This is a genomic window from Acidovorax sp. LjRoot117, assembly GCF_964252695.1.
Lineage (GTDB): Bacteria > Pseudomonadota > Gammaproteobacteria > Burkholderiales > Burkholderiaceae_C > Acidovorax.
Window position 1 is genome coordinate 1 of sequence record NZ_CAXUPO020000009.1, and the last position, 51,751, is coordinate 51,751.

Sequence of the window (51,751 nt, forward strand, 5' to 3'; positions counted from 1 at the left end):
GGTGCCGGTGGATGTCTTCGCCCGCGAGCACGACCTGGGCGCGGCTGCGGGCACGCAGGCAGCTTCGCCAGCGCCACAGCATCCGCAGCCCGCGCCCGCTGCCGCCTCTTTGCCCAAGGGCCCTGCCGCATGAGCGGGCCGGGCGTCCTGTGGGTGGACAGCGACACGCAGCACGCGGCGCTCGCGCGGCGGCTCATCGCCGTCAACCACCCCGACTGGCGCGTGGTCAACAGCCCGGGGCCAGAGGCCGCCATGGCCCCGCTCGCATCGCAGGCGTGGGACGCGGTGGTGCTGTGCCTCAAGCCTTCGGTGCAGGAGCTGCCCGACGTGCTCGAACTGTGTGCGGGCCGGCCCGTGCTGATGTGCATCGACGTCCAGCAGGAGGCCCTGGCCGCGCGCGCCTTTCGCTGTGGCCTGGGGGACTACGTGCTGCGCGATGCCGACGGCACGGCCCACCTGGGCGAGCTGCTGCACCGGCTGGCCGCGCTCATGAAGACCGCCAGCGTGCAGGGCCAGCAGCCCGTGCGCATGGTGGACGCACGCATCTGGCAGGACGCGCTCGCGCTGCTGCAGGAGCAGCGCTCGGCCCTGCAGGCCACGCTGGGCAGCATGAGCCAGGGCATCTTCAAGACCGGGCCCGACGGGCGCATCACCGTCTACAACCAGCGCGTGCTGGAACTGCTGAACCTGCCCGAATCCCTGATGGCAGCGCGACCCACGATGGCCGAGCTGACCCGCGTGCAGGCCGAGCGCGGCGATTTTGGCGAGGGCTACAGCCTGGTGGACCGGCGCGGGCACGAGTACGTGGCGCGCGGCGCCGTGGCCCCCGCGCCCGAGCTGTACTGGCGCAGCACGCGCGAAGGCCACACGCTGGAGGTGCGCACCACCACCTTGCCCGACGGCAGCCTGGTGCGCACCTTCACCGACGTGAGCGACTACGTGCGGGTGGAGAACGAGCTGCGCGAGAGCGAGATGCGCTTTCGCTCGCTCAGCGACCTGTCTTCCGACTGGTACTGGGAGCACGACGCCGAAGGCCGCTTCGTGCAGCTGGCGGGCGACCTGAGCGTCAACGGCCTGCCGCTGGCAGACGTGCTGGGCCACACCCGCTGGGAGCTGGGTGCGCTCAACATGACCGATGCCGACTGGGCCGCGCACCGCGCGGTGCTGCAGGCGCGCCAGCCGTTTCGCGACCTGGAACTGCACCGCCACCGGCCCGACGGCACGATGCACTGGATCTCGGTCAGCGGCGTGCCCGTGATCGATGCGCAGGGCACGCTGCGCGGCTACCGCGGCGTGGGCCGCGACATCACCGAGCGCAAGGCGGTGGCGAGCCAGATCGAGCGCCTGGCCTTCTACGACGTGCTCACCGGCCTGCCCAACCGCCGCATGCTGGTGGACCGCCTGCAACGCGCCATGGCGGCCGTGGGCCGCTCGGGTGCGCAGGGCGCGCTGCTGTTCATCGACCTCGACAACTTCAAGGACCTGAACGACACCCTGGGCCACGACACCGGCGACCAGCTGCTGCTGCAGGTGGCCCAGCGCCTGACCACCTGCGTGCGCGATGCCGACACGGTCTCGCGTTTTGGCGGCGATGAATTCGTGGTGCTGCTGGAGGGCCTGAGCGCCGACGGCCCCCACGCCAGCGCCGAGGCCGCGCTGGTGGCCAGCCACATCGCCGCCACGCTGGGCACGCCCTACGCGCTGGGCGAGACCAGCCACCACAGCACGCCCAGCATCGGCATCGCGCTGTTCGGCCAGCAGACCGGCAGCGTGGACGAGCTGCTCAAGCACGCCGACCTGGCCATGTACCAGGCCAAGGCCGCGGGGCGCAACACCCAGCGCTTCTTCGACCCCGACATGCAGGCCGCCGTGAGCAACCGCTCCGCCCTGGAGGCCGACCTGCGCCGCGGCCTGCAGGAGCGCGAGCTGGTGCTGTACTACCAGCCCGTGGTGGACGGCAAGGGCCGGCTGATGGGCGCCGAGGCGCTGGTGCGCTGGAAGCACCCGCGCCGCGGGCTCGTGTCGCCGGCCGAGTTCATCCCGCTGGCCGAGCAGACAGGGCTCATCCTGCCCATCGGGCAGTGGGTGCTCGAAGCCGCCTGCGCGCAGCTCGTGGCCTGGTCGCGGCACTCGCTCACGCGGCAGTTCTTCCTGTCGGTGAACGTGAGCGTGCGGCAGTTCCGCCAGCCCGACTTCGTCGAGCAGATGCTGGGCATCCTGCACAAGAGCGGCGCCAACCCCGAGCGCCTGAAGCTCGAGCTCACCGAGAGCCTGCTGCTGACCGACGTGGAGGACGTGATCTCGCGCATGGAGTACCTGCGCCGCTACGGCGTGGGCTTTTCTCTGGACGACTTCGGCACGGGATATTCGTCGCTGTCCTACCTCAAGCGCCTGCCGCTCGATCAGATCAAGATCGACCAGGGCTTCGTGCGCGACCTGCAGACCGACCCCAACGACGCGGCCATCGTGCGCACCATCCTGGCCCTGGCGCACAGCATGGACCTCACGGTGGTGGCCGAAGGCGTGGAGACCACGGGCCAGCTGGAGTTTCTGCAGCGCCACGGCTGCCAGGCCTTCCAGGGCTTTCTGTTCGGCCGCCCCATGCCGGCCGAGGTGCTGGAGCGGGCGCTGCGGCCTGCGCTGTAAGGCCGCGCAGGGCCGCATCTCACCCGCAGGTTTTGGCAGGCAGCCCTGCGCCATGACAAAAAGCGGTGCCCGGGCGCGCGGCACAATCGGCGCATGACACATTGCATGCGCGCTTTCCGTCCCGTGTGGTCGCAGTCCCGTGCGGGGGCTGCGCTTCAGCCTGTGGTGGGGGGGCGATGAAAAAGCAGGTCCTGGTGGCCGGCGGCGGCATCGGCGGGCTGGCGGCTGCGCTGGCCGCATCGCGCGCGGGCTGGGAGGTGCGGCTGTACGAACGTGCGGCCGCGTTCAGCGAGGTCGGCGCGGGCGTGCAGATCGGGCCCAACGTGGTGCGCCGCCTGCAGGCCTGGGGGCTGCAGCAACCGCTGCAGGCCGTGGCGGCCTTTCCCAGCCGCCTGCAGGTGCGCAGCGCCGTCAGCGGCCGCGGCCTGGCCGAGCTGCCGCTGGGCCCGACGGCGGTGCAGCGCTACGGCGCGGCCTACGCCACCATCCACCGCGCCGACCTGCACTGCCTGCTGCTGGCCGCCGTCGAAAAATACACCGACACCCAGCTGCACCTGGCCCACGCCATCGACAGCTTTGCCGACGACGGAACCGCCGTCACCGTGCGCACCAGCCGCGGCAAGGAGGTGGAGGGCGATGCGCTCATCGGCGCCGACGGCCTGTGGAGCCGCACCCGCACGCAACTGCTGGGCCCCGTGCCGCCGCGCGTGACCGGCCACCTGGCCTACCGCGCCCTGGTGCCGCAGCACGCGCTGCCCCAGGCGCTGCGCACCGCCCAGGTCACCGCCTGGCTGGGCCCGCGCCTGCACGCGGTGCAGTACCCCGTGCGCCGGGGCGAACTGCAGAACATCGTCGTCATCGTGCAGGGGCCGGTGCCGCACGACCTGGAGAACTGGGACCACGCCGCCAACGCCGCGGGCCTGGAGCACGCCCTGAAGGGCACCTGCACCGCGCTGCAGGACGTGGTGCGCAGCGTGGCCGCGCCAGGGGCCGCCGGCTGGCGCCTGTGGCCGCTGTGCGACCGCCCGCCGGTGCGCAGCGCGGCCGAGATGGCGCGCGGCCTGGTGGGCCTGCTGGGCGACGCGGCCCACCCCATGCGCCCCTACCTGGCCCAGGGCGCGGGCATGGCCATCGAAGACGCCGCGGAGCTGCAGCGCGCCCTGGCCATGCACGACCTGGAGGTGCCCTTGCGCCTGACGCGCTACGCCCTCAACCGCTGGCAGCGCAACGCGCGCGTGCAGGCGCGCTCCACCCGCAATGGCCGCATCTTCCACGCCACGGGGCCCGTGCGCTGGGGGCGCGATCTGTCGCTGCGCCTGCTGGGCGAGCGGGTGCTCGATGTGCCGTGGCTGTACCGGGGCGACGGGTCGATCGCCAGTTCTCTGTGATGCTATTTATTTGATAGCTGGTGGCGCTTGCCCATAGCGCGGTAGCGGCTGTTTCTATTCGAAATCAGCGGTGTGGGGCTGGGTGTGGCGGGCCGGGTGCGCCTTCAGCGCGGCTCGGCGGCGCGCAGCGGGCAGTCGGTGGCCACGCGCTCGGCCAGGGTCTGCCGCAGGCTCTGCAGTGCGGCGATGCGTGCGTCGATCTCTCCGAGCTTGCTGGCCAGCACCTCGGCCAGGGCGGGTGCTGGGTCTGGCGCGTCCCAGATGGCCGGCAGGCGGTCGCCGATCTCCGCCAGGGTGAAGCCCAACTGCTGCGCGGTGCGGACGTACTGCACCAGCATCACGGCCTCGGGCGGGTAGTCGCGGTAGCCGTTGGCCAGGCGCCGCGCGCGGATCAGGCCCTGCTGCTCGTAAAAGCGCAGCGCCTCGCGGCTCAGGCCCGACGCGGTGGCGAGCTCACCGATCAGCATGGCCGTCGCCCTGGTGGGCCACCCGTTTGGCATCGGCCTCGGCGGCGGCCGCCAGCACCCAGCGCACGATGGCGGTCTGCACGGGCAGCAGCAGCTCCTTTTGCGCGTAGCCCACAAAGCCGGGGTAGGCCGCAGGGTCCACCGTGAGCTCGCGGCCCAGGGTGAAGGGTGGCGTGGGCAGCAGGGCGGGGGAGCCCATCGCGGCCAGGTGGTCCTCGGACAGCGGCGTCAGGTCGGTTTGCGTGGTGGCGTCGGCTTCGGCACTGGCCGGCCAGCTGTCGGTGATCACCACGTCCACCGCCTGCGGCAGCGCGGACGGTTCCACGAACTCGACCTGCGGCAGCACCTCGTGAAAGCGCCGGTCGCACACCTGCACCAGCGCGAACCCCAGCACCTGCGCCAGTTCGTGCCACGAGCGGAACACGTTGGTGCTGGGCCCCCACAGGCACACGCGCGCGTCCTGCAGCGGCTTGATCCGGGTGTCCACGTAGTACGCATCGGTGAGCACCTCGCACGGGTGGCCCTGGGCCGACATCGCGTTGATCACCGGCCGGCGCGACGCCGCCGCAAACGCCGACAGCCGCGGGTGGTCGGACTCGCGCACTACGTACAGCGCATAGAACGGGTCCAGGTACCCAGCCAGGTCCTCGGGCCGCTCTGCGGTCTTGAGCAGCTGGGGCAGCTCGGTGAACGCCAGGCCCAGCTGCCGGAATGCCTCGATGAAGGTCGTGCGCGTGCGGATGCCGTTGCCCTCGAACGACCACGCCACGGTGCCGCCAAGTGCAGGTGTCAGTGCGGGGCCCGGTGCCTCGCCCGCCAGCGCCCAGATGCGGCGGATGTCGTCAGGTTGCAGGTCGGTCAGTTGAAGAAGGTTCATGGGAGTGCCCGCTGCCGGGATGAAAGCGTGTGGAAGAGAAACAAAGAAAGAGCAGCACGCGTCGCAGAAAGTGCTTGACCCTGAAGCGTACTTCAGGCCTGAAGCTCGGCGCTTCCTTCACTTCGATGACCGCGTTGCCATGGCCACCATTCCTGCATTTTCCGAACCGCGCTACCTGCGCATCGTGCGCGCCAGCGGCTGGTACGACCTGCTCGTCACCTGGCCGTTCGCACTGCCCTGGACGTTTGCGTGGCTGTACGCGCAGCTCACCGCACTGGCCCAGGCACTGGCCCTGCCGGGCACGCTGCACCCGCTCGACACCACGCACATGCTGCTGGCCAACCTGCTCGGGTCGGTCGTGGTGGTGTGGTCCATCGCGCGCATCGCAGCGCCGTCGCGGCGGCTCGGGCGGCTCGATGGACTGGCGCGCATGCTGTTCTCTGCGTGGCAGATCCATGCCGTGGCCCACGGGGCCAATGCCATCGTGCTGGGCTTCACCGCATTCGAGCTGCTGTTCGGGGTGTTGCAGTGGTGGCGGGTGCAGGGCACAGGCCCCGCTCAGTGCCCGCGTCGGGCCGCTGGCGTCAGCGCGCAGGGCCGTGCCGAGGCGCAGGCAGCAGCCTGAAGGCCAGCACCCCGGCTGCCAGCATGCTGGCGATGGTGAGCATCACCGCCACGTACGGGTCCGCGCCCCGCGCGGCGGCCAGCGATGCTGCCAGGCCCGTGGCCCATTGCATCAGCGCCACGCCCAGGAACAGCGCCATGGTGAAGACCGCCATGGCGCGCCCGGTCATCGCCGCGGGGTAGGCCGAGCGCACGTCGGCGTACTGCAGCACCATGTAGCCCGACAGCAGCCCCACGGCGATGGAGCCCGCCACGTCCAGCCATTGCGCATGCAGCAGGCCCACGGCGGTGAACAGCGCGGCCAGCAGCAACGAGAAGCCCGTGATCCAGCGCCGCCGCCGCCCCGGCCCGGGGTCGAGCCGCCCGAACAGTGCGGGCGTGAACAGCGACACCAGCGACGACAGCATGGCCACGTTGCCGCTGGCCACCAGCGAGTAGCCGTGCCGCTCGATCAACAGCGGCCCGAGCCACAGCCCGCGCAAGGTCAGGAACGACGCGTACGTCATCAGCGCCAGCAGCATGATGCCGGCCGTGTGCGGCAGCAGGAACAGCGCGCCGAAACCGCGCACCGCGGCACCCACCGATTCACGCGGCTGGGTGCCGTGGCCGGCCGCTGCAGGCTCGTGCACCTTCCAGAAGATGAGCAGCCAGGCCAGCGCCGCCAACACCGCCAGCACGGCAAACCCCATGCGCCAGGACGACTGCTGCACCAGCCACGCCAGCGGCGTGCCCGTGAACAGCATCCCGAGCCCGCCCACGCCCATGGCCACGCCCGACACCATCGCAAACCGGCTGGCCGCGAAGTAGCGCGCAATGAACACCGTGCAGACCAGGAAGGCCGGCGCGCAGCCCACGCCGATCAGCACCTGGCCCAGCAGCACCACGCCGTAGCCGGGCGCCAGGGCCGACAGCAGCGACCCGGCGATGGCCAGCGGAAACGCCACCAGCAGCGTGCGCCGCACGCCATACAGATCGATCCCCACGCCCATGAACAGCTGCATGGTGCCGAAGGCGAACGCAAAGGCACCGGCAAACACCCCCAGCGCCTGGGCCGACAGGCCGAACTCCGCCCGCAGCCCGGTGGCCATGATGGCCGTGATGGTGCGAAACGCCTGGCTCAGCGCAAAGCCGGACACCAGCGCCAGCAGCATGGCCCAGGCGGCGCGGGCAGGCAGCAGGGCAGGGGGGGCGTCTGGCAAAGGCGTTGAAGGGGATGGGGGCGCAGGCAAGGGCGTGGTCTCCAGAAAGAGGCGGCGCTCGGAAATCACGGCCGGGCCGGCGAGCGTACCTGCTGATCGGCATGTCTGCTGTCGCCGGCTGTGCGCAGCTGGTGTGCGGCCCGGTGTGGCAGGTGGCCGTAGCAGCGCCCGATCCGCCCCGGCCTAGGGTATGTCCTGATCCCCTTCATGGGGTGCTGCCCGCACCGCTGCGGGGCTGCTTTCTTTTCAACAGTTGCATGCAATCCACCAGTTCAAAAGCCATTGAGATGGCTGGTGATCTCAATGGAGCCATGCCCGGGGGCTTTTGGTGCCGTCACAGGCACGCCACAGGCGCGGGGCAGACTTTAGAGGAGCCTCTCGATGTGGGGATCACCCCAATGACGGGCGGAAAGCCCTGGGGCACTCTTGTGGACATGCCTCTGCGGGGCTCCGAAGGATCTGGAATCCAGTGGCTTCGGTCTCGTGCCAGCAGGCCGGGAGGACCCATCCGGCGTGGTACCGCCTACACGGGGTACCGGCAGGCAGGAGTGGCAAGGTTTGTGCTTGGGTGGTAGCCGGGGCCGCGAGTCCGCAGGCCCCAAGGTGTGGATGTTGGATGGTTGTTGTCGGGTGTGCCGCCAAGGTGCACCGCGACGTCAGGAGTGACCGATGAAGAAGATGGTTGTGCTGGGTTCGGGTGCGCTGGTGACTCTCATGCTGACGGGTTGCGCCAGCCAACCGCCTGCGCTGCAGGCTTTCTCCGAGCCCACGGACCGTGGCAGCATGCAGTTTGCATGCGGCAACGGCGAGAAGGTGGAAATGCAGTTCTTCCCCGATCAGGACATGGGCGTGCTGCTGCGCAGCGGCTGGACCGTGGACCTGCCCAAGCAGGCGGCTGAAACCGGCTACGCCTACAGCAACGGCCCGACCACCGTGCTGGGCAAGGGCAACGAGCTGACCATCCAGATCGGTCACCTGGCACCGATCTGGTGCCGCAGCAACCGCCCCATGATGGTGGCGGGCGGCACGCAAGGCAGCGTGCGCTGATTGCGCCTTTCTTTCATCGCCTGTGCGGCGGTGAAATGGCTGCGCAGGCCGTCCCGGGCCCCGCGCCCTGCGGTCATCCCTGCCTGAGCCTGAGCACCTGGAGAGTGCCGTGCGGCGCTCTCATCCGCAGTGTGTGCGGGCTCTGACCGTGCAGACAGCAGTAGCGCAGTAGCGGCGATTGGAAGGCCTGTTCACCGTGCAGTGAGCAGCCTCCTTGTTCGCGTGGGCCGCGTCACAGGTCCGTGCGCAGCTTCCATATCTCCGGGAACAGCACCACGTCCAGCATCTTGCGCAGGTAGCTCACGCCGCCGGTGCCGCCCGTGCCGCGCTTGAAGCCGATCACGCGCTCCACGGTGGTCACGTGCCGAAAGCGCCACAGGCGGAATGCGTCTTCCAGGTCGGTGAGCTCCTCGCCCAGCTGGTAGAGGTCCCAGTGCTCCTTGGGGTTGCGGTACACCACCAGCCAGGCCTGCTCCACGCCGTCGCTTTCTGCGTAGGGCTGCGTCCAGTCGCGCTCCAGGTGGCTGGCGGGCACGGGGATGCCGCGGCGCGCCAGCAGGCGCAGGGCTTCGTCGTACAGCGACGGCGCCTCGTACGCGGCCTGCACTTGGGCCAGCAGGTCGGCGCGGTGCTCGTGGGGCTTGAGCATGGCGCGGTTCTTGTTGCCCAGGGCGAACTCGATGCTGCGGTACTGATAACTCTGGAACCCGCTGGACTGGCCCAGGTACGGGCGCATGGCGGTGTACTCGGGCGGCGTCATGGTGGCCAGCACGTCCCAGGCGTGCACCAGCTGCTCCATGATCTTGGAGACGCGCGCCAGCATCTTGAACGCCATCTGCAGCTCGTCGTTGGCGATGTGCGCAATGGCCGCGCGCAGCTCGTGCAGCATGAGCTTCATCCACAGCTCGCTGGTCTGGTGCTGCACGATGAACAGCATCTCGTCGTGTGCGGGCGACAGCGGCTTTTGCGCGGTGAGGATGGCGTCGAGCTGCAGGTAGTCGCCGTAGCTCATCGACTGGCTGAAGTCGAGCTGGGCGCGTTCCTCGTGCACGATGGACTCGGGCAGGGCGGCGGCCGGTGCGTCGCTGGCGGGGACGGTGGTCTGGGAAAAAGGGCACATGGTGGGTCTCCTGCGTTCGCGTGGCGTCGTGCGTATTCGCGGTCGATCATTCAAGACCGTTCGGGCTGAGCTTGTCGAAGCCTTGCGCGGCACATCGACAAGCCCGGTGTGAACGGTTGAGGTGTTTTGGGATGCCGACAGGCCTCAGGTCACCGCGTGCGTCTGGTTGAACTCGGGCTTCTGCCAATCGCCACTCTCCAGCACCTGGCGCAGGTGCTCCACCGCATTCCACACGTCTTCAAACCCCAGGTACAGCGGCGTGAAGCCAAAGCGCAGGATGTCCTTGTGCGGGCCCGTGCCGCCGTCCCCTTTGCGGAAGTCGCCGATCACGCCGCGGGCGATCAGCGCCTGCACGATGGCGTAGGCGCCGCTGCCCTGGCCGTTGACGCCCGCGCCTTCGTCGCGCGTCAGGCAGACCTGCGAGCCGCGCTGTGCGTGGTCGCGCGGCGTGGCCAGTCCCAGGCCGTGGCCTGCGCAGCGCTCCTCCACCAGGCGGATGAACAGGTCGGTGAGCGCGAGCGACTTGGTGCGCAGCGCGGCCATGCCGCCCAGTGCCTGCGCGGCGGTGAACACGTCCAGCCCGCACTGCAGGGCCGACAGGCTGATGATGGGCTGCGTGCCGCACAGGTAGCGCGTGATGCCGGGTGCAGGCTGGTAGTCAGGGGTGAACTGGAACGGCGCCGCGTGGCCCCACCAGCCCGACAGCGGCTGCCAGAAGCGGTCGGCGTGGCGCGGGTGTACCCACACAAAGGCCGGCGCGCCGGGGCCGCCGTTGAGGTACTTGTAGCCGCAGCCGACGGAAAAATCTGCACCCGCGCCGTTCAGATCGACGGGCACCGCACCCGCGCTGTGCGCCAGGTCCCACACGCACAGGATGCCCTGGGCATGCGCGGCGGCCGTGATGGCGGCCATGTCGTGCATGGCGCCGGTGCGGTAGTTCACATGGGTGAGCATCAGCACGGCCACGTCGGGGGTCAGCGCGGCGGCGATGTCTTCGGGCTCCACCAGCACCAGCTCCAGCCCGCGCTCCTTGCACAGGCCTTCGGCGATGTACAGGTCGGTGGGGAAGTTGCTGCGCTCGCTCACGATGCGCTTGCGCGCGGGGTTGTCCTCGCGGGCGATGTTCAGCGCCGCGCTCAACACCTTGTACAGGTTGATCGAGGTGCTGTCGGTGCAGACCACTTCGTCCGGGCCCGCACCGATCAGCGGGGCCAGCTGGTTGCCCAGGCGCTGGGGCAGGTCGAACCAGCTCGCGGTGTTCCAGGATTTGATGAGGTCCGTGCCCCACTCGCGCGTCACCACATCGGCCACGCGCGCCGCGGCAGCCTTGGGCGCCACGCCCAGCGAGTTGCCGTCCAGGTAGATCACGCCCGGGGGCAGCGCGAAGTGCTCGCGCAGCGGGGCGATGGGGTCTTGCGCGTCAAGTGCGCGGCAGTCTTGTGCGGTGATGGTCATGGCAGATAGGTGGTTGTTTGCTTCTGTTTTGATAGCTGCTGGCGCTTTATCAGCAAGCGGTAGCGGCCCAAAAGCTTTAAAAAATGAGTGATCAGGCCAACGCACGCAGCACGGCGCGCACGGGTGAGGCGTCGGCGGTGGTGAGCTTGAGCGGCAGGGCGATCAGCTCGTAGTCGCCTTCAGGCACATCGTCGAGCACCAGGTTCTCCAGCACGCGGAGACCGCGGCGGCGGATGACCTGGTGGCTGTCCAAAGTCTTGCTATCGGCCGGGTCGATGCTGGCGGTGTCGATGCCCACCAGCAGCACGCCGAGGTCCGCCAGGCGCTCGATGGTGTCGGGGGCATAGGCCGCCAGTGCGCCGTCCCAACGGTCCTGGGGCATGTGCTGGTAAGTGCGCACCAGCACGCGCTGCGGCAGCGTGGCGTCTACCGCGTGGGCGATGTGCTCCCAGGTAATGAGCGGCCCGCGCGCGATCGCGTGGATCACGCGGCAGGGGCCCAGAAAGGCGTCGAGCGATATGTCACCGATGCTGGCGCCGTGCTCGTCGTAGTGCAGCGGCGCATCGGCATGCGCGCCCACATGGGGCGACAGCGTGATGGCGCTCACGTTGACAGGGCAGCCGGGCCCGATGGTGGCGCACCACTGCTGGCTGTACGCCGTGTCGCCCGGGAACACGGGGCTGCCCGCATGCACGGGCGGCGAGATGTCCCAGAGCCTGCGGGCGGTGGGGGAAGAGGGGCTGGTTGGCATGGGACAAAGTTTGCATGTCCCGGAAAACCCGTGGTGTCGGTTATTTCCAACAGCGCCGCGGTTTTTTGTTGAGGCTTCAACGATCTGCGAAATGGCAGAAGCCACCCTGATGTTTCTGCGGATGCTGCTGCTCAGACGGGCCAGGTCCAGGGGACTGCCTGGGTGACAACTGCTTGCAACAGGCGACCCGCGAGAGGGCTATCCTTTGCCGCATCTCCACGAGACGCGCTGCGCGCTTTGGATGCCATGCTTGTACGAACACTGCTTTTTTCGGTTGCGCTGCTTGCCGGTTGCAGCACCACCACTGAAACCGTCCACGTTCAGATCCTGCCCACAGAGTACAGAGCGGGGGATGTGGCATCGGCTCTGGTCACGCCTGTCGTGGATGAGGTGGTCCGCCTGCGGCCTGACAAGGTCCACCTTTCGATGTGCCGGTCAACGCCCAACGCGAAGGTGCTCCAATTCAACACCGAGCTGCAAGCGCGCAGCGGGGCGAAGGTGACAGCGGGTTTCTACGACGCGTGCCCTGAAAGCTGATTGCGGGCTTTTTGCAGAACGCTCAACGTCCCAGTCTGCGTCGCCGGGGCATCTGAACAGTGCCTCGCGACCTGACTATCAGTGTTCATGCGCTGTGGGTGCCGCATCTTGGGTGGTGCGCTGTCGCAACTCGACCAAGCTCGGTGGGTCTGCGGAAAACCACAACCACTGGGTGTCGGTGCCGCCCTTGCGCAAGATGAATTGCATGACTGTGAGCACGGCGATGGTGGTGATCACCAGGGCAATGGACACCGTTGCGGCGCCTATCGCGCAGTAGAGCAAGACGGTATGCAGCGGAACCTGCGGTGCGATGTGAGAGCCCGCCAATCCTGCCAGCGCTGACAAAAGCATGGTGGCGATAAACGCCTTCGCGGCGACTGGTTTGCTCAACTTGCAGCGAAACATGGCCATCTCCTGAAGAGTGTTCCGTGCAGTGTAGGGCTCAGAGCCGGTTCTTCACTGAAGGCCAGCCAAAGGACCGCATCACGTCCCGCCACGATCCAGGCGCTTTGTGCTCGCACGCCTGTGATGCGTCACTCTTGTCAATTGATCCATTCCTCTTCTCGCACGTGCGTACGTGCTTGCTGCGACGTGCCGAAGTGACGACCGGATTGCCGCTACGGCGTGCCATTGCCCATGGTCGTTGCGTGTGCGCCGGTATGGCTTTGGCACGCGGTAGTGGGGAGGTGATCGAATTGGCACGGTCGGAGCCTGTGGATAAATTTGGGCCTCGCTAATGCTGGCGTGGGTTTGCGGGCGATTTTGGGCATTTTGGCGTTGCCGGGGGCTTTGGCACGGAATGGGCGATTCATAGGTCCAGAACGGCCGAAATGGGTGCATTGCGGGCGATGGTGGGCCTGGGGTGGCAAGAAGCGGTACTGGGGCCTGGTGGCCCCGTTTTCATTGGAGAAGCGTGGTTTTGAGCGCCACCGCAGACGCCCCTTCCCACACAAGCAACGGGGGGGAAAAGGTCGGACGTTGTGAGGTCAGACGCTAGGGTGATCGTCTGACCTCAAAAATTCAATGAAATCAATCGTTTACGGGAGCGCCCGAGAACTTGTCCACAGCGTCCAACCTTTGCGAGGTCGGACGTCTTTGAACCCACTCACACTCTCTTTAAAACAGCACAGCCTGTCGCCGATCCACAGGCGCCGTCGCTCCCATGGCCGCCACGATCCGCACGATCTGGCTCTCGGTCAGGTGGTACTCGCAGGCCAGTTCACGGGCCGTCTTGTGGGTGCGGTAGGCCTCAGCGATGCGGGCGTTCCGCACCTGAATCAGCGCCCGCTCGGCCTTGGGCAACTGGAAATGGGACTCGCCGCCATAGGCCTCGGCAAGCTTTAAAAGGTTGTCCAGACCCATGACGTGCGCGAATGGATGATCGGGCGTCACACGGTCCGGCGTGGGAATGTAGATGCGCAGACCGCCCGTGTGCCTCACCAACGCCATGGTGGCATCCAAACCGACCAGGCGCACGAAATCCTGCAGCAGTGGCGGCAGGAGTTCCAGGGGGACGGCAGGGCTGTGTGGCATACGCAGCTACTGGGGGGTACCTCGGTGCTGCGTAGAAGCTCCCTGGGCGAGCTTGGCGCGATCCAGCATGGCCTTGAGGGCTTCGATGACCTTGGATGCATCCTGCGTGGGAACGAACTTCACATCGGAATAACCGCTGCCAGTCGTGCGGCCGATGAAGGAGAGCAGCGCAGCAGCGCTGGGGTCGCGCAGGCCCTTGTGCTCGCCAATCTTCTTCCACAGCCACTTGATCTTCGCGGCCTGGTCGAATGGCTGAAACTTCGCGGCTTTGGGCACGTAGCCAAGCGTTGCCATGTGGTCGAGCACCTTGCGGCGGCCTGCAGCGTCCAGCTCTGCGGAGCTGCCCTTGCCAGTGAGGTTGCGCAGGTGAAACCGGTAGTCGCCGTCACTCCACTGCAGAGCCGCGCGCCCTTGGTGAATGTGGCCCAGCTCGCGCTTGCGCTCGGTTTCGGAGTTGCCCGCGTTGCTGTGGGCGGTGAACTTGCGTGTGGTGGTTGCCATGTGTTTAGACGAGGGATGTGAACAGCCCGAGCTGCGGTTCTGCATCGCGGTGCTGGAGGTGGCAGTCGGGACAGAGGTGCCGGTTCTTGCTGACTTCGCAGGCATGGGCATCGCACAAGGCACGGTCGCATGTGCCACTGCGGTGGGCGGGATGAGGGCCGTCGCACAGGTACCTGCTGAAAGCCATACACACCTGTTCACAGCCCTCCACCAACATGCGAGCACTGCACGGTGCTGGCAGCTTGGAGCCCTTCAGATGAACGGTGCCGGTCTTGAAACGGTAGAAAGGCATCAGGTGGGCTCCTGAACAGTCACCGGCTTCACTTGAGCAACCGGGGCTGCGCTGCTGAAACAGGCGCAGCTTCGCCCTGGGGCACGCGCACCTGGTTCGCTCGGACCAGTTTGAACTCGACGCTCGCAGAATCGCCTACGGTATAGGTGTCCTGTCCGTCGCTGCGGAAGTAGTCCCACCGGGCTTCCACCGCATGCTGCATCAGCTCGGCCACCTTCATGGCCTTGCTGGCCTCCATGAGAAAGCTGCCGTGACCGATAGTGATGAATGCCATCTGCTGGACGGGCTTGGCGGCTCGGCTCATTGCAGCAACTCCCGTGCGGGCATGCCGTCCACTCCACGGTGCAACTGAGCGTTCTTACCGGAACGACGCCCAGCCGCGAAGTGCCCCACATCGGTTTTGCGCGCCTTGGCGGTGTCGCGCACTTTGCTATCCACCAGTTCACCGTGCTCCTGCTCGATGTACGTGATCAGTAGGGCTCTTTCGGCCTTGGGCTGGGCGAACCGTTCTACAAGCTGCGAGGCGGCAGACACCCAGCCCAAAGCGAATAGATCGCCGCGCGCCGTCTTGGTGATGGGCTTGCAGTTTCTGGGCTGTTTGGCGATGTGGGCGAGCCGGGCCTTGGCGCACTGACGCAACAGCACATCGCAGGCATAGCCCGCGACTGTGGGAGCGGCCTGCATGCCCACGAACACCCAGTGACGCGAGCGCACGTAGTTGCCCGCGTCGTTGAAGCTGCCCTCCACAAGACCGAAAGACTCGCAGCCGAAAGCGTCGGCGATCAGGTTGACCAGGCGCAACTCCCAGGAGTTGGCGGCGGTACTGCATGCCTTCACGTGCACCTCGGCAACGTCGGCCAGTGACACGTCCTCGTCCCGCAGCCCGTGTTCGCGCATCAGGTGCTGAGCTTGGCGCAGCGCTACAGCGGCCTCGTGTTCGTTGGCGCTGCGGCTGAGCGCAAGACACTTCTTGATTTTTTTCAGTGCTTCGTCGCGGGTCATGACGCCGCCTTTTCTGTCTCTGCCTGCCGTGCCATGGCCTGCCGCGCCAAGGCCAGCTTTTCGGGATAGCGGTCGCCATACGCTGCGCGCACACTCCGATAGTTTCTGACGGCTTCGCCCATGGACCAGCCGCTGGAGAGGCGGCCACCAGCAACGGGATCAGAAACCGTCCAGACGTCATCTTTCAGACCCCAGCGGCCTACGGGCAGCGCCCGATGCACGACCGCTCCACATCTCAACTGCCAACCAGTGATCAGCGTTGCAGTCCCCACGCGCACCGATGCGCGGAACGTGGCTTTTTTCATGACCTCGCTCCTGCCCGCTCGCGTTCCAGAGCGCGGCCTTCCTCTTCACCGGCCACGTATATGCGCTCCAGCGCCATATAGGTGACCGGAGCCGTTGTGTGCAGAACATGGCTACCCATCGTGAGGCCGACGTAGTCACGGTCGAGGTGGCGCTCAACGACGGCGCGAGCACGTTTTTCGCGAGCGCCTTCCGTTTCGGCGGCTTCGCCTCGCAGCGCGGGACGCACCAACCAGTTCCAGATGCCTAGCACCGAGGTGACGGTGAAGCCAATCTGCTGGGCCACAAAGTACCAGTGGTCGTTGTGGGCGCCGAAGATCAGCCAACCCACGTTGCTGACGAACCAGGCCACGAAGGCCAGGCCCGCATAGCGACTCTTGGTGGCGACCAGGAATGAACCGAGCAGACCCAGGGCGGCAGAGAGCATCTCAATGTTCTGCATGGCGCCACTCCTTCCAACCGTCCTGCTTCGTCCAGGTCATCAATGGCTCGTTGAGCGCGTCGTCGCGCACAACCCGGAACTTCACGTCGCTAGTTGCGTGGAAGCCGATATCGCGAGCACCGTCCATCACGCTCGCGCAGGCCGCGTCATCGGCCACATCGAAGCGTGCAACATCCTTCCAAGCGCCTGCCGTGTTGGCCTGCAGCTTGGCGGGCTTCACGGGTTGGGGCGTGTTCTTTGCTGGTTGGGCCATGACCCTCTCCTTTAAATGTCCGTGGGGCCGATCTGGATGCGCTGATCGGCAGGAGCGCTGGTGGTGGCTGCTGCCGCGGCGCGTGCAATCAAGCCAGCCGCTTCAAGCGTGGGGCGGCAGCCGTCGCACGTCAGCTCGTGCCAGGCCACTTCGGTAACCTGGCAGCAGACGCACACCACTTTCGGGTTGGTGGTCATCGTGCGATGCCCTCCCAGCCAAAAGCTGGCGATGCTTCTTCGTCGGCCAGGTCCCCGTGAAGCCAGTCATGCGCCGTGAGCGCGCAGTCGAGCGTGTTCTGGCTGAAGTCGCCTTCGTCGGTCAATTCGCCGAAGGTGTCGTGCACTTCGTCCAGCGACATGCTTTCCTGCAGCACCCTGATCTGGGCGTCTATGGCCGCACGGTTGTCCTCACCGAAGTAGGAGTGAGTCGGCACTCGGGGATGCACTTCATTCAGGCGGGCGATCTCCAGCGCGACCTGCTCGGGCGTGGGTTTGACGCGCTGCTTCATATCGCCGCCATGTCCAGGTTGATGGCCTGGTAAGCACCATTGGCATCGCGCTCGTAGAAGCGGATGTAAGGCTTGCTGCCCGCGACTTGGATGCTGTCGCCGATGGCGGCCATGGCGCGCTGCCACTTCTCGTCCTCGATCTTGGCGCGGCGCAGCCCCAGCACGCGTCCTGTGCTGATCTTCCCGGCCTGGTCGACCTGGAAGGCATCGTTCACCAGCAGCTTGATGTTGACGTTGCTGCCCTTGCTCCAGCCGTGGATGCATTCGTCGATCAGCGCCTTGGCCGCCATCAAGCGCTCGTCGAACACCAGGCTCTCCTGCATCTGCCGGACTACCTTGAAGCGACCGTCAAACGAGATCAGGGTGACATTGCCCTTCTTGCCGCCGTGCTTCACTTCGTACTCCGCCAGGCTGCGGTTGATGAAGTCGGTGACCTCGGCCATGGCGGCGGCCTTGAACTGCGCCAGCTCTGCATGCTGCTTGATCGCGGCGTTACACAGGTCCGACACGGTGCGGTGGCGGTCCTTGTCGATGACCTTGATCTTCGAGACGGGAATCAGGGCGCCGTTGGCATCTTCCCAGTAGCCGTTGGGGATGGTCTTTTCTGTCATGGTCTTCTCTTTCTTGGGTCTGTGATCAGTGAAGGGATGCGCTGGTGGTGGGCTGCTGCTCAGCAGCGGGCTTGCGAGCGAGCAGTTCTTCGGCGGCAAGGCCGAGCGCGATGCCCGCGCCCGGAACCATGTGCAGAAGGCCGCAGGCGCTCGCTAAATTGATGTAGGTGGTCAGCAGCGCGTTGAGCGCGGTCCCCGGGCAGTCGGCCTCTTTCACCAGCGTCATGACGCGCTTGGACAAAGCCTCGACGTCGTCAAACTGCTTTTCAGTCGGGGCGTTCATGCGGTAGTGCTCCTGTATGCGTTGCGTTTGCCCTGCATGAGGCTGGGGCAGTTGGTGTGATCCAGCGCGCCCTGGCGGGCGGTGGGCATGGGAGGTGGCACAAAGGCGCCACGCATCGATTGCGGCCGCGTCGAGGCCGCTACCGGTCCTGTCGTGGACGACGGAGCGCTCGCGGCAGCGGTGATCCCGGGCAACACCGAGCACTTGGAGGTGACCGCGTAGACGGTCCCAGCACGGTGCAAGGCCTGGCATTCCAGGAACCCGCCCTTGTGCAGCGTCACCAGGATTTCCTCCACCTCCGCCAGGCTGTAGGTGGGACTCCAGTGCCCGGTGAGCCGCAGCACGCTCCACCAGCCGCCGTCCTTGCGAATGAAGCCCCACAGAGCTGCGCAGTCGAGGGTGAGACCTTTAGCCATGGCTGCGCCCTCCTTGCACCAGCGTGAGGGTGTGCATCCCCTGGAACCATGCGTAGTCGATGACAGCGAAGCGCAAGGCTTCGCGGCGGGCGATGCCAAACCCGTTTTGCAGGCAGCGGGCACGGCGGGTGATCCAGCGCAGCGGGGGGCGCGCGTAGTTGGGCGACGTGCTCATGACAGACCCTTCCAGAAGCTGGTGGCGCGAGCTGTAGAGCTGACCTGGCGATTGCACAGCGCATCCAGCTCGGCGCGCAGTTGGGCCATGTGCTCACGGTGCAGTGCGCGCTCACGGTCCATCAGGGTCGCCGTGCTGCGGATGCGCCGTGCGATCCAGGCTTCGCGCAGGGCGTGCGCCAGGCCCACAGGTCCGCCGATGAAGATGGTCTTTAAAACGTTCACTGAGCCTCCGTGTAGATGGGGATAACCTTGTTGCGGGGTTGGATGGCACGGGCCAGTGGAGGGGCGCTCGCGGCCTTGTGGGAGCACTGGCGGCAGGCCTGCCAATGCTTCATGTCGCGTGGCGTGGCTGGTGCTGCCCGGTGGGCATACGCGCGGCACTGCTCGGCGGTCACCACCTGCTCTTCGCCTGCGGCTTCGTCGGTCAGGTGCGGGCATGGATACCGACCGAAGGTGTGAATCACCTTGTCGGCTACCCGCGCCGTGCTGGCCTTGCCCTCGCCGTACAGTCCGCTGCCGTTGAGCACCTGGCTCAGCGTGGCCGGGCTGATCCCCAGTTGCCGGGCGACCTGGGTGCGCTGTTGCCCCTCGGTGCGCGACTGCAGTAGTGCGAACCACTGCTCGTTCATGTAGGAAGGCGTCATGCAGCTTCATGTCCTTCACCCTGGCGGTTCGTGCTGGGACCGGCCTTGCGGAAGCGGGTTGGCATGGCGATCGAGTTGGCGAAGGCATTGGGATGCATCTCCCCGGCTTTCGATACCGGCGGCCAGCGCCCCAGGTCATTGACCAGGACGTAGCGGATGCGACCTTCCTCTTTCTTGGCTCCGGTCGCCACCGCATGGGGCGGCAGCTTGGCCCAGGCAGCGAGCAGCGCACCGATACGCTTGGTCTGCGCGTCGAAGTTGTCCGCAGCATCGATCAGAGTCTCTGCGGCTTCGGACGCCGTGAGTCGGCGGCGGATGCGCAGCAGGTTCCACACCCGGGTGGGCAAGGCCTGCATGTCAGGGGCTGCGCCGGGCATTGCCTTGAGCGCGGCCTGGCCCGCCAGCATTCCCGTGGATGTGAAGGTCCACTTGTTGCGGGCACCCTTCGTGAAGCGCATCTGGGTATGAGGACGCGTGTAGTCGTGCCGCTGCAGCGCGGTCAGAGCTTGCTCGGCCGTGCCCAAAGGGAAGTCCACCTGGTCATTGGTGGCCCACGTGCTCAGATCGGCGGGCGTGATGATCCGCGTGGTGCTCTTCACGTTGCTCGCGAGCGCAGCCAACGCGGGAACGATGAACCATTGCAACGCACCCATGTCACGCCCCCCTGTTCGCGGAGAGGTGGCCGGTGAAGTCGGCGCACAAAGGCTTGCCCTTGACGTGGGATACGTCCACCTCTGTCCAGCTATTGGCCTCGGCCCACACCTCGATGTTGGCGATGGCGTTCAGCACATGACGCATGCGGCCTTTGCTGTCGCGGTGGATTTGCTCCACCAGGGCGGGGGCAAGCGTCACCTCGGCCTTGGCCTTGCACGCTGCTTGCACGTCGGCCAGGCTGAGCGGGTGCAACTGCACGATGCGGGCCACGCGGCTGGCGATGTGCTCGTAGCGCTGCACGATGGCCGGGAAGTTCTCCATGCCGACCAGGAACACCATGGTTCCGGTCACGTCGGAGATATCGCGGATGGTCTCCAGCTTGGCCGCGCTTTTCATGTCGGCCAGGTAGTCGGCCTCATCAATGATGAGCGCTTGCATGGTCTGCGCCAGATGCTGCGTGATGCGGTTCTCGATGTCTTTGGTCGAGCCACGCACGGACAGTCCCAGCTCCGTCGCAATGTCTTCCAGCATGGAGCGCGGCGTCCATACCCGCTTTGCGCGGATGAACGCATGGCCGTTCTCGCTCGCCCAGCGCTCGGTCAGCTCCGACTTGCCGATGCCGAACTGGCCCTGGATCAGCACCAGGCTCGCTTCGCGGGCGCCCCGGCGCGCAACGATCTTCTCGGCCTCCTTCAGGAGCCGGAAGTTGGTGGTTTGCACGAATCCTTTTTTCACCTTACATTCCCCTTCGTTTGGGTCTCTTCAATCAACTCAGGCACGCTCTGTGACGGTTGCCGCCGTCACAGAGCACTCTTAAAACCGGACTGCTCGTCCGCGTCATCCCGCCCCAGGCCCCGCGCCGCGTAGTAATCAGCCAGGCCCTCGTAGTCGTCGCTTGTCACGTACTGGCGCAGCCATTGCGCGTCGCTGGCATCCCATTGGTCGCGGTGGGCCATGAGCCATTCGTACCGGTCGCTGAACGTGTCAAAGAAAGGCCTGCCCGAAGCCGCTTGCACGGCCTCGCCCTCGGAGGAAGCGTTGAGAGGGAGGGAGGAGAAAACCTCCGGGGTGGAGGGCACGACCACGAATGGCGTGCTGGGCTCCGGCAGGGAAAACTGGGCGGGTTGCACCGTGGTCTGCAGCTCGCGCAATGCGAGGTCGATCTGCTGCTCGCGGCGCTTGACGGCGGCCTTGACGCGCTTCTCGCGGGCCATGTCGATGACAGGCGTCGGGAAGAAGTCGCGGCGGCTGGCTTCGAACTTGGCCTCGCAGACGTACTCGCCGTCAAGCGTGTAGACCAGCACAAAGCTCGGGTCGTGGATGTCGTAGCGCACGCTGACTTCGCGGCCATCCACATCGCGGCGCATCAGCTCGGGCGCTGCGTAGGTCTGGTTGAAGAACGTGACCTGGCCGCGCTTGGCCGTGCGCAGGATCGCGGGCATGAACATCATGCGCAGCTCGAGCTGGGTGAGCAGCTCCTGCTCTTCGACCTTGTACTCAGCCGCCCACGCTTCGGCGGGCGTCATGTACTTTCCATCCGCGCGCTTGGGCAGCATGCGGTGGCGGTGTTCCTGGTTGTACTCATGCACGGCCTTCTCGACCGCGTCGATGAACTGGGGCCAGGTGGGCACCTTGTTGCTGAGCACCACCACCTCGCCGGTCTGCTGGGCGCGGCGCACGGCGCGCTGCTCCTTCTGCAGCTCGGCCGCCACCTTGCGGAAGGTGCCACCGTCGACGTCCTTGCCCTGGTATGTGGCGAAGTTGCGCGCGCAGTTGATACCCACGGTCTGCCACAGGCGCTCAATGCCCCCGTGACCCTGGGGCTTGCCAGCGATGCCGGTGCGGTGGTCGATGCCCAGGCGCGCGCAGAAGCCGTCAATCGGGCAATCCATCTGCTTGGCCGTCTCGCCCGCGCCGTTGTCGCCGTAGAGGATGGCGGGCACGCCCCAGAGGCTCACGCCATGGCGCAAGGCATCGCCCACCGCCCGGACGTTCTCCGAGAGGTTGACCGACCAGCCCGTGATCATTCGGCTGCGAGCGTCGATGCATACCGTCAGCTCGGGCGCAAAGGGGGCGCCGTGATCAGGGTGACGCACCTTGGCTTTGAACGTATGGCCGTCAATCAGCCAGCAGTCGTTGGGCTTCAATCCTGAGGTGTCACGCCACCGGAAGGGCAGCTTGGCATCGCGCTGGGCACCAGGTGCATGGCGGGCCTTGATGAGCGCGGTGTTGGCTTGGTGGCTCTTGCCGAATTTGTCCAGGGCGCGGCGCGCCCGGGCGTACAGCGCCTTCCAGGTGTCGAAGTCGCGTCCGAGCTGGCGGGTCACTTCCTTGGCTGCGCCGGTCAGCTTGCGAAAGCGTGCATCGCGGCTGTGAAACAGGCCGAGGACAGCGGCCACGTCCTGCTCCACGTCATGCAGGGTGGGCTCGGGTGACTGGGCAGGCAGCAGGCCCCACCAGCCCTCGGCACGGTAGATGCCGATGTAGCGCTCCAGGGTGCGCGCGCTGACCTGGTCGGCGCGGGCACGCTGGTTGGCCTTGCGGGCGGTAGCTTGCAGCTCGGCGCTGGCCTGGCCGCTGGCGAACTGCAGGGCCACCGTGGCGCAAGCGCGCTTGATGCCGTGCAAGGGCTCCAGGTCGAGCACCAGGTTCACCAGGACCATGCGTGCATCGGCCGTCGCTTTGTCGGTGAGGCTGGGCGGGCGTCGAGCCGGCTCTGGGCTGGGAGCCCGGGGCGCGGGCAGTGGCTTCTCGGGTGGGGCGAAGGACACCACGGGGGCGGCGTCTACTTGAGCCAGGGCGGTGCTTGCGGCCTTTGAAACCGTGCGGGCCGCAATGGCTGCACGAGTCTCTGCTGGCAAAGCGGTGGTGTCGTACTCCTGGCCGCCGCCGCCTTCGCGGCCGGTGCGGGGACGGCTGCTGATGCACAAACGTGTCAGGCGCTCCCGGGCGCGCCGCTCTGTTCCAGGCATCCCAGGAAGGCCCGCGATTTCTCGTGCGGTGAGCCAGGTCATGCGCGACGCTCCTGTTGCTTACGAATACGTCCGGTGCTGGTGACCGTGATCTTCACAGTGCGCGCTTGAGCCTTCGAGCGAGGGGCGAGATAGCGCGAGGGCCAGATTTCATTTGCGGGCTTGCCGAGGGCCTTAGCAACGATCTGTTCAGCAGCCCACCAGTGAGTGGAGAGAACGCGCTGAAAGTGTGAGTAGCCGTGCTCTTTTGCAAGTTGACGCAGGCTTACACCTTTCTTTTCGAGTGCGGCTTTCACATCTGCCGGATGCCAATCTGTCTGCGCCATACATTTTTGTGTGTCCATGGTCATGATCATAAACACAAAAAAATGTGTGTGCAACGATTTTTGGCACACTTAAGAGTGTGACTGTAAGAATTGGTAGGTTGCGGCAGTACTGACTCAGTGGTATCGGGTGTTCTCGAAATGGCGGCTGCATGTTTTAATGTGTCCATGGACACACTAAAATGTTTTTCCTGCCTTCTGTGGTAGTACCTATGGACCGACCCAGCAATGAACTCCGCGACGCTTATGCAGCGTCACTTGGTGATCGAATCCGCTCATGTAGAGGCGCCGTTACGCGCGAGGAGTTCTCGCGTCAGCTCGATCTCCACGTGAACACCATCGGCAAGTTCGAACGAGGCATAACCATTCCGGACGCTTTCGCCCTGTTACGGATGGCCGAGATTGGAAAGTGCCCGGCAGAGTGGCTGCTTTCAGGTCAGGTGAAGTCGGACAAAGTGGAGCGCAGTCTTCAGGCGGTGGAAGTCGGCGAGTACATCTACGTTCCGCACTTCGATGTGGCGATGTCGGCAGGCAATGGTGTGTTCTGCGATGTCGAACACGTCAAAGCCATGCGCCCGTTTGAGGCCAAGTTCATTCGGCAAGACCTCGGCATAGGTCACAACGAACTGGCACTGGTGTCGGTGATCGGGAACTCCATGGAGCCTCTGCTGCGCTCTCGGGACACCACCATGCTGGACCTGCGCGCCAAGGATGTGTTGACGGAGGGCATCCACGCGATACGCCTTGATGGCGCGCTGATGCTGAAGCAATTGCAACGCTTGCCTGGCAAGGTGTTGAGAGTGAGCAGCTCGAACCCCGAGTATTCACCCTTCGAAATCGAAGGCTCCGACGATGAGTCGCATCGGGACTTTTCGGTGCTCGGCCGCGTGCGGTGGGGCGGCGTCACGTTTAACTAGGAGAAGGCTATGCGTGTCTTGTTCACACGGACGGTTTGTGCGGCACTGATCAGCATCGCCGGTATCGGCTTGGCGCATGCGAAGGCGATCAGCGAAGAGTCTGCGCTTCGCACTTGCCAGAAAGCTCTCAAAACTGCAGCGCGTGATCCAGAAAAAGCCGTGGTCCCAGATGTTGGGGCAATGCGCGGTGGCGCTGATAGGAGGTTTCTCTGGAATGCAAACTCCAAACTCATTCGCATGCGCAATGGTCTTGGCGCTGAGGTGGCGGTGGGTGCCTTGTGCGTGGTGGATGAGGATACCGGGCAGATTAAGCTTTTGACTCTCGACGGAAAGCGCATCTCAGCTTCGTAGCCAACCCTTCGTGTCGTAAACGCGTTGCGCGAGCTTCTCATTACAGACGGCTATCGGCCAACTGCAGACATCCAATCAATGAAAATATGCCCTCGCTACCTGCATAAGAGTAGATCTTTCTCAGATTCCAAAGAGGAGCAGGCCGCACTCTCGGCATCCTTGGCGAGCGCTCCTGGGTTGCTGTCAATCGGCGCCTTTGAGGAACATCGCAAAGGGGGCAATCTTGCCACCCTTGAAGTTGACCGTTCGCGCTTGGACGACTTCCTTAAACACATGGAGTCTCGGGGTTGGATAGACGGCTTTTAAGTGAAGGGAAACGTCTGCATGGAGCAAAGTTCGACGGCAGCTCTGGGCCCGCTAGCGTCCTTCGCTGTGGGGCTGAATTCCGCCAGGAGCAGACATCTTTGGAGGCGACGGTTAAGCATGAAAACAGACAACACAGAAGGACCGGAACGGGGGATGCTCCTGTCCCATCCGGAGTGGGCTGGCCTTGAGCATTTGCCGGCACGAGAATTTCTGCAAGCAGTGAAGGCGCGAGATTTAGAAGTGGCTGAGATGCGCGAGATTGCTCGGCTTGCGACTAGAAAAGCGTTGGAGGATTACCAACCTATTGCGCCCGAGGTACCGCTGGACTTGACTGTCCAGATTGAGGGTGGCGAGTATGTTTTTCAACTGTTCGGGTTGACAGAATCGTGTCCACCGGTCGTGTTCGCCACAGCCCGGGTCAATCCCAGAAACCGGTCAGTGGCGGTCAAAGTGTCAGGCTTGGCTCTACGCTCTGACTAGCTTTCAAAGGACCGCTTTGGGCCCGAAGCAGCCCCTTGCTAAGTTCCGCAGCAGGCATCGAATTCATCTCGTTCAGCGGTTAGCCGACTCCAGGTTCAACATGCTGAGTTGCTGGCGCAGCTCTACGACATGGCGATTTGCTTCCATGGGAAGAAGCTGGAAGACGCGATCTGATTCGAGGATGTCTCGCAAGGCATCCCGAAATCTGCGAAAGTTCTCCTGCCGTCGAAGCGGCTGAGCGGCTTGCTTCAAGAGATAGGCTCTATAGGCGGCGGATTTGCCACTCGCAGCTTCACTGAATTCGAGGGATTGCTCATAAACGTAAGCATCCAGAAGAAGCCGAATTTTTGCGGCAGCCTTCTGCTGCTCGGGAGTAGGCAAGAGCTTTGGCAGATATTCAGGGTTGTCCAGCAGATCCAGGTCACCACCGTGGACAAGCGACAGCAGAAGGTCGAGAACGCGGTCCGACGTTTTGTAAGGCGCAGTGCCTATGGAACCTGATGTCATACCCGCAATGAAAAGTCCGCTTGTGGCCGAGAGCCGTAATCGTACCAGCGGCAAAAAAGCGGTGAAGACATTCTGAGCCGTCCGAGGCCAGCACATGCTGGCCTTAGTTTTTTGTATCCCGGCCTCGACAGTCGCGGCATGGGAATCACAACATCCTTTCTCCTCGGAGTCTGCATGGTGCTGCTGCTGGTCGGCATCACAGCATGGCGATCCTGCAATGGCCGCAGCTTGCCTTGGCGCTACCAGCGCGGCCGAGTCTCACCCCGAGTCCTGGTAGCAGGACTGTCAGTCTCTGCTGCGGCCCTGGTGGGGCTAGTAGCGCGTGAGGGCTACACCGACAAGGCCGTGGTTCCCACACAGGGCGACCGCCCTACCGTGGGTTTTGGCTCCACCTTCCACGAAGACGGCACCCCGGTAAAGATGGGCGACACCGCTACGCCCGTCCGCGCGCTGATCAAAGCCCAGGCACACATCAGCCGCGAAGAAACGCTTTTCCGAAACAGCCTGCCCGGGGTCGCCCTGCACCAAGGCGAGTACGACCTGTACATGGACTGGGTGTACCAATACGGCAACCGCGCCTGGCTCACGTCGGGCATGCGGCGCGAGTTGCAGGCGGGCAACTACCCAGCCGCTTGCTTTGAGCTGCTGCAGTACCGCAAGCTGACCAGTGCCCGCCAGGAGGGGCCTGATTGGACAGTGAGCAAGCGCGACACGCAAGGCCGTCCGCTGCGCTGGGAGTTCGACTGCAGCACGCCGGGCAACAGAGTCTGCATGGGCGTGTGGACCCGCCAGCAGGCCCGCCACAAGACCTGCATGGAGCTGCAGCAATGACAGCCCTCAAGCGCCTTTTGATGGGCCTTGCCAGGCTGCTTCTGATCGCCTTCCTCGTCCTGTGCCTGGCCGTCATGTGGATGGTCGCCCAACTGCCGCATTGACGCCATGGCCTCACGTCTACTCATTGCGCTACTGACTGGCTTGGGCCTGGTCAGCGGCGGCTACTGGTGGGGCCACACGGCCACCAACAACGCCCGAGATGCGCAACAGGCCAAGGCCGACCAAAAGGCCCGCACGGCGCTCGACAACGAAACCGCACGGGCCGACCAGGCCGCCGCCAGCTACTTGCAGGAACACCTCGACCAGGAAGACCGCTATGCCGCTCTCAACGCTACTTATCAAGACCTTCGCCGTCGTGCTCCTCTTGTTGTTCCTGGTCCTGTGGTTGATGTCACCCGCAGCGACGCGCCCGGGCCTGAAGCCCCGGGCCCGGATCAGCGGCATGCGGCTGCAGCTCCTGTCGATGGCGGCCCTGTGCTCACTCTTGCTGCTGTCCGCATGTGGAACGGCGCCCTCACCGGCACCGACCAGGCGGCCGGTGCCTGCGGCCCTGCTGGTGCCTCCGAAGGCGCCGACGCTGCTTGTGCCCAAGGCTCCGGACTCACCCTCGATGACGCCTGGGCCAACCACACCGCCAACGCCCAAGCCTGTGCGGCGGACCGCCAGCGCTACCAACACCTGATTGATTTCTTAAACGGAAAGTGAACCCTCCATGCCAATGGAAAAAGACGAATTGATGCTGCTCGGGAAGATGGACGGCAAGCTCGACAGCATCACGGCGCACCTGGGCCGCCAGGATCAGCGCATCGACGCGCTTGACCAGCGCATGGAGGAGCGCCACAACGCCATCGACAAGCGCCTGCGCGTGGTGGAACAAAAAGCCGCTGTAGCCGGTGCCATCAGCGGCTCGGCTGTGTCCATCGGCATCGCCCTGGCTATCGAAGGCGTGAAGCAATGGCTGGGCCGCGGGGGCGCCGGACAGTAATGGCCCACGCATCCGAGAAGCGCACTCAGCTTCGGGGCCTTTTTGTTTATCAGCGCCTGCCGATGGAGACCGCCTGCAAGAAGGTGGGCGTGCCGCGCAGCACCGCCAACCGGTGGAAGCAGGAAGCCGCCGACAAAGGGGACGACTGGGACAACGTGCGCGCCGCCATGGCGCTAGGCGATGACAACTTCGCAACCCTGAGCAAGAAGCTGCTCGAAGACTACCTGGTGCAGCACCAAGCCACCATGGACTTGCTGCGCGAGGCGACCGATATGGGGCCTATGCAGCGCGCTGAGACGCTCGCCAGCATGAGCGACAGCTTCAACAAGACCATGGCGAGCTTCAAGCGCTTATCGCCCGAGCTGAATAAGCAAGCCATCCAGCTCGACGTGCTGCAGCGTCTGGTGTCGTTCGCCCAGGCCAAGTTTCCGCAGCACCTGACGGCCATGGTGGAACTGCTGGAGCCGTTTGGCGAAGAGCTGGCGAAGGTGAAGTAGCGCCATGGCAAAGTCCCCCAAGGAGTTCCTGGACGGCCTGACCGCGCTGGCCGATGGCCTGCGCCGCCAGATCGACGCCAACCTCGACGGGTGGGATGTCACGCCCCAGGCCATCGCCGAACGTCGCCTGCAGGTGCTCGACCCGGTGACCGGGTACGAGTACTGGGACCGCAACTACTTCCCGCACTACGGTCGCAGCGAGCCCAGCGCGCTGCACCAATACCTTTACAAGCGCCTGCCCGAAATGGTCGCGGCACCCAGCGGCCAGCGGGACGCTCTGGCCGCTCCACGGGGCGAGGCCAAGTCCACCAAGGTGAGCATGTCGTTCGTGCTCTGGTGCGTGGTGACCGGGCGCAAGTGGTATCCCGTGATCATCATGGACGCTTTCGAGCAGGCCGCCGAGATGCTGGAAGCCATCAAAGCCGAGCTGGAGGCCAACCCGCGCCTGCAGGGCGACTTTCCTGAGGCGTGCGGTCAGGGCAAGGTTTGGCGTGCCGGTGTGATCGTCACGGCCAACGGGCGCAAAGTCGAGGCCTTCGGTTCGGCCAAGAAGATTCGGGGCCGCCGCCATGGCGCGCACCGCCCCGACCTGGCGGTGATGGACGACATCGAGAACGACGAGAACGTCACGACCCCGGTCCAGCGTGACAAGCTGCAGAAGTTCGTCACGGCCTCGGTGTTGAACCTGGGGCCGCCCGACGACAGCATGGACGCGATCCTGGTGGGCACCGTGCTGCACTACGACTCGGTCCTGTCGCGTTTCCTCAAAAACCCGCTGTGGAACCGCAAGGTTTTTAAAGCCATCATTCACTGGCCCGACAACATGCTGTTGTGGGAGCAATTCGAAGGGCTGCTGCTGGGCGCTGAGACGCCCCAGGAGGGCGAGGCCGCCGCCATGGCGATGTACCGCGAGCAGCAGGTTGAGATGGACAAGGGCGCAGTGGTGAGCTGGCCCGCGCTGCGCCCCATCCACAAACTAATGATCCGCCGCGCCCGGGAGGGCCACAGCGCTTTCGACAGCGAGCAGCAGAACGACCCGGTAGCGGGCGAGGATGCCCCCTTTGCCAACAGCATCCAGTTTTGGGTGAACCGCTTGGCCGAGTGGGTGTTCTACGGCGCCGCCGATCCTTCCTTGGGCAAGCACGGCAACAGCCGCGACCCGAGTGCTCTGGGCATCGGCGGTTATCAGCGTGTGCTCGGCATCCTTGACGTGGTCGAAGCCAAGATCAAGAAGCGCACGCCCGACCGGATCATCAGCGACATCATCGAGCTGCAGCGGGAGTACTGCTGCGTCGTGTGGGGCGTGGAATCGGTCCAGTTTCAGGAATTCCTGCGCACCGAGCTGGTCAAGCGCAGCGCCCAGCTCGGCGTGCCGGTTCCGGCGCGCGGCTTGCTCCCTATCGCCGACAAAGTGCTGCGCATTGAAAGCCTGCAACCGCACATGCACAACGGCCTGATCCGTCTGCATCGCAGCCAGACCACGTTGGTCGACCAGTTCAAGCACTTCCCCAAGGCCGACCACGACGATGGTCCCGACATGGTGGTGATGCTGTGGATGCTGGCCGTTACGGGTGGCGTGGCCGCTGCAGCGCAAGGCGGCACTCCCAACGCAGCCCAGTCTGCCCGAGAAAGGTATCAGCGCACGGCGCAGCGCATGTTCCGAAGGGGCGGCCAGTGACCGAAGACCAACAAAACCTGCTGATCATCCGAGGCCATATCGCAAGCCTGCCAGCCGCCGACTGCAAGGGCATCGAGCTGGCGGCTTTGAAGCTGCGCGAGGTGATCAGCCACCACAACGACCATGGCCGCCTGGCACTCGCCCTGGTGGGCGCCGAGTTGGCCGCCGAGGACTGATTTATGAGCTTTTACTCGAGACTGAAAGAGGCGATTGGGTTGGCGACTCCATCAACGCCCACGCCTGCTTCCGCCCCCATGCGCGAGGGTGCCTCGGCTCAGGGAAACGACGACGCGAACTGGCGCCGCTTGGGCGGAGATGGGCTGTCCAAGCAGAACGACCGCGACCTGTCGCCCATGGCGCAGGATCGAATGCAGAAGGTGGCCGAGTACCTGTGGCAGAGCAACCTGCTCGCCAACCGCCTGGTGGAGCTGCCCCTGGCGTATCTGCTCGCCGAGGGGGTCACGCTGCAGTGCAAGGATGAAGAGCACCAGAAGCTGCTCAACGCCTTCTGGTCGGACCCCATCAACAACTGGCCATTAAAACTCACCCCCCGGGTGCGTGCCCTGGGCCTGCTGGGCGAGCAGTGCTACATCGCCAACGTGCGCGAAGGTGACGGCTTCGTGCGCCTGGGCTACCTGGACCCTCGCCAGATCGCCACGGTGGTCACCGACCCGGACAACCCCGAACAGCCTATCGGCGTGGTTACCAAGCGCGACAACCGGGGCAAGCAGCACAAGTACCGGGTGATCGTCCTGGGCGAGGACGCCGAGCTGTTCAGTGAAAACACTACCCGCATTCGCGCCGAAGAGTTCACGGACGGCGAGTGCCTGCTGTACCAGCTCAACAAGTTTCCGAACGGCAGCAGGGGCCGCAGCGACCTCCTGGGCCAGATCGACTGGCTGGACGCCTACGACGAGTTCCTCTTTAACGAGCTTGATCGCATTGGCTACCTGCGGTCCTTCGTCTGGGATGTGACGTTGACGGGTGCCGACCCCGATGCGGTGAAGGCATACGAGAAGACCTTCACGCCCCCCGGCCCCAACAGCACCTTCGTGCACAACGACAGCGTGAAGCTGGAAGCCAAGACCCCCGAGCTGCAGGCGGCTGACACCAGCCAGAGCGCTCGGCTGTTGCGCAACCATGTCCTGGGCGGCAGCACGACGCCCGAGCATTGGTTCGGCGGCGGCGGGGACGTTAATCGCGCCGCAGCGTCCGAGATGGGCGAGCCCACCTTCAAGGTCTACACCGGGCGGCAGAACTTCCTGAAGCTGATGCTGGAGGAGATCGGGCGCTTTGTGCTGTGGCGAGCCGCCCAGACGAACGGCGCCAAGCCCGACTGGTCCGAAGACAAGTGGCAGGTGACGGCGGTATTCCCCGAGCTGGTGAACCGCGACGTTACCAGTTTCGCCGCTGCCATGGCCTCGGCGGTCACTGCTGTCATCCAGATGATCGACGCCGGGCTGCTCACCGAGGAGACCGCGCTCAAGATCGTGGCGGACGTGGCGCAGCGCTTCGGCCAGGACTTCGACGCCAAGACCGAGCTGGAGGCTGCGCGTAAGGAACACGCGGCACGCAAGAAAGCCAAGGCTGCAGAGGACAGCTTCAACCTGCCCGCAGACCTGCGCGACGAGCTGCAGGCGGGGCGGGACCAGCCAAAGGGTGAACCGGCCGCAGCGGATGCCCAAGCGTGACGCCTGAGCAGAAGCGCTTTGAAGCTGCGCTCAAGGAGCGCCTGGCCGAACGCGCCCGGCTGCTGATCCAGGCGGATCAGCGGGTGGTTGGCATGCTGCGGGACGCCCAGCTCCAGATCTCGCTGCAGCTGGCGCAGCAGCCCGCCGACTGGAAGCAATGGCAGCTCACCAGGCTGAAGGATCAGATCGGCATCGTCCTGGCCGCCATGGGGCAGCAGGCAGGCACTGCAGCCGACCAGGCGCTGCGCGATGCCTGGCAGCAAGGAGAAGACCTGGTCGACAAGCCGCTCGGCGCTGCAGGACACTCCATTGAGCTGCGCCTGGCCGCCCTGGATGCCCGGGTGCTTGCAGCGATGCGCACCTTCAGCCACGAGCGCCTGAACAATGTTGCGGCCGAGGCCCTGGGCAAGATCGGCCAGCAGCTCGGCCTGGTCACGGTGGGGGGCATCACGCCCTTTGAAGCCATCAAGGCGGTCCAGGCCCTGCTGGAGACCGAGTCGACCAGGCGGGCCACCACCATCGTGCGCACCGAGGTCAGCCGGGCCTTTGCGGTGGCATCCCAGGACCGCCTGGTGCAGGCCGCGCCCCTGGTGCCTGGCCTGGGCAAGCAGTGGCGCCGCAGCGGCAAGATTCACAGCCGGTGGACCCATGACCTGATGGACGGCCAAGTGGTTGACGCCGACAAACCCTTCCTGGTACCCAACCCCGGCGGGGGCATCGACAAGATGATGTGTCCGCACGATCCCAAGGCGCCGCCCGAGCAGGTGATCAACTGCGGGTGTATTGCGATCCCTTACCTCAAGGGATGGGCCATGGCCACCCCCGGGGCGAAGCCGTTTTCTGAGTTGGAGCTGAAGCAGGATGGGCGTAAGGCTGCCCTGGATAGGGTGGCCAAGGAGGCTGGGCGGCGGCAGGAATGAGGGGCTGTGAGCTGTCGCGGGCTACGGCGCTTTAAACCAGTTCGCTGCGGCAACCCCTTGGAATTTGCTTCTGACCGGGCTTGGCTGGCTTTAAACAGGCTTTAAAACTGAAGTTCGATTGATGCTCGCGACTCATACCGAAACGTGCACTCACTTATCACGCCATGGACACTCGTTGTCAGCACTCCACGAATAGATTAGCTGTCTTGAGAAATAGGCATCTTTTCGACCCTTTCATCAGACGTCTTTCTCAGCATGCTTCGCAAAACCATTCGGTAACGAGGGTCCGCGAACGTATACGCGTCTCCCTTAGGAGAACGGCGAATGATTGGCCGCTCTGTAGAAGCAGTAGAAGCAAGTTGGGACAAGGTTTGAGCTACGTTGAGGGTCGTGTTCTCCGTCGACGCAGGAAATTCGCGTCGAATCAGGATTTCGATCTCTGGAGCTTTGAACTGCTCGCCCTCTGCAAGCGATAACGCATACAGTGTTTGGTTCCTTCGCCCGGCTTTCGTATCCCGCTCATTCATGTGCTCCTCGGCTACTGCATAAGCGTGATACATTGACTTGGATATCCATGCTTGATCGGCCAAAGGCAATTGAGCATCCAATAAGGATCGGTTTTCTTCGCCGATAAATGCTGCTTCGAGGCAATATTCATGAACCATTTGTGGAATTCGGTCTGTGATCCACGCTGTATGCGTAGAAAGACTCGCTTCGTCTTCGATTACGTACTTTAGTTTTTCAACAAAACCGCGAATGACTAGTGAAACACACTCGGGCTGAGATAGTCGCGCCACTTCAGGGAGTTCATACAAGCGATTAGCCACTGTTGCATGATGTGGAGTTTTATAATAATACTCCTTTACCCCGGCTGGGACGCCTACGATTAAAATCTTCGTCTTATATTTTGCGTACCTTTCGTCATCGCACAGAATTATTAGGTCAGCAAGTTCCTTGAGAAGCGGCTCTGTAAACGCCGCTTCAAGGTTGTCGAATACGAGAACTGCGGGATTTTTTCCAGCTTTGGTTCTCAAATGTGCCAGGCATGCTTCGAATGGTTCCATCTTCCCGAATTCATACTGACCTGTATGTGAAACCTCAGCGGTAGCGACTACAGCGTCTAGGCCAGCGGACTTTTCTTCCTCATAGCTGACTTTTACAGCCTTGCCTTCTCGATCAATAAGGTTTTTCAGCTCTGCTGCAATTGATCCCAAGCGAGAGGCATTTGCTAGATTTGCAACTATAAAAGAGACCCCGGCATCGTTGAATTTCTGCTTGTAAAGCCATGACTTACCAGTACCGCTCTCACCATGAATCACGATGTGAAGATTGCCTCGCAGTGCATTTTCTAGAGCCCTTTCTAACGTGGGACGTGATACATACATGTCCTTGTTCACCTCAGCTGCGCGAGGAGTGAAAACTTCTTCTGGTTTTAGCTTTTGAAAGAACATTGGATTCCTTGGATGTGTGAATGTAAGAAAAGTATGCAAACCATCTAGTACTGCAGCCTTCACTTGCCGATTCGCTGGACTCTATTGTTTGGCGTGGCCTCGCCCACCCCTCCAAGTGTCTTCTAGATTTCGAGAGCACGCCACCTCGCTGGCCCGTTTGATCAAACAAGGAGACTCACTATGGATTTCAGGCCAGCACACGCTGGCCTTAGTTTTTTGTACCCCTCCCGGCACAGTCACTCCATCAAAACCGCCGCGCTGTTGCGGCCCATCTGATGGAGTGATCAATGTCCGACCCGAACGTCAAAGACCCCGCCGCTGAGGCCAAGCCAATGACTGCGGCCGAGGCCGCCAAGCGCGTCAAGCGCACTGTCACCGAGCTGGTCGACGGCAAGGACGGGGCCAAGGTCCCCCGCCTCAAGAAGGTGGCTGTCGAAACCTCCGAAGTGCTCTCCTTCCGCGACTACGGCAAGCATGTCGTCGTGGTCACCAAGGACGGCCAGAAGCTGACCGACGCGGACGAGTAAGCCCACCATGAACTGGGCTCAACTCATTGCAGCGCTGGCGGCGTGCGGCGGTCTGCGCACCGGGCAGGCAGTCGATGCCACCATGCGCGAGGCCGCTGCTGCGCCCGAGCGCGACTTCCGCCAACTGATCGACGTGGTGCGCGCCGCGATCTCCGAGCAGATCAACAGCGGGCGCCTGCCCGAGCAGCGCCGCTACTGCAGCTTGTCGGCCATCTACAGCGACCGCGCTGTGATCGAGCTGGACGGCAAGCACTTCCAGTACAGCTACTCGTTCAAACACATCGCGGGCTCCGACCAGGTCGTGTTGGGCGCGCCCATCGAGGTGGTCGAGCAGTACGTGCCAACCGCACCTGCAGCCGCGCCACAGGCCGCACCTGGCGCGCCAACGACCGTCGTATCGGCCGTGCGTGAAGCGCTGGGCGACGAGGTATTCCGCGAGGCGTCTGACGGCTCCATCGTGGTGACGCTGATCCGCTCCGGCCGCAGCGGCAACCGCAACTACTACCCCGACGCCACTCTGCGCGAGGCCGTGTCCATGTTCGAAGGCGTGCGCGTGTTCGCCAAGAGCGACGCGGAGCACATCGCGGGCAAGGGCAAGGACGTTCGCAACCTCATCGGCGGCATCTACGGCGTGCGCTTTGTCGAGGGCAAGACGCCCGACACCGGCTCCCTGGTCGGCACCTTCAAGGCGCTCGACCCCACCGAGGCAGCGGTTACCAAGATGACCGAGGCCGTCAAGCGCGGGATGCAGAGCCTGCTGGGCCTGTCCATCGATGCGGATGCGCGTACCAAGCAGCGCAAGGCCGGTACCGAGACCCTGCGCGAGGCCGTGAAGTTCACCAAGGTGCACTCCGTCGACCTGATTGTCGAACCGGGCGCTGGCGGCGGCCTGGATCGCCTCACTGAAGCCGCCGCCGACCAACCTCTCAACAACCCCAAAGGAAACGCAATGCCTCTCTGGAAGCAACGCATGCTGGAGGCCGTCAAGGCCAAAGACCCCGCCAAGCACGCCACCATCAACGCCGAGACCATCGGCGACGACGAGCTGGTCAACCTGCACGAAGCCGTGTGCGGCTCCCTGGTGCCGATCGCGCCAGGCGCGATCCGCATCGCCGAAGCCCAGGGCGACAACACGCCTTTGACCCGCGCCGACCTGGAAGTGTTCACCCTGCGCGGCGCAGCCCGCGACCGCATCAGCGCCGCCAAGCTGCCCCAGGCCGCCAAGGACCGCCTGCAGGCGCTTGTCAGCATCGCGGGTGCTGATCGCCTGACCGAGGCCGCCGTGGGCGACCTGATCAAGGCCGAGGGCGACTACATCGCTCGCATGACCGAAAGCGGTGCAGTGCGTGTGCCCATGTTCGGCAATGGCTCCATCGTCGTGGGCGACCGCAGCCTGACGATGCGCGACATGCTCGACGCCTTCTGGGACCCGACCCACAAGGACCACGGCCGGGTGCAGTCCTTCAAAGAGTGCTACATCGAGATGACGGGCGACCGCCTGGTGACAGGCCGCCTGCGCGAGTGCGATCAGTCGCGCCTGGTCGAGTCGCTCGGCAGCGGCTCGCTCGGCGAAGTGCTGGGCGACAGCGTGACGCGCCGGATGCTGGCCGAGTACCGCGCAGCGGTGGACTTCGACGGCTGGCGTCAACTGGTGAACGTGGTGCCGGTCTCTGACTTCCGCATGCAGCACCGCACACGCTGGGGTGGCTATGGTGACCTGCCCGTCGTGGCGGAAGGCGCCGACTACCAGGCGCTGACCAGCCCGAGCGATGAAGAGGCCACCTACAAGGCTGACAAGCGCGGTGGCAAGGAAGAAGTGACGCTGGAGATGATCAAGAACGACGACGTGGGTGTGATCCGCCGCATCCCCACGAAGCTCTCGCGCGCCGCCAAGCGCACGCTCGCCAAGTTCGTGTTCGATTTCCTGCGCAGCAATGCGGTGATCTACGACGCGAAGGCGCTGTTTCACGTCGACCACGCCAACCTGTTCGCGGCTGCGCTGTCGAAGGCCGAACTGGCTGTCCACCGCCTGGCGATGCTCAAGCAGACCGAGCTGAGCAGCAACGACCGCATCGGCATCGCTCCATCGCGCCTGGTGGTGCCTGCCGACCTGCAGGAAGCGGCGGTCGATCTGTTCAAGCTGTCCACCAACAACGAGAAGACGTTCATCCAGTCCCTGACGATGAACATCATTCCCGTCTGGTACTGGACCGACCCCAACGACTGGTGCACGGCGGCCGATCCGGCCGACATCCCCGGCATCGAGCTGGGCTTCCTGGACGGGCAGCAAGAGCCCGAGCTGTTCGTGCAGGACACGCCGAACGTGGGCTCGATGTTCGCGGCAGACAAGCTGACTTACAAGATTCGCCACATCTACGGCGGCGCGGTGACCGACTTCCGCGCCTTCACCAAGGCCGTGGTGGCCTGACCCGCACACACCCAGCGGCGCGAAGGGCGCCTGAACGGCGCCAGGGAGCGGCTCTCCCACATGAACACAGCCCGGCCCGCCCCGCAAGGGGTGGGTTGTCCAAGGCACCAGACCGGGAGCCTTGGACAACTCAGCCGACCGACCCCCACACGTTTTAAACAGGACACCGACCCATCATGGCCTTGGCCGATTTCCAGCAGCTCGTCGCCGACATGGTTTCCGACCAGGACACCGTGATCACGGCTGACAACCGCGACCGCGCTATCGAGCAGGCCCGCGTGCGCTACAGCGCGGACTGCGAGCGCGTGCTGGTGGAAGACATCACCTGGCTGGCGGACGGCTTCGAAGCACCGCTGCCCATCGGCTGGACCTCGGGCGCCTATCTGCGCCAGGCCGAGTACCCCATCGGCCACAAGCCGCTCTCGCTGATCGAGCTGGCCGTATATCAGACCCCGAGCGGCCAGAGCCTGACCGCTGTGGAGCCTTTCGAAGCGGGCAGCGTGGTCCGCGTAACCTTTGGCGCTCCCCACCTTCTGCAAGGCGGTGTGGACCCGCAAGACACAGTCCCGCTTCAGCACCGCCAAGCCGTGGCGCAGTATGCCGCCTACGTGCTGTGCCAGCAGCTCGCCACCCGCTTCAGCGGCGAGCGCGAGACGGCCATCGGCGCCGACGTTGTCCAGACAGAAACCCGTTCTCGCGCCTATGCCGCCCGGGCCAAGGAATACCGCACGGCCTACTACGTCGGTACCGGCCAGGTCGACCCCTTTGCCAAGAGCGCGGTCAGCGGGAATGCAGGGGGCAGCGGTGCCACTCCCGCTGCTGCCGTGGGCTCCTGGCCAGGCCGCAAGCGTGGTCTTCTGACGCGGGGTGTGCAATGACCAGCATGCACCTCTCCGTGGGCGGCCTGGACTCCATCCGACGCGGGTTCGAACAGGCGCCCGACATGACACGCCGCGAGCTGCTCGCCGCGATGACCGAGGGCACGCTCTTGGTCGAGCGCGAGGTCAAAGACGGCCTGCCGCGCGTCACGGGCATGACTGCCGCCAGCGTGACCAGCGATGCGTTCGCCACGGCTTTAGGCGTGCTCGGCACTGTGGGCAGCTCGCAGCCCTCGGCCACCTTCCTGGAGCTGGGCACCAAGCCGCACATGCCGCCCATCGAGGCCCTGGTGCCTTGGGTGAAGGCTGTCCTGGGCGTGGAGCCCAAGCGAGCCCGCAGCGTAGCGTTCCTGGTGGCCCGCAAGATCGCCCGCAAGGGCACCAAGCCGCGGCGCGTGTTTGAGAAGGCCGCCGCCGCGACCGAGGGCCAGGTGCTACGCATGTTTGAGAACGCAGCGGGCCGCGTGGCCGCCAACCTGGCAGGCCAGGCAGGAGGTGGCGCATGAGCACCCTGCAGGCCCACCGCGCCGCCATCGTGGCCGCCCTGTCATCCGTGCCCGATATCGGCGTGGTGCATGACCGCGAACGCTACGCCAAGGACAACAACGCGTTTGCCTCGCTGTTCCTTCACCAGCCCGCGAACGGCCTGAAGCACCTGCGCGGCTGGACCCTGCGGCGCACCGCCACAAGGGAGCACAGCCCCAACGTGCGGCGCACCCTGAACGAGCACACCTGGACGCTGCGCGGCTACATGGCCTTCAACGACGTCGACGCCTCCGAGCTGGTGATCGATGACCTGGTCGAGCAATTCCGCGCAGTGGTGCGCAACGACCCCACTCTGGGCGGCGTATGCCAGCCCGGCCCCCTCGACGACGAGACCGACGGCGTGCAAGTGACCGACGCGGGCGCCGTCATGTTCGCTGGTGCGCTTTGCAACAGCGTTGTTCTGCAACTCAAGACCTGGAGCTACCTGTGACTGCCACCAAGACAAAGGCGACCCATGCCACCAATCCAAACCCGCAAGCGCCGCAAGCCCAAGAGGACGGCCAAGCCGCGCAGCAGGCCGGAACCGCAGCAACTCCCGCTGCCGCTGGAACTGCACCTGCCGTGGCGCCTGCCCAAGCGCCCAACGCGCCCATCCCGCCCGACGAGAACCACGGGCGGGGCGGCCGCTACCTCCGCATGAGCGACGGCACCCGCGTCCTGGAAGAGCGGACTTTGTCCGAAGCCGAGCACGCGCAGGCCGAAGCCGCCAAGGCCCAGGCCCAGGCCGCGTAAGCCGCCCACCACCCAACCACCCAGGAGCACCTGCCCATGTCCGATCCGATCTTCATCAACCAGACCGTCATCCTCGCCAAGGTCGAGACGGTCAAAGGCACCGACTCGACGCCGACCGCTGCCGCCAACGCGCTGCTGATCAGCGATGTGACCTTCACGCCCCTGGAAGGCGAAGAGGTCGAGCGCAACAACATCCGCCCGTTTTTCGGGGACGGCGGCAGCACGATGGTCACGCAGTACGTCAAGCTGGCCTTCTCGATTGAATACGCCGGTGTGGCCGCTGCTGGCGATGTGCCAGGCTACGAACCCTTGCTGCGCGCGGCTGGTGCCAGCGTGACGGTCACTGCGGGGACGGACGTACGCTTCGCTCCCGTGACTCAGGGCCAGGAAAGCGTGACCGTTTACATCGCGGTCGGCCCCAACCTGCAGAAGATCACGGCGGGCATGCTGAACGTGAAGCTGTCGGCTGCGGCCAAGTCCATCCCCAAGCTGCAGGTGGAGATCACCGGCACCTACAAGGCTGCGACCGCTGGTGCATTGCCAGGCGCGCTCTACACCAAGTTCCAAGACCCGTTTGGCGTGAACAAGGCCAACACGACGCTAGACCTGCACGGCGTGCCGGTGGCGGCCAGCGGCTTCGAGTTCGACTTCGGCAACGTGGTGATCAAGCGCGATTTGATCAACGTTGACTCGGTGGCGATCACCGACCGCAAGAGCAAGGGCTCGGTCACCTTCGACAACACGCCCGTCGCCGTCAAGAACTGGGTGGAGCAGGCCCGCCTGGGCGCGCGCGGCCCGCTGCACCTCAAGCACGGCCCGGGCGCCACCAACGTGGTCGAGCTGATCGCTCCCAACGTGCAGCTCGGCAAACCCACCTTCGGCGAGCTGGACGGCGTCCAGACCATCACGACGCCACTGCGCTTCATTCCGGTCTTCGGCAATGACGAGTGGGAGATCGTGGTCCGCTGATCGCGGCTCGCATCCCCCGTTTCCCCTTTACCTGACTCACAGAAAGACCTACCCATGGCAGTCCGCATCTCGGGCCTCAAGCCCACCGTCACCTGTCCCGCCACCGTGTACCTGGTGGGCGACAACGGCCAGCACATCCCGCACCACTTCGACGTCGACTTCCGCCGGATGACGACCGAGGAGCGCAACGCCTTGAACGAAAAGTACGCGATCGGCTACGACGTTCCGGTGGAGATCGACGCAGCCGAGCCGGACCAGACACCCCGCACGAAGCGGGCCCACCTGTCCAACGCCGAGCTGCTCGATGCAATCGTGGTGGGCTGGGGAAAGATGCTCGATGAGAACGGCGAGCCGGTGCCGTACAGCCATGCCGAGCGCCGGTTGACCGAGAACGAGTACTCGGGCCTGGAGCAGGCCATGGTGGTGTCCTGGCTGGACCACTTCTTCTTCAACCAGCGCGAGGCCGCCATAAAAAACTCCAAGGCGCAGTCCGGCACCAGCTCGGCCGAGACAGCGCGCGCCGCCACGTAGTCGACGCCCAACTGCGCGCCACCTGCAAGCTGCTGCGCGTCGATATCGACCAACTCGTGCCTCCCACGCTCCAGAAGGACAAGCCCGATGACTTCGACCTGTGGCCCGAGCACCAGCAAGCCTGGGACGTGTACCTGGGGTGCGGAACGCAGTGGCGCAAGCGGGTGGTCGCCATGGGCCTGCAGCAGGGCCTCACGGTGTGGGAAGGCCTGGACTACCCGGGTGTTGAGGTTGTCATGAAGCACTACGGGGTCGGGCAAGACCGAGTCGCTCAAGTCTTCGCTCAACTGCAGGTACTGGAAGCGGAGACGGTTGCCATCCGCAACAGCGAGGCTCGATAAGCAAAAAGGCCGGGAGACCGGCCTTTTGAGATGAGGGTGAGGAGGTGTCGGGTTACCGCGAGGTCATCGCCCGCAGCAGCCACAGCGGCACCACCAGGGCAGGTGCAGCCACCCAGGCCCACAGCAGCACCGAAGGGTGCGGGGCGAGCAGAACGAGGCCGATGAGCCACAGCGACAGCAACTTGGACATGACGGGACTTTAAAACAAATGAGCGCGGTACGCCAGATCGGCATCAAGATGACGGTGGACGCCCAGTCGGTAACGACTGAGCTGCCCAAGGTCACGCGCGAGTTTGCGAACATGGGTGCGAGCGCCGAGCAGGCGTCGGCCCGGACCACCCGCAGCCTGGCCCAGGTGCAGATGTCGGTGCGCGATATCGTGGCGGGGGCGGCGGGCCTGCATGTGATCGGCGGGGGGATCAACGCCATCACCAAGGCGATCACCGAACTGCCGCGCAACGCCTTCGACTTCTCCAAGAACCTGGAAGTCAGCCAGGTCGGGATGGCGGGCATCCTGGGGTCAATGACTGCCATCAACGGCAAGCAGACCGACTACAACCAAGCGCTGCGAATCTCCAGCGAGTACATCCGTAAGCTCGGCGACGACGCGCTGCGCACGGCGGCCACCAGTTCTGAGCTGACGGCCGTCTTCCAAGCGCTACTAGCGCCCGGGTTGTCCGCACGGATGACCCTGGAGGAAATCCGACAGCTCACCACGGTGGGCACGAACGCGGTCAAGTCCATGGGCCTGGACGCGGGCCAAGTGGTGCAGGAGCTGCGCGATCTGGTCGCTGGCGGCATTACGCCCGCCAGCTCGACGCTGGCGACCGCGCTGGGGCTGAAGGATTCCGATATCCAGCAGGCCAGGGCCTCCAGCGAGGGGCTGTTCAAGTTCCTCATGGATCGCCTCCAAGGTTTTGAGGCATCGAGCAGCGCATTCGGCGACACGCTCAAGGGCCGTCTCGACCAAGTCGCGGAAGGCGCCACCCGCGTGGCCGCCGAGGGCATGGAGCCGCTGATCAAGGCGTCCAAGCAGGCCCTGGCCGAGGTGAGCAACCTGTTCGTGACGATTGACCAGGCGGGCAACGTCACGCTGAACCAGGAGCTGGTGGGCACCATCCGTGAATACGCCACCGCTGCCGCCCAGGCGATGGAGATCAGCCGCGATGGTCTGGCCGTGCTGTGGGAGAACCGCGACGCGATCATGGCCGTGGCTGCGGCCTGGGCTTCGGTGAAGCTGGGCAACGTGGTGGCCGAGACGGTCGCGGCCATGGCGGCCAAGGCCGAGCTGGCACAGGCGTCGCGCCTGGCTGCTGTGCAGGCAGCGGCCGAGGCGGCGGGCAATGTGGAGGTGGTGGCGACCTCCCGCCAGAAGATTGCCGCTTACCTGGCCGAGCTGGAAGCCAAGGCCGCCAATGCAAGGGCCGACGTGGTGGCGCAGGCCGCGCAGATCGCCACGCTCAACACCACCCGCGAGGCCATCGTGCTCTCGCGCGCCGAGGTGGTTGCCAAGCTGGATTCGGTTCGCGCCACCATGGCACAGGCCGAGGCGCAGATCGCGGCGGCCCGGGCGGCTGGTGCGCAGAGCTTCGCCCTGGCTGCGTTGCGGGAGGGCACGCAGGCACTGACTGCCGCACAGGCCCGCCACGCCATGCTGATGACCGAGCTGGCTGCATTGGGCAAGCAGCAGGCCAGCGTGAACGCAGCGCTCGCGACGGCCACTGCTGCCCAGACCGCAGCCGCCAACGCGGCCTCCGCCGCTACTGGCACTCTGGCGGCTGCGCAAGGTGCTGCCTCCATTGCCGGGCGCGCATTGAGCGGCGCCATCGGCTTCCTGGGGGGACCCATAGGCCTTGTGACCACGGCATTGACGCTGGGCGTTACGGCCTGGACGCTATGGGGCAATTCGGGGAGCCAAGCGGAGCGCAAGGTGGCGGGCGAGGTGTCCCGCAGCACAAGCGAAATCGTGTCGGACCTCGACAAGCAGATCGCGAAGCTCAATCAGCGAAACGCTCTGGCTGCTGCGGGCATGGGTGAACTGGCGCGCAAAGGCGGTGAAGCGGCCGAGCGTCTGGCGAGTCTGCAAGCCCAGATCGGCAACCTGCAGCAAGGCAAAGGACCAGATGGCGGCGCCGCCCTGCCTGAGGCCGCGCGTGTTGATCTATTGCAGAAGCTGCTGATGCAGTACGGCACGCTGGCAGGCAGCGTGCAGCGCATGGAGGAAGCACAGGGAAGGCTCGACAAGGGCGGCCAGAATTTGACTCTGACGCTCACCGGCCAGGAGCAAGCCTGGCGCAAGGTGAACGACGGAATCAAAACCGTCAGCGCAGCGCAGCAGGAGTACGAATCAAAGCTCAGCGCATCCCGCCAGGCGTGGAAGACTTTCAAGGAGGGCCTGGAGCAGACGGGAGCGAGCCCGGAAAAGATCAAGGCGCTGCAGACCGAGCAAGACCAAGTGGAGAAGTCCCTGGCGGCCGAGCGCGACAAGAAGATCAAGGAACTGGGCGCGAGCGCGGCCAGCGCCCATTCCCACGCCATCGACGCGCAGATCGCGGCGGTGCAACAGAGCTACAAGCTGCTGGCGGCCAAGACCGCCGACGCCCTGGACGAAGTGCAGACCCTGCGCCAGCTCGACGTCATCAGCGAGTTCGAAGCGGTGCAGCGCAAGGCGGCGCTGCAGCAGCAGGACGTCGAAAACGAGCAGAACTCGCTCAAGCAGAAGCTGGTGCTGCTCAAGAGCAAGAAGGACACTGCCAAAGAGCGCGAGACAGTGGAAGGCCAGCTCGCCGAGCTGGAACAAAAGCGCATCAACCTGCAGCGCGCAGCGGCCCGCGACATGGAGATGCTGCTGGTCAAGCCGCAGCTCGAACAAGTCAACGCGGTGCGCCAGGGTACCCAGGCGATACACGACCAGGCTGCAGCGTTCGAGGCGCAAAACCGCGTGTACGGCCAGGCCGGATCGGCCCTGGTCGACCTAACCATCGCCCAGTTAGAAAAGCAGCGCCTTGACCTGGAGGCAACCGACAACGTCATCCCCGGCTACATCGAGGCGCTGGAGCGCCAGATCGCTGCCCAAAAGCGCCTGCGCGCTGCCATGGCCGACAAGGAGTCCAAGGACTGGGCCAAGGAGCAAGCCGAGAACGCGGTGAAGGCCAACGAGCGGGCCACCGAGGCCGTCGAGCGGCAGAACGCACAGCTCGCCCAGTCGCTCACCGACAACATCATGCGGGGCGGCAAGGATGCTGCCGACTACGTCGAAGACCTGTTCCGCACGATGGTGCTGCGCCCCGTGATTCAGGCGATCATGAGCCCGGTCTCGATGGTGGTGAATGGCGTCGTCAACAGCGCAATGTCGAGCATGGGCCTGGTCAGCAATGGCGCCGGTATGTTCAGCGGCCTGACCAGCGGTACCGGCGTGCTGGGCACGGTGGGCAACTGGCTGGGCCTGGGCGCCACCGCAGGCACCACCACGGGCATCGGCGTGGGCACCAGCTTGGCGACGCCGGGCATGGCCGCGATGGTCAACCCGATAGCGGGCACGGGCGCCGGCATCGGCGGGGGCATGGGTGCGCTGCTGTCCAACCCGATCACGCTGGGCCTGGGCGCCATCGCGGTGCTGGCGGCCATCGGGAAGGCAACGAAGGGCGAAACCCGGATCGGCGGCCAGTTCGGCGTGGCCTACGACGACCGTGTGGTGAATAACCGGCGCGGTGAGACGTACACATACGTCGGGCAGCAGTACGACCGGGACTTTTCCAACGGCGAGCGCAATGCCCTGACCAATGGCAGCGCGTACCGCCTGGAGGGCGATCCTGTCGAGAACGAGCAGGCCATCCGCGATGCGGTGGCAGGCACCGCGCAGACCATCGACGCCATGCTCAAGGCCCTGGGCAGCACGATGCGTCTTGAGGGCTTCTCTGCAGGTCTGGAGACCAGCTCCAAAGGCCGGGGCGGTGTGTTTTCGGGCGGCAGGTTCGTCGGTGGGCGCACGTTCGGCGAGACCGGCGAGGGCGACAACTACGAGGGCACGCTGTACGAGCTTTTCAGCACCAACAGCCCCGACTACAAAACGGCCGTCGAGAACCTGACTCTCGATTTAAAGCAATCGACCGTTCAAGCGCTGCAGGAAGCGGCAAAGGCTGCGGCCGAAGCGGGAGAAGCGTTCCCGCGCGCCATTGCCCAGAGGTTGGCGAACGTCGATGCCGAGCGCCTGACGAGCGAAGCTGCAGACGCGCTGCTGCTGTCGATCAACACGACGATCACAGGAGTGGCCCAGTTCCGTGCATCCCTCGACGCAATGGGCCTGGACAAGTTCGCGGACATGGCCTTCGACGCGGCGGTGGCGCTGGCAGAGGCATCGGGCGGGTTTGAGAAGCTGCAGGGCAACCTCGCCTCGTTCTACAACAACTTCTACAGCCCGGAAGAACGCAAGGCCAACACCGAGCGCCTGGTGCGCGAGCGGCTGGATTCCGTGGGCATCGAGATGCCCAAGACGCGGGAGGAATACCGCAGGCTCACCGAAGATGCCATCGCGCGGGCCGATGTCGAAGCCGCCAACCGGGAGCAACTCATTGCCAACGTGGGCAAGGGTGCTGCAGGACTGAACGGTTCGGCCATCAGCGTGGCGGATCTCGGCCGCCTTGGCCTGAAAGACGTCGACCCTGCCTTGATCGACGGCAAAGCGGACCCAGAGCGCCAGGCGCAGCTCGGCGGCTTCCTGGACAGCCTGAACGACGTGCTCGGCTCTGGCATGTCCGCCGACAACGTGCAGGCCAGCGTGGCCGAGCTGGTGGGCCTCAATGCTGAAGTGCTGGGCATCAGCACGAGTGCCTCGGACACCGCCGCTGCGCTGCTGGAGATGAACGAAGCGTTCGCCTCGCTCTCCGACACGGCCGAGGACACGGCCAAGAAGCAGAAGGACGCCGCCAAGACCGCCACCGACGCCGCGTATGCAGCGTTCCAGCGCTCGTTGAACCTGGCGCTCGATGCCGCCCGGGCGGCCATGGATGTCGCCCAGGAGCGTGTCGATGCAGTCCGCGCGCTGCGCGATACCCTACGCGATCCCATTGATGAGCTGGGTGGCCTGGTGCAGAGCACGCGCAGCATGGCGGCCGACCAGGGCAACGCCATCATCAACCAGGCCGTGGAGACCATGCTGCGCTCGGGCTACCTGCCCGAGTCCGACGACATCAGCGCCGCGATCTCGGCCGCGCGCAGCACCATGGGAACGGGCGACTACAGCAACCGGCTGGACTACGAAGCCGCCCAGCTCATCCTGCGCAACAAGCTGGAGCTGCTGGACGAAGCGGCGGGAGAGCAGCTCTCGGTGGACGAGCTGCAGCTTGAAGAAGCCAGAGCCCAGGTCGACCACCTGGAGCAGCTTGAAAAGACGGCCAAGGAACAACTGGACGCGACGCGCGGTGTCGATACGAGCGTGAAGTCGGTGGACGAGGCCTTCCGGGCTTTCATGGATTCACTGAAGAAGGAGTCGCAAGGCTCGCAGGGCACCAAGCCTGCAAGCGGCAGCGGTTCCATCAGCGGTCCCACCTTTGGCCCTGGCGACAGTGGTGGCGGCTCGGCTGCGCAAGACGCCAGGTACAAGACGCCGGTGTATCTGGGGACGGCGGGCGTCGGCTACCAGGCGATCACGGACAAGGACCAGATCGCCCACTTGGACAAGCTCGCTCCAACGTTCCACAAGTACGACGGCACGGGCGACTTTGTGGGCCTGGCGAACGACATCAAGGCCAACGGCGGTACTGCCAAGGACATCGCGGCCCTGTACGGCTTCTACGAGAAAGACGTTCTGGCTGCTTTGGACCGCTACGGCCTGCCGCACTTCGAAGGCGGCGGCTCCCACCTGGGCGGCATCCGTATGGTGGGCGAGAACGGCCCCGAGTTGGAAGTGACGGGTGCATCGCGCATTTACAGCCACGGCCAGCTCGGCGCGATGCTGACCGGTGGCAACAGCGCTGACGTGGTGCGGGCTATCGAGGCTCTGAGGGAGTTTCTCTACAACGCCATCCGCGCCTCTCTGGTCAAGCAGGGAGACATCGAGACCGTTTTGCGCAAGTTCGATCAGATGGGCATCAAGGAAAGGGTCGCAGCATGAGCGCGAGCGACAGGTATACGCTGGGGATGGGTTTTGTGCCCCCGATGGCAGTCACCCTTGCCAACCTCACGACTAACGTGCCCGCCAGCGCTCTGTTGCCTTGGAGCGCGGCAACCAACTATGCCCTTGACGCAGAAATCTGCGATCCGGCAACGGGCGTGATCTGGCGCAGCATGCTGCCGGGCAACCAGAACAACAACCCGCTGACCACCAGCGGCAAGTGGCAAAAGCGCGGCGTAGAAAACCGCCTGCGCATGTTCGACGCATCGCTCGGCACTGCCACTGAAAACCCGGAGCTGATCGAGGTGGTGATCCCGCCTGGTCGTGTCGTCACCGACGTGATGCTGCTGGGTGTGCAGGCGCACAACGTGCAGGTGCTGGTGAACGATCCGGTCGACGGCCTGGTGTTCGACAGCAAGGACATCCTCATGCTGCGCCCATCGGGCAACAGCCACTGGGGCTATTACTTCGAGCCGATCACCCGCCAGCGTCGCTTGCACGTCTGGGGTCTTCCTGCCTACACGCAGGCCACGGTGACCATCCGCATCCGCAATCCGGGCAGCGTGGCGAAGTGTGCCGAGGCCGTGATCGGCCGCGCGGTGTGGCTGGGCAACACGCAGTGGCGCCCCTCCATCGGCTTTGACGACTGGGGTGTCAAGAAGCGCGATGAATGGGGTGGCTGGACGGTCAATGCAGAGGAAGGCGCTTTCAGCGACCGGATGAAGCTGCAGGTGCTCGTGGAAGAGCAGGCCTACGAGCTGACCCGTGAACGCATCCTTCCCTACCGCAACAAGCACGTCGTGTGGATTGGCGCTCGGGGCGTCAACGCACTGACCCTGTACGGGTACATCACCGGCTTTGAACAGGTGCTGCCTGGAGTGGGGTTTTCTGATTGCCAAATGACTTTTGAAGGACTGGAGAGCAATGAGCTTTACTAACCCACCCGCCGCCCCTGCCGAGGCGCCCGCCATCCCCAATCGGCGCACCGACGAGCAGCCCGACTTCGACGTTAAAACCGATGCCCACCTCAACTGGCTGTTGGTGTTCCGTACCTGGCTCACGGCGTTCCGCGCCTGGCTGGTGACCTTCATCGGCGAACTGACTCTCGCGGTACAGAACGTCGAAGGCAACAAGAACGCGGCCCTGTCCGCTGCAGCCGCCGCAGAAAGTAGCGCGCAGAACGCTGCTGTGATCTCTGGTGCAGTGCGCTGGGCGCCAGGAAGCTATGTGAAGGGCAATGCGGTGTGGTCTCCCATCTCGCTGCTGACCTATAGGCGCATTCCCGAAGGCCCATCGGCGAGCGCGGTGGACCCTTCAATTGACCGCGTGAACTGGCGCTTGACTGGCTCGCCCCACTCGCTGCCCCAGAAGGAAATCACCACCTCTCTGGACCCTGACACCGGCCTGCCGCATCTGCTGTCCGTGGGCGTGCACTACCTCATCAAGCACCCGCTGGCTGAGTGCTCCATGCCTTCCGATGCTGTCGCCCAAGAGATGGTGCGAGTCACCAATCAAAGCGGTGCCTCAACACCCATCCTGCGCAAGAACGGGAAGACCTTCAACGGCTACGACGACGACCTGCAGCTCGACCTGATCGGCTGGGACAAGGTCTTCACCATGACGGCCGCTGGCGCCTGGATTTAACCCCTTCACTGTGAGCCATTGATATGACCATGTTTGCCTCGCAAGCCTACGGCAGCCCACCCCAACTCAAGAAGGTCGTGTACTGCCCGACCAGTCGCACCGTAATCGCCCCGCTGACAGGAACCGTTACGGTAGACGTTCTGGGCGCATCTGCGTCTGGCTCCGGCACGGCCGGTAGCGGTGCCAACGGCGCCACGGTGGCCCGGGTCACCAAGCTGGTGACCAAAGGCCAGTCCATAGTGGTGACTTTAGGCGCTGGCGGCGCCAACGTGACCAGCGTTGCTACCGGCAATGCAGGGGGCACAACTACTGTTACCGGGCCCAACGGCTTGTCGGCATCCGTGCCCGGGTCGAATCCGGGCATAGCGGCGGGCACCCCGGCCCCCAACACCGCCCCCACAGGCGTCGACGAGTACTGGCTGGGTGGTCTGGGCGGCTCAGCACCACGAGGTGGCGGCGGTAGCGCGCCATTGCTGGAAGGCTCCACCACGGGCTACCAAGGGGGAACCGGAACGGCCAACTCTGGCGGCGGTGGCGCGGGCATCGGCGGTGCTGGAGGCGCCGGCGTTGCCAATGGAGGCGGATCGGGCGGCGGTTCAGGTGGTCCCGGAAATCCTGGCGTCTCGTCTTCGGCGTCCGCACCTGGCCCCAACTTGATCGGCCTGTCGGGTTCGACCAATCTGACCGATCAGAGCTACAACCGGCTGCAACTTGATCTTTCCGGGCCGGGCGGCTCAGGTGTGGACAGCGGTGGGAGCGGCGCCTCCTTGCCCGGCCCGGGCGGAGGCAGTGGTGGCGGCAGCTCAACCGGCGCCCAACCAGCCAATGGTGGTTTCGGCGGCGGTGGGGGAGGTGCTGGTTCAAATGGCAGCGGGGGCAATGGCGGCGTAGGCGGCGGCGGTGGTGCCAGCCAAAACGGTTTTCCGTCCGGTGCTGGCAACAAAGGCTTCGTCACGTTGATCTTCAAGGGGGCTTGAAATGCGGATCGAAATTCTGAATGAGCAGGGCGACGTAGCCAACGAAATCGACGCTGACGTGGAGTTCGCGGCGGCCAACTACCCAGAGGGTGCTTGGCGCGTCGCGGAAGTGCAGTCGAGACCAAACAGCGAAGACCCGCGCATGTGGTGGATCGATGTGGGCCCGTTCTACGACCGTTTTGGTACCGATGCGCTCGCCATCGCTGCCAGCGATCACGGCGCCTGCAGGGCCGTGCAGACTTTGACGGGTGTGCGCAAGTACATCGACCTGCGCGACCCTCGCATCGGTGCCAGCATCGACATGCTGATCGCCACGAACCAGCCCACCGCACAGCCTTGGGCGCCCGGTAGCGGCCCGATGACGCCTACGAAGAAGGCCGCCATCTTGAGCGCCCCCACCACCGAGTACGAGCGCTATGTCAAGGGGCTGGGAGGCTAACCATGCTGCTCGCGTCTTACATCACCATCCGGCCCGGCATCCAGGGCATCGCCAATCGGCTGATTCGGTTCCGTCTGCAGTCCAAGGAAAGCCACACCGAGGTCGTGTTCGAACCCGGCGACGGCGTGGACGGCCTGATGCCCGATGGAACGTGCCAGCCGGATGCAACGGGCGCGCTGTGGTGCGCCAGCAGCGTGGCCTGGGAGCGGTTGCCGAAGCATTCGCGCAGAGCTGGCAAGCGCGGGGGCGTGCGCTTCAAGCGGATCGCGCTCAAACCCGAGCATTGGCACCTGCAGCCGTACCGCCGAGACCCGATGCTTGCCGCTCAGCGCATCAAGCGACGCGAGGGTGAACCATATAGCTGGCGTTTGATTTTGGGCTGGGTGGGCTGGCTGATCACTGTGATCCGGCCGCCCTCGCGCCGCAAAACGGTGTGCAGCCAGCTCGCGGCCGAGGCGGGGGGCGTTGCCCCTGAGCAGGCGTTTCGTTTGGACCCTGCCACCCTGCGCCATGTGGTCGAAGCGGAAAACAGAGAGCACCAGCCATAAAAAAAGACAGGGCGAGTGCAAGGGGTGCGCTAACACCCCCGGCAAACGCCTCCGCCGTGAGTGAGCACGGCATCGACCAAAGACCCTGCCACCTAGCTAGGCGGGGCTGATCATAGGTGATGCCGAGATGATGGAAGTGAGATGCGGACGGTGCAGCAAGCTGCTGGCCCGGGCCGATGGAGTAGTCGAGATCAAGTGCCCGCGCTGCGGGTGCATGAACCACTGGAGAGCCAGCCCCGCTGATCGCAGCGGGCCGAGCCCCAAGCCAGAGCGCCGCGAGCGTCACAAAGCAATGAGCAATGAAGACGCAAGCAACGAAAAGCCCTTTGGCATGGCTGGGCGGCAAGAGCCGCCTGGCCGACCGGATCATCGAGAAGATTCCGGTTCACCAGACCTACTGCGAGGTGTTCGCAGGAGCGGCCTGGGTGCTCTTTAAAAAGCCGGAAAGCAAGGTCGAGATCATCAACGACATCAACTCGGACCTCACCAACCTTTATCGGTGCGTGAAGTTCCACCTGGCCGAACTGGTCACCCAGTTCCGCTGGATGCTGGTGTCGCGCGACGAGTTCGACCGGTTCCTCATAACGCCTGCCGACACCCTCACCGACATCCAGCGGGCGGCCAGGTTCTTTTACCTGGCAAAGTCGAGCTTCGGCGCCAAGATCGTCAAGCCGACCTTCGGCATATCGGCGACCGGGGCGCCTCGGCTGAACCTGCTGCGGATCGAGGAGGACCTGAGCGAAGCGCATCTGCGCCTGGCACGGGTGTTCATCGAGAACAAGCCCTACGACCAGGTCATCCAGCGGTTTGACAAGCCGGGCACGTTTTTCTACATCGACCCGCCGTATTGGGACTGCGAGAAGGACTACGGCGAGGGGTTGTTCGGCAAGGAGGATTTTGGGCGCTTGGCGGGCCTCCTGGGGGCCGTGAAGGGCAAGTTCATCTTGAGCCTGAATGACACGCCTGGGGTACGGGAGGTGTTCGACAACTTCCGCATCGAGGCGGTGAAGACCCGTTACAGCATCAGCGGCACGGACAAGAAGGAGGCGGCCGAGGTGCTGATCAGCAACTACAAACTGGGCTAGCTCCCAAAGGAACCCCACCTGCCGGTGTAGCGTTGGCGAAGCCAGGGGTCCATGTTGCGAAGCGCTGCGGTCACGGCCTCATTCCCAGAGCCACAAAGCCAGTCCTGCGGCCATTGGTTTAGGTGACCGGCATCCCAGGCCGTGCCCTGCAGGAGGAACGTTCCGTCCGCGTTCTGGCGCACGCTTCGCACCACAAGCGGACTGACAGATGAAGTGTCCTGGTCTGGATTCAGCGAAGTGTGAAATCCCGACAACCAAACTTGAGCGTCGATGTCCTTTGTCACTATCCAGCCGGTATTTATCGGTCGAGTCAAGATCAGGCCTGCCGGGAGGTAAACGCCGCAGAAGCGCA

The 51,751-nt window shown here is 64.8% G+C and carries 62 protein-coding genes; 33 read left to right on the plus strand and 29 right to left on the minus strand.

What is annotated here, in order from left to right; translation table 11 throughout:
• The first annotated feature begins 129 nt into the window (after positions 1-129).
• Together ACSQ3D_RS20035 and ACSQ3D_RS20040 are read left to right on the plus strand one after the other, a co-directional pair.
• Positions 130-2,646 carry a putative bifunctional diguanylate cyclase/phosphodiesterase gene (locus tag ACSQ3D_RS20035; protein ID WP_396503657.1) on the plus strand — a complete coding sequence of 839 codons (2,517 nt, stop codon included), beginning with the start codon at positions 130-132 and terminating at the stop codon, positions 2,644-2,646.
• Positions 2,647-2,822: 176 nt separating this feature from the next.
• On the plus strand, positions 2,823-4,034 hold the full coding sequence (locus ACSQ3D_RS20040) for an FAD-dependent monooxygenase (RefSeq protein ID WP_436128055.1): 1,212 nt from the start codon (positions 2,823-2,825) through the stop codon (positions 4,032-4,034).
• Between the two features lie 104 nt (positions 4,035-4,138).
• Here the strand turns inward: ACSQ3D_RS20040 and ACSQ3D_RS20045 are convergent, their stop codons facing one another.
• Positions 4,139-4,501, minus strand: coding sequence for a MerR family transcriptional regulator (locus tag ACSQ3D_RS20045; protein ID WP_056416876.1), 363 nt, complete (start codon positions 4,499-4,501; stop codon positions 4,139-4,141).
• Positions 4,488-5,378, minus strand: a complete 891-nt coding sequence (locus ACSQ3D_RS20050) for an ornithine carbamoyltransferase (RefSeq protein WP_436128056.1) — start codon at positions 5,376-5,378, stop codon at positions 4,488-4,490. Before ACSQ3D_RS20050 ends, ACSQ3D_RS20045 begins: the two co-directional genes overlap by 14 nt.
• Positions 5,379-5,517: 139 nt before the next feature.
• On the opposite strand from ACSQ3D_RS20050, the gene ACSQ3D_RS20055 reads away from it, so the two are divergent.
• Positions 5,518-6,003, plus strand: a complete 486-nt coding sequence (locus ACSQ3D_RS20055) for a hypothetical protein (RefSeq protein WP_436128057.1) — start codon at positions 5,518-5,520, stop codon at positions 6,001-6,003.
• Here the strand turns inward: ACSQ3D_RS20055 and ACSQ3D_RS20060 are convergent.
• The gene (locus ACSQ3D_RS20060) at positions 5,963-7,231 is read right to left on the minus strand and encodes an MFS transporter (protein WP_436128058.1); all 1,269 of its coding nucleotides are present in this window, start codon (positions 7,229-7,231) and stop codon (positions 5,963-5,965) included. The genes ACSQ3D_RS20055 and ACSQ3D_RS20060 overlap by 41 nt on opposite strands.
• Positions 7,232-7,870: 639 nt before the next feature.
• Here ACSQ3D_RS20060 and ACSQ3D_RS20065 point away from each other — a divergent pair.
• Entirely contained in the window at positions 7,871-8,248 is a 378-nt protein-coding gene (locus tag ACSQ3D_RS20065) for an MliC family protein (RefSeq protein ID WP_056167864.1), read from the plus strand.
• A 232-nt stretch (positions 8,249-8,480) separates the two neighbouring features.
• On the opposite strand, the gene kynA is transcribed toward ACSQ3D_RS20065, so the two are convergent.
• From kynA to kynB, 3 genes are all read right to left on the minus strand, one after another.
• Positions 8,481-9,368 carry a tryptophan 2,3-dioxygenase gene (kynA, locus tag ACSQ3D_RS20070; RefSeq protein WP_056167867.1) on the minus strand — a complete coding sequence of 296 codons (888 nt, stop codon included), beginning with the start codon at positions 9,366-9,368 and terminating at the stop codon, positions 8,481-8,483.
• Between the two features lie 144 nt (positions 9,369-9,512).
• Positions 9,513-10,823, minus strand: coding sequence for a kynureninase (gene kynU, locus ACSQ3D_RS20075; protein WP_436128059.1), 1,311 nt, complete (start codon positions 10,821-10,823; stop codon positions 9,513-9,515).
• A 91-nt stretch (positions 10,824-10,914) separates the two neighbouring features.
• On the minus strand, positions 10,915-11,574 hold the full coding sequence (gene kynB / locus ACSQ3D_RS20080; RefSeq protein ID WP_436128060.1) for an arylformamidase: 660 nt from the start codon (positions 11,572-11,574) through the stop codon (positions 10,915-10,917).
• Positions 11,575-11,820: 246 nt separating this feature from the next.
• Here kynB and ACSQ3D_RS20085 point away from each other — a divergent pair, with 246 nt between their 5' ends.
• Positions 11,821-12,111 (plus strand): hypothetical protein, encoded by a 291-nt coding sequence (locus ACSQ3D_RS20085; protein ID WP_436128061.1) that lies wholly within the window; start codon positions 11,821-11,823, stop codon positions 12,109-12,111.
• Between the two features lie 78 nt (positions 12,112-12,189).
• Here the strand turns inward: ACSQ3D_RS20085 and ACSQ3D_RS20090 are convergent, their stop codons facing one another.
• The 20 genes from ACSQ3D_RS20090 to ACSQ3D_RS20185 all read right to left on the minus strand — a co-directional run bounded on the left by ACSQ3D_RS20090 (position 12,190) and on the right by ACSQ3D_RS20185 (position 23,052).
• Positions 12,190-12,516 carry a hypothetical protein gene (locus ACSQ3D_RS20090; protein ID WP_436128062.1) on the minus strand — a complete coding sequence of 109 codons (327 nt, stop codon included), beginning with the start codon at positions 12,514-12,516 and terminating at the stop codon, positions 12,190-12,192.
• 711 nt (positions 12,517-13,227) lie between these two features.
• Positions 13,228-13,644, minus strand: coding sequence for a Mor transcription activator family protein (locus ACSQ3D_RS20095; protein ID WP_436128063.1), 417 nt, complete (start codon positions 13,642-13,644; stop codon positions 13,228-13,230).
• A gap of 6 nt (positions 13,645-13,650) precedes the next feature.
• On the minus strand, positions 13,651-14,145 hold the full coding sequence (locus tag ACSQ3D_RS20100) for a regulatory protein GemA (RefSeq protein WP_436128064.1): 495 nt from the start codon (positions 14,143-14,145) through the stop codon (positions 13,651-13,653).
• 320 nt (positions 14,146-14,465) lie between these two features.
• Positions 14,466-14,741 carry a hypothetical protein gene (locus tag ACSQ3D_RS20105; protein ID WP_436128065.1) on the minus strand — a complete coding sequence of 92 codons (276 nt, stop codon included), beginning with the start codon at positions 14,739-14,741 and terminating at the stop codon, positions 14,466-14,468.
• Positions 14,738-15,439 (minus strand): DUF2786 domain-containing protein, encoded by a 702-nt coding sequence (locus ACSQ3D_RS20110; protein WP_436128066.1) that lies wholly within the window; start codon positions 15,437-15,439, stop codon positions 14,738-14,740. The genes ACSQ3D_RS20105 and ACSQ3D_RS20110 overlap by 4 nt, the downstream gene beginning before the upstream one ends.
• The gene (locus ACSQ3D_RS20115) at positions 15,436-15,744 is read right to left on the minus strand and encodes a hypothetical protein (RefSeq protein ID WP_436128067.1); all 309 of its coding nucleotides are present in this window, start codon (positions 15,742-15,744) and stop codon (positions 15,436-15,438) included. The genes ACSQ3D_RS20110 and ACSQ3D_RS20115 overlap by 4 nt, the downstream gene beginning before the upstream one ends.
• Entirely contained in the window at positions 15,741-16,184 is a 444-nt protein-coding gene (locus ACSQ3D_RS20120; RefSeq protein ID WP_436128068.1) for a hypothetical protein, read from the minus strand. The genes ACSQ3D_RS20115 and ACSQ3D_RS20120 overlap by 4 nt, the downstream gene beginning before the upstream one ends.
• Entirely contained in the window at positions 16,171-16,437 is a 267-nt protein-coding gene (locus tag ACSQ3D_RS20125; protein ID WP_436128069.1) for a hypothetical protein, read from the minus strand. Before ACSQ3D_RS20125 ends, ACSQ3D_RS20120 begins: the two co-directional genes overlap by 14 nt.
• 11 nt (positions 16,438-16,448) lie before the next feature.
• A complete protein-coding gene (locus ACSQ3D_RS20130; protein ID WP_436128070.1) occupies positions 16,449-16,634 on the minus strand; it encodes a hypothetical protein in 186 nt (61 codons plus the stop codon).
• Positions 16,631-16,945: a hypothetical protein gene (locus ACSQ3D_RS20135; protein ID WP_436128071.1), complete on the minus strand. Its 315-nt coding sequence runs from the start codon at positions 16,943-16,945 to the stop codon at positions 16,631-16,633. The genes ACSQ3D_RS20130 and ACSQ3D_RS20135 overlap by 4 nt, the downstream gene beginning before the upstream one ends.
• Entirely contained in the window at positions 16,942-17,556 is a 615-nt protein-coding gene (locus tag ACSQ3D_RS20140; RefSeq protein WP_436128072.1) for a DUF3164 family protein, read from the minus strand. Before ACSQ3D_RS20140 ends, ACSQ3D_RS20135 begins: the two co-directional genes overlap by 4 nt.
• 25 nt (positions 17,557-17,581) lie before the next feature.
• Positions 17,582-17,839, minus strand: coding sequence for a hypothetical protein (locus ACSQ3D_RS20145; protein ID WP_436128073.1), 258 nt, complete (start codon positions 17,837-17,839; stop codon positions 17,582-17,584).
• Complete coding sequence (locus ACSQ3D_RS20150) at positions 17,836-18,255, minus strand: hypothetical protein (protein ID WP_436128074.1); 420 nt, start codon at positions 18,253-18,255, stop codon at positions 17,836-17,838. Before ACSQ3D_RS20150 ends, ACSQ3D_RS20145 begins: the two co-directional genes overlap by 4 nt.
• Complete coding sequence (locus ACSQ3D_RS20155; RefSeq protein WP_436128075.1) at positions 18,248-18,430, minus strand: hypothetical protein; 183 nt, start codon at positions 18,428-18,430, stop codon at positions 18,248-18,250. Before ACSQ3D_RS20155 ends, ACSQ3D_RS20150 begins: the two co-directional genes overlap by 8 nt.
• Positions 18,427-18,654, minus strand: a complete 228-nt coding sequence (locus tag ACSQ3D_RS20160) for a hypothetical protein (RefSeq protein WP_436128076.1) — start codon at positions 18,652-18,654, stop codon at positions 18,427-18,429. The genes ACSQ3D_RS20155 and ACSQ3D_RS20160 overlap by 4 nt, the downstream gene beginning before the upstream one ends.
• Positions 18,651-19,076, minus strand: a complete 426-nt coding sequence (locus tag ACSQ3D_RS20165) for a helix-turn-helix domain-containing protein (protein ID WP_436128077.1) — start codon at positions 19,074-19,076, stop codon at positions 18,651-18,653. The genes ACSQ3D_RS20160 and ACSQ3D_RS20165 overlap by 4 nt, the downstream gene beginning before the upstream one ends.
• Positions 19,073-19,729, minus strand: coding sequence for a hypothetical protein (locus tag ACSQ3D_RS20170; protein ID WP_436128078.1), 657 nt, complete (start codon positions 19,727-19,729; stop codon positions 19,073-19,075). The genes ACSQ3D_RS20165 and ACSQ3D_RS20170 overlap by 4 nt, the downstream gene beginning before the upstream one ends.
• 1 nt (position 19,730) lies before the next feature.
• The gene (locus ACSQ3D_RS20175) at positions 19,731-20,450 is read right to left on the minus strand and encodes an AAA family ATPase (protein ID WP_436128079.1); all 720 of its coding nucleotides are present in this window, start codon (positions 20,448-20,450) and stop codon (positions 19,731-19,733) included.
• Between the two features lie 80 nt (positions 20,451-20,530).
• Positions 20,531-22,744 (minus strand): Mu transposase C-terminal domain-containing protein, encoded by a 2,214-nt coding sequence (locus ACSQ3D_RS20180; protein ID WP_436128080.1) that lies wholly within the window; start codon positions 22,742-22,744, stop codon positions 20,531-20,533.
• Entirely contained in the window at positions 22,741-23,052 is a 312-nt protein-coding gene (locus ACSQ3D_RS20185) for a helix-turn-helix domain-containing protein (RefSeq protein WP_436128081.1), read from the minus strand. The genes ACSQ3D_RS20180 and ACSQ3D_RS20185 overlap by 4 nt, the downstream gene beginning before the upstream one ends.
• Before the next feature lie 185 nt (positions 23,053-23,237).
• Between ACSQ3D_RS20185 and ACSQ3D_RS20190 the strand changes: the two genes are divergently transcribed.
• The 3 genes from ACSQ3D_RS20190 (at position 23,238) to ACSQ3D_RS20200 (ending at position 25,079) form a co-directional block, all read left to right on the plus strand.
• Entirely contained in the window at positions 23,238-23,942 is a 705-nt protein-coding gene (locus ACSQ3D_RS20190) for an XRE family transcriptional regulator (protein ID WP_436128082.1), read from the plus strand.
• A gap of 9 nt (positions 23,943-23,951) precedes the next feature.
• Positions 23,952-24,293 carry a hypothetical protein gene (locus ACSQ3D_RS20195; RefSeq protein ID WP_436128083.1) on the plus strand — a complete coding sequence of 114 codons (342 nt, stop codon included), beginning with the start codon at positions 23,952-23,954 and terminating at the stop codon, positions 24,291-24,293.
• 423 nt (positions 24,294-24,716) lie between these two features.
• Complete coding sequence (locus ACSQ3D_RS20200) at positions 24,717-25,079, plus strand: hypothetical protein (RefSeq protein WP_156370485.1); 363 nt, start codon at positions 24,717-24,719, stop codon at positions 25,077-25,079.
• Between the two features lie 72 nt (positions 25,080-25,151).
• On the opposite strand, the gene ACSQ3D_RS20205 is transcribed toward ACSQ3D_RS20200, so the two are convergent.
• On the minus strand, positions 25,152-25,586 hold the full coding sequence (locus tag ACSQ3D_RS20205; RefSeq protein WP_436128084.1) for a hypothetical protein: 435 nt from the start codon (positions 25,584-25,586) through the stop codon (positions 25,152-25,154).
• 345 nt (positions 25,587-25,931) lie between these two features.
• Here ACSQ3D_RS20205 and ACSQ3D_RS20210 point away from each other — a divergent pair, with 345 nt between their 5' ends.
• The 8 genes from ACSQ3D_RS20210 (at position 25,932) to ACSQ3D_RS20245 (ending at position 32,191) form a co-directional block, all read left to right on the plus strand.
• Positions 25,932-26,417, plus strand: a complete 486-nt coding sequence (locus ACSQ3D_RS20210; RefSeq protein WP_436128085.1) for a glycoside hydrolase family protein — start codon at positions 25,932-25,934, stop codon at positions 26,415-26,417.
• 108 nt (positions 26,418-26,525) lie between these two features.
• The gene (locus ACSQ3D_RS20215; RefSeq protein WP_436128086.1) at positions 26,526-27,125 is read left to right on the plus strand and encodes a hypothetical protein; all 600 of its coding nucleotides are present in this window, start codon (positions 26,526-26,528) and stop codon (positions 27,123-27,125) included.
• Between the two features lie 7 nt (positions 27,126-27,132).
• A complete protein-coding gene (locus ACSQ3D_RS20220; protein ID WP_146185459.1) occupies positions 27,133-27,405 on the plus strand; it encodes a hypothetical protein in 273 nt (90 codons plus the stop codon).
• Positions 27,405-27,902, plus strand: a complete 498-nt coding sequence (locus ACSQ3D_RS20225; RefSeq protein WP_436128087.1) for a DUF1804 family protein — start codon at positions 27,405-27,407, stop codon at positions 27,900-27,902. The genes ACSQ3D_RS20220 and ACSQ3D_RS20225 overlap by 1 nt, the downstream gene beginning before the upstream one ends.
• Positions 27,903-27,906: 4 nt before the next feature.
• On the plus strand, positions 27,907-29,580 hold the full coding sequence (terL, locus tag ACSQ3D_RS20230) for a phage terminase large subunit (protein ID WP_436128088.1): 1,674 nt from the start codon (positions 27,907-27,909) through the stop codon (positions 29,578-29,580).
• On the plus strand, positions 29,577-29,756 hold the full coding sequence (locus ACSQ3D_RS20235; RefSeq protein WP_436128089.1) for a hypothetical protein: 180 nt from the start codon (positions 29,577-29,579) through the stop codon (positions 29,754-29,756). Before terL ends, ACSQ3D_RS20235 begins: the two co-directional genes overlap by 4 nt.
• Positions 29,757-29,834: 78 nt before the next feature.
• The gene (locus ACSQ3D_RS20240) at positions 29,835-31,271 is read left to right on the plus strand and encodes a hypothetical protein (protein WP_436128090.1); all 1,437 of its coding nucleotides are present in this window, start codon (positions 29,835-29,837) and stop codon (positions 31,269-31,271) included.
• Positions 31,268-32,191 (plus strand): hypothetical protein, encoded by a 924-nt coding sequence (locus ACSQ3D_RS20245; RefSeq protein WP_436128091.1) that lies wholly within the window; start codon positions 31,268-31,270, stop codon positions 32,189-32,191. Before ACSQ3D_RS20240 ends, ACSQ3D_RS20245 begins: the two co-directional genes overlap by 4 nt.
• Positions 32,192-32,388: 197 nt before the next feature.
• On the opposite strand, the gene ACSQ3D_RS20250 is transcribed toward ACSQ3D_RS20245, so the two are convergent.
• Positions 32,389-33,642, minus strand: a complete 1,254-nt coding sequence (locus ACSQ3D_RS20250; protein ID WP_436128092.1) for an ATP-binding protein — start codon at positions 33,640-33,642, stop codon at positions 32,389-32,391.
• 287 nt (positions 33,643-33,929) lie between these two features.
• On the opposite strand from ACSQ3D_RS20250, the gene ACSQ3D_RS20255 reads away from it, so the two are divergent.
• From ACSQ3D_RS20255 to ACSQ3D_RS20295, 9 genes are all read left to right on the plus strand, one after another.
• Positions 33,930-34,169 (plus strand): hypothetical protein, encoded by a 240-nt coding sequence (locus ACSQ3D_RS20255; RefSeq protein WP_436128093.1) that lies wholly within the window; start codon positions 33,930-33,932, stop codon positions 34,167-34,169.
• Between the two features lie 7 nt (positions 34,170-34,176).
• Positions 34,177-36,597, plus strand: coding sequence for a phage major capsid protein (locus ACSQ3D_RS20260; RefSeq protein WP_436128094.1), 2,421 nt, complete (start codon positions 34,177-34,179; stop codon positions 36,595-36,597).
• Positions 36,598-36,773: 176 nt separating this feature from the next.
• On the plus strand, positions 36,774-37,475 hold the full coding sequence (locus tag ACSQ3D_RS20265) for a hypothetical protein (protein WP_436128095.1): 702 nt from the start codon (positions 36,774-36,776) through the stop codon (positions 37,473-37,475).
• Complete coding sequence (locus ACSQ3D_RS20270) at positions 37,472-37,981, plus strand: hypothetical protein (protein ID WP_436128096.1); 510 nt, start codon at positions 37,472-37,474, stop codon at positions 37,979-37,981. The genes ACSQ3D_RS20265 and ACSQ3D_RS20270 overlap by 4 nt, the downstream gene beginning before the upstream one ends.
• Entirely contained in the window at positions 37,978-38,451 is a 474-nt protein-coding gene (locus ACSQ3D_RS20275; RefSeq protein ID WP_436128097.1) for a hypothetical protein, read from the plus strand. The genes ACSQ3D_RS20270 and ACSQ3D_RS20275 overlap by 4 nt, the downstream gene beginning before the upstream one ends.
• A 131-nt stretch (positions 38,452-38,582) precedes the next feature.
• Positions 38,583-38,753: a hypothetical protein gene (locus ACSQ3D_RS20280; RefSeq protein ID WP_436128098.1), complete on the plus strand. Its 171-nt coding sequence runs from the start codon at positions 38,583-38,585 to the stop codon at positions 38,751-38,753.
• Between the two features lie 36 nt (positions 38,754-38,789).
• Complete coding sequence (locus tag ACSQ3D_RS20285; RefSeq protein ID WP_436128099.1) at positions 38,790-39,722, plus strand: hypothetical protein; 933 nt, start codon at positions 38,790-38,792, stop codon at positions 39,720-39,722.
• Between the two features lie 54 nt (positions 39,723-39,776).
• The gene (locus ACSQ3D_RS20290; protein ID WP_436128100.1) at positions 39,777-40,253 is read left to right on the plus strand and encodes a hypothetical protein; all 477 of its coding nucleotides are present in this window, start codon (positions 39,777-39,779) and stop codon (positions 40,251-40,253) included.
• 56 nt (positions 40,254-40,309) lie between these two features.
• Positions 40,310-40,594, plus strand: coding sequence for a DUF1799 domain-containing protein (locus ACSQ3D_RS20295; RefSeq protein WP_436128101.1), 285 nt, complete (start codon positions 40,310-40,312; stop codon positions 40,592-40,594).
• A 52-nt stretch (positions 40,595-40,646) separates the two neighbouring features.
• Here the strand turns inward: ACSQ3D_RS20295 and ACSQ3D_RS20300 are convergent, their stop codons facing one another.
• On the minus strand, positions 40,647-40,784 hold the full coding sequence (locus ACSQ3D_RS20300; protein WP_436128102.1) for a hypothetical protein: 138 nt from the start codon (positions 40,782-40,784) through the stop codon (positions 40,647-40,649).
• Between the two features lie 18 nt (positions 40,785-40,802).
• Between ACSQ3D_RS20300 and ACSQ3D_RS20305 the strand changes: the two genes are divergently transcribed.
• The 8 genes from ACSQ3D_RS20305 (at position 40,803) to ACSQ3D_RS20340 (ending at position 51,399) form a co-directional block, all read left to right on the plus strand.
• Positions 40,803-46,706, plus strand: coding sequence for a hypothetical protein (locus ACSQ3D_RS20305; RefSeq protein WP_436128103.1), 5,904 nt, complete (start codon positions 40,803-40,805; stop codon positions 46,704-46,706).
• Positions 46,703-47,644 carry a hypothetical protein gene (locus ACSQ3D_RS20310; protein WP_436128104.1) on the plus strand — a complete coding sequence of 314 codons (942 nt, stop codon included), beginning with the start codon at positions 46,703-46,705 and terminating at the stop codon, positions 47,642-47,644. The genes ACSQ3D_RS20305 and ACSQ3D_RS20310 overlap by 4 nt, the downstream gene beginning before the upstream one ends.
• Positions 47,631-48,350: a hypothetical protein gene (locus ACSQ3D_RS20315; RefSeq protein WP_436128105.1), complete on the plus strand. Its 720-nt coding sequence runs from the start codon at positions 47,631-47,633 to the stop codon at positions 48,348-48,350. The genes ACSQ3D_RS20310 and ACSQ3D_RS20315 overlap by 14 nt, the downstream gene beginning before the upstream one ends.
• A 23-nt stretch (positions 48,351-48,373) precedes the next feature.
• Positions 48,374-49,327 (plus strand): hypothetical protein, encoded by a 954-nt coding sequence (locus ACSQ3D_RS20320; RefSeq protein ID WP_436128106.1) that lies wholly within the window; start codon positions 48,374-48,376, stop codon positions 49,325-49,327.
• A 1-nt stretch (position 49,328) separates the two neighbouring features.
• The gene (locus ACSQ3D_RS20325; protein WP_436128107.1) at positions 49,329-49,766 is read left to right on the plus strand and encodes a hypothetical protein; all 438 of its coding nucleotides are present in this window, start codon (positions 49,329-49,331) and stop codon (positions 49,764-49,766) included.
• Between the two features lie 2 nt (positions 49,767-49,768).
• Positions 49,769-50,314: a hypothetical protein gene (locus ACSQ3D_RS20330; protein ID WP_436128108.1), complete on the plus strand. Its 546-nt coding sequence runs from the start codon at positions 49,769-49,771 to the stop codon at positions 50,312-50,314.
• 130 nt (positions 50,315-50,444) lie between these two features.
• Positions 50,445-50,750, plus strand: a complete 306-nt coding sequence (locus ACSQ3D_RS20335; RefSeq protein ID WP_436128200.1) for a Com family DNA-binding transcriptional regulator — start codon at positions 50,445-50,447, stop codon at positions 50,748-50,750.
• Complete coding sequence (locus ACSQ3D_RS20340; RefSeq protein WP_436128109.1) at positions 50,641-51,399, plus strand: DNA adenine methylase; 759 nt, start codon at positions 50,641-50,643, stop codon at positions 51,397-51,399. Before ACSQ3D_RS20335 ends, ACSQ3D_RS20340 begins: the two co-directional genes overlap by 110 nt.
• The last annotated feature ends 352 nt before the right edge of the window (positions 51,400-51,751 follow it).

What these genes read in the sequence shown, in the direction of transcription:
- ACSQ3D_RS20240 (WP_436128090.1), top strand. Translation starts at nt 29,835, where the DNA reads ATGCGCGAGGGTGCCTCGGCTCAGGGAAACGACGACGCGAACTGGCGC.
- ACSQ3D_RS20290 (WP_436128100.1), top strand. Translation starts at nt 39,777, where the DNA reads ATGGCAGTCCGCATCTCGGGCCTCAAGCCCACCGTCACCTGTCCCGCC.
- ACSQ3D_RS20045 (WP_056416876.1), bottom strand. Translation starts at nt 4,501, where the DNA reads ATGCTGATCGGTGAGCTCGCCACCGCGTCGGGCCTGAGCCGCGAGGCG.
- ACSQ3D_RS20040 (WP_436128055.1), top strand. Translation starts at nt 2,823, where the DNA reads ATGAAAAAGCAGGTCCTGGTGGCCGGCGGCGGCATCGGCGGGCTGGCG.
- ACSQ3D_RS20150 (WP_436128074.1), bottom strand. Translation starts at nt 18,255, where the DNA reads ATGGCTAAAGGTCTCACCCTCGACTGCGCAGCTCTGTGGGGCTTCATT.
- ACSQ3D_RS20270 (WP_436128096.1), top strand. Translation starts at nt 37,472, where the DNA reads ATGACCAGCATGCACCTCTCCGTGGGCGGCCTGGACTCCATCCGACGC.
- ACSQ3D_RS20095 (WP_436128063.1), bottom strand. Translation starts at nt 13,644, where the DNA reads ATGCCACACAGCCCTGCCGTCCCCCTGGAACTCCTGCCGCCACTGCTG.
- ACSQ3D_RS20185 (WP_436128081.1), bottom strand. Translation starts at nt 23,052, where the DNA reads ATGACCATGGACACACAAAAATGTATGGCGCAGACAGATTGGCATCCG.
- ACSQ3D_RS20090 (WP_436128062.1), bottom strand. Translation starts at nt 12,516, where the DNA reads ATGTTTCGCTGCAAGTTGAGCAAACCAGTCGCCGCGAAGGCGTTTATC.
- ACSQ3D_RS20165 (WP_436128077.1), bottom strand. Translation starts at nt 19,076, where the DNA reads ATGACGCCTTCCTACATGAACGAGCAGTGGTTCGCACTACTGCAGTCG.
- ACSQ3D_RS20225 (WP_436128087.1), top strand. Translation starts at nt 27,405, where the DNA reads ATGGCCCACGCATCCGAGAAGCGCACTCAGCTTCGGGGCCTTTTTGTT.
- ACSQ3D_RS20220 (WP_146185459.1), top strand. Translation starts at nt 27,133, where the DNA reads ATGCCAATGGAAAAAGACGAATTGATGCTGCTCGGGAAGATGGACGGC.
- ACSQ3D_RS20325 (WP_436128107.1), top strand. Translation starts at nt 49,329, where the DNA reads ATGCGGATCGAAATTCTGAATGAGCAGGGCGACGTAGCCAACGAAATC.
- ACSQ3D_RS20125 (WP_436128069.1), bottom strand. Translation starts at nt 16,437, where the DNA reads ATGGCCCAACCAGCAAAGAACACGCCCCAACCCGTGAAGCCCGCCAAG.
- ACSQ3D_RS20275 (WP_436128097.1), top strand. Translation starts at nt 37,978, where the DNA reads ATGAGCACCCTGCAGGCCCACCGCGCCGCCATCGTGGCCGCCCTGTCA.
- ACSQ3D_RS20035 (WP_396503657.1), top strand. Translation starts at nt 130, where the DNA reads ATGAGCGGGCCGGGCGTCCTGTGGGTGGACAGCGACACGCAGCACGCG.
- ACSQ3D_RS20300 (WP_436128102.1), bottom strand. Translation starts at nt 40,784, where the DNA reads ATGTCCAAGTTGCTGTCGCTGTGGCTCATCGGCCTCGTTCTGCTCGCC.
- kynB (WP_436128060.1), bottom strand. Translation starts at nt 11,574, where the DNA reads ATGCCAACCAGCCCCTCTTCCCCCACCGCCCGCAGGCTCTGGGACATC.
- ACSQ3D_RS20085 (WP_436128061.1), top strand. Translation starts at nt 11,821, where the DNA reads ATGCTTGTACGAACACTGCTTTTTTCGGTTGCGCTGCTTGCCGGTTGC.
- ACSQ3D_RS20055 (WP_436128057.1), top strand. Translation starts at nt 5,518, where the DNA reads ATGGCCACCATTCCTGCATTTTCCGAACCGCGCTACCTGCGCATCGTG.
- ACSQ3D_RS20195 (WP_436128083.1), top strand. Translation starts at nt 23,952, where the DNA reads ATGCGTGTCTTGTTCACACGGACGGTTTGTGCGGCACTGATCAGCATC.
- ACSQ3D_RS20135 (WP_436128071.1), bottom strand. Translation starts at nt 16,945, where the DNA reads ATGAAGCAGCGCGTCAAACCCACGCCCGAGCAGGTCGCGCTGGAGATC.
- ACSQ3D_RS20190 (WP_436128082.1), top strand. Translation starts at nt 23,238, where the DNA reads ATGGACCGACCCAGCAATGAACTCCGCGACGCTTATGCAGCGTCACTT.
- ACSQ3D_RS20110 (WP_436128066.1), bottom strand. Translation starts at nt 15,439, where the DNA reads ATGACCCGCGACGAAGCACTGAAAAAAATCAAGAAGTGTCTTGCGCTC.
- ACSQ3D_RS20260 (WP_436128094.1), top strand. Translation starts at nt 34,177, where the DNA reads ATGAACTGGGCTCAACTCATTGCAGCGCTGGCGGCGTGCGGCGGTCTG.
- ACSQ3D_RS20155 (WP_436128075.1), bottom strand. Translation starts at nt 18,430, where the DNA reads ATGAGCACGTCGCCCAACTACGCGCGCCCCCCGCTGCGCTGGATCACC.
- ACSQ3D_RS20140 (WP_436128072.1), bottom strand. Translation starts at nt 17,556, where the DNA reads ATGACAGAAAAGACCATCCCCAACGGCTACTGGGAAGATGCCAACGGC.
- ACSQ3D_RS20310 (WP_436128104.1), top strand. Translation starts at nt 46,703, where the DNA reads ATGAGCGCGAGCGACAGGTATACGCTGGGGATGGGTTTTGTGCCCCCG.
- ACSQ3D_RS20255 (WP_436128093.1), top strand. Translation starts at nt 33,930, where the DNA reads ATGTCCGACCCGAACGTCAAAGACCCCGCCGCTGAGGCCAAGCCAATG.
- ACSQ3D_RS20105 (WP_436128065.1), bottom strand. Translation starts at nt 14,741, where the DNA reads ATGAGCCGAGCCGCCAAGCCCGTCCAGCAGATGGCATTCATCACTATC.
- ACSQ3D_RS20320 (WP_436128106.1), top strand. Translation starts at nt 48,374, where the DNA reads ATGACCATGTTTGCCTCGCAAGCCTACGGCAGCCCACCCCAACTCAAG.
- ACSQ3D_RS20180 (WP_436128080.1), bottom strand. Translation starts at nt 22,744, where the DNA reads ATGACCTGGCTCACCGCACGAGAAATCGCGGGCCTTCCTGGGATGCCT.
- ACSQ3D_RS20065 (WP_056167864.1), top strand. Translation starts at nt 7,871, where the DNA reads ATGAAGAAGATGGTTGTGCTGGGTTCGGGTGCGCTGGTGACTCTCATG.
- ACSQ3D_RS20250 (WP_436128092.1), bottom strand. Translation starts at nt 33,642, where the DNA reads ATGTTCTTTCAAAAGCTAAAACCAGAAGAAGTTTTCACTCCTCGCGCA.
- ACSQ3D_RS20315 (WP_436128105.1), top strand. Translation starts at nt 47,631, where the DNA reads ATGAGCTTTACTAACCCACCCGCCGCCCCTGCCGAGGCGCCCGCCATC.
- ACSQ3D_RS20330 (WP_436128108.1), top strand. Translation starts at nt 49,769, where the DNA reads ATGCTGCTCGCGTCTTACATCACCATCCGGCCCGGCATCCAGGGCATC.
- ACSQ3D_RS20200 (WP_156370485.1), top strand. Translation starts at nt 24,717, where the DNA reads ATGAAAACAGACAACACAGAAGGACCGGAACGGGGGATGCTCCTGTCC.
- ACSQ3D_RS20170 (WP_436128078.1), bottom strand. Translation starts at nt 19,729, where the DNA reads ATGGGTGCGTTGCAATGGTTCATCGTTCCCGCGTTGGCTGCGCTCGCG.
- kynA (WP_056167867.1), bottom strand. Translation starts at nt 9,368, where the DNA reads ATGTGCCCTTTTTCCCAGACCACCGTCCCCGCCAGCGACGCACCGGCC.
- ACSQ3D_RS20115 (WP_436128067.1), bottom strand. Translation starts at nt 15,744, where the DNA reads ATGAAAAAAGCCACGTTCCGCGCATCGGTGCGCGTGGGGACTGCAACG.
- ACSQ3D_RS20100 (WP_436128064.1), bottom strand. Translation starts at nt 14,145, where the DNA reads ATGGCAACCACCACACGCAAGTTCACCGCCCACAGCAACGCGGGCAAC.
- ACSQ3D_RS20145 (WP_436128073.1), bottom strand. Translation starts at nt 17,839, where the DNA reads ATGAACGCCCCGACTGAAAAGCAGTTTGACGACGTCGAGGCTTTGTCC.
- terL (WP_436128088.1), top strand. Translation starts at nt 27,907, where the DNA reads ATGGCAAAGTCCCCCAAGGAGTTCCTGGACGGCCTGACCGCGCTGGCC.
- ACSQ3D_RS20120 (WP_436128068.1), bottom strand. Translation starts at nt 16,184, where the DNA reads ATGCAGAACATTGAGATGCTCTCTGCCGCCCTGGGTCTGCTCGGTTCA.
- ACSQ3D_RS20305 (WP_436128103.1), top strand. Translation starts at nt 40,803, where the DNA reads ATGAGCGCGGTACGCCAGATCGGCATCAAGATGACGGTGGACGCCCAG.
- ACSQ3D_RS20285 (WP_436128099.1), top strand. Translation starts at nt 38,790, where the DNA reads ATGTCCGATCCGATCTTCATCAACCAGACCGTCATCCTCGCCAAGGTC.
- ACSQ3D_RS20130 (WP_436128070.1), bottom strand. Translation starts at nt 16,634, where the DNA reads ATGACCACCAACCCGAAAGTGGTGTGCGTCTGCTGCCAGGTTACCGAA.
- ACSQ3D_RS20205 (WP_436128084.1), bottom strand. Translation starts at nt 25,586, where the DNA reads ATGACATCAGGTTCCATAGGCACTGCGCCTTACAAAACGTCGGACCGC.
- ACSQ3D_RS20050 (WP_436128056.1), bottom strand. Translation starts at nt 5,378, where the DNA reads ATGAACCTTCTTCAACTGACCGACCTGCAACCTGACGACATCCGCCGC.
- ACSQ3D_RS20215 (WP_436128086.1), top strand. Translation starts at nt 26,526, where the DNA reads ATGGCCTCACGTCTACTCATTGCGCTACTGACTGGCTTGGGCCTGGTC.
- ACSQ3D_RS20335 (WP_436128200.1), top strand. Translation starts at nt 50,445, where the DNA reads ATGGAAGTGAGATGCGGACGGTGCAGCAAGCTGCTGGCCCGGGCCGAT.
- ACSQ3D_RS20265 (WP_436128095.1), top strand. Translation starts at nt 36,774, where the DNA reads ATGGCCTTGGCCGATTTCCAGCAGCTCGTCGCCGACATGGTTTCCGAC.
- kynU (WP_436128059.1), bottom strand. Translation starts at nt 10,823, where the DNA reads ATGACCATCACCGCACAAGACTGCCGCGCACTTGACGCGCAAGACCCC.